47 protein-coding genes, 1 tRNA gene, 2 rRNA genes and 2 pseudogenes (2 of these 52 cut by a window edge) are annotated in these 57,671 nt (G+C 58.1%); 19 read left to right on the top strand and 33 right to left on the bottom strand.

Translation table 11 applies throughout. The annotated features are described in order from the left end of the window. A protein-coding gene (locus J5276_RS01640) for a dipeptidase (RefSeq protein ID WP_112178638.1) crosses the window boundary here: on the top strand, positions 1-79 show its 3' end. It extends 962 nt beyond the left edge of the window; only the last 79 of its 1,041 coding nucleotides appear in the window; its start codon lies beyond the left edge, outside the window; the stop codon is at positions 77-79. 60 nt (positions 80-139) lie between these two features. Here the strand turns inward: J5276_RS01640 and J5276_RS01635 are convergent, their stop codons facing one another. After that, on the bottom strand, positions 140-433 hold the full coding sequence (locus J5276_RS01635; protein WP_003514125.1) for a hypothetical protein: 294 nt from the start codon (positions 431-433) through the stop codon (positions 140-142). Between the two features lie 275 nt (positions 434-708). Between J5276_RS01635 and mprF the strand changes: the two genes are divergently transcribed. The 4 genes from mprF (at position 709) to J5276_RS01615 (ending at position 9,010) form a co-directional block, all read left to right on the top strand. Continuing rightward, a complete protein-coding gene (gene mprF / locus J5276_RS01630) occupies positions 709-3,309 on the top strand; it encodes a bifunctional lysylphosphatidylglycerol flippase/synthetase MprF (RefSeq protein WP_112154333.1) in 2,601 nt (866 codons plus the stop codon). Positions 3,310-3,320: 11 nt separating this feature from the next. Beyond that, a complete protein-coding gene (locus J5276_RS01625) occupies positions 3,321-4,691 on the top strand; it encodes a virulence factor (RefSeq protein WP_112154334.1) in 1,371 nt (456 codons plus the stop codon). Positions 4,692-4,979: 288 nt separating this feature from the next. After that, the gene (locus tag J5276_RS01620; RefSeq protein WP_112154335.1) at positions 4,980-6,305 is read left to right on the top strand and encodes a telomere resolvase; all 1,326 of its coding nucleotides are present in this window, start codon (positions 4,980-4,982) and stop codon (positions 6,303-6,305) included. Between the two features lie 377 nt (positions 6,306-6,682). Then, a complete protein-coding gene (locus J5276_RS01615) occupies positions 6,683-9,010 on the top strand; it encodes a DUF1217 domain-containing protein (RefSeq protein WP_162632858.1) in 2,328 nt (775 codons plus the stop codon). Between the two features lie 53 nt (positions 9,011-9,063). Here the strand turns inward: J5276_RS01615 and J5276_RS01610 are convergent, their stop codons facing one another. From J5276_RS01610 to graD, 7 genes are all read right to left on the bottom strand, one after another. After that, on the bottom strand, positions 9,064-10,350 hold the full coding sequence (locus tag J5276_RS01610; RefSeq protein ID WP_162647832.1) for an aromatic acid/H+ symport family MFS transporter: 1,287 nt from the start codon (positions 10,348-10,350) through the stop codon (positions 9,064-9,066). Positions 10,351-10,570: 220 nt separating this feature from the next. Further along, positions 10,571-10,909, bottom strand: coding sequence for a YciI family protein (locus J5276_RS01605; RefSeq protein WP_065702582.1), 339 nt, complete (start codon positions 10,907-10,909; stop codon positions 10,571-10,573). Further along, entirely contained in the window at positions 10,906-11,793 is an 888-nt protein-coding gene (graB, locus tag J5276_RS01600) for a hydroxyquinol 1,2-dioxygenase (protein ID WP_112178629.1), read from the bottom strand. Before graB ends, J5276_RS01605 begins: the two co-directional genes overlap by 4 nt. A gap of 40 nt (positions 11,794-11,833) precedes the next feature. After that, positions 11,834-12,889: a maleylacetate reductase gene (gene graC, locus J5276_RS01595; RefSeq protein WP_112154338.1), complete on the bottom strand. Its 1,056-nt coding sequence runs from the start codon at positions 12,887-12,889 to the stop codon at positions 11,834-11,836. A 3-nt stretch (positions 12,890-12,892) separates the two neighbouring features. Continuing rightward, positions 12,893-13,876, bottom strand: coding sequence for a gamma-resorcylate decarboxylase (gene tsdA, locus J5276_RS01590; protein ID WP_112154339.1), 984 nt, complete (start codon positions 13,874-13,876; stop codon positions 12,893-12,895). 46 nt (positions 13,877-13,922) lie between these two features. Continuing rightward, positions 13,923-15,152 (bottom strand): FADH(2)-dependent resorcinol hydroxylase oxygenase component, encoded by a 1,230-nt coding sequence (gene graA, locus J5276_RS01585; protein WP_112154340.1) that lies wholly within the window; start codon positions 15,150-15,152, stop codon positions 13,923-13,925. A 36-nt stretch (positions 15,153-15,188) separates the two neighbouring features. After that, the gene (gene graD, locus J5276_RS01580; protein WP_003514147.1) at positions 15,189-15,728 is read right to left on the bottom strand and encodes an FADH(2)-dependent resorcinol hydroxylase reductase component; all 540 of its coding nucleotides are present in this window, start codon (positions 15,726-15,728) and stop codon (positions 15,189-15,191) included. Between the two features lie 206 nt (positions 15,729-15,934). Between graD and J5276_RS01575 the strand changes: the two genes are divergently transcribed. Both J5276_RS01575 and J5276_RS01570 read left to right on the top strand, forming a co-directional pair. After that, positions 15,935-16,366, top strand: coding sequence for a MarR family winged helix-turn-helix transcriptional regulator (locus tag J5276_RS01575; protein WP_025594436.1), 432 nt, complete (start codon positions 15,935-15,937; stop codon positions 16,364-16,366). A 104-nt stretch (positions 16,367-16,470) separates the two neighbouring features. After that, positions 16,471-16,857, top strand: coding sequence for a hypothetical protein (locus J5276_RS01570; protein ID WP_112154341.1), 387 nt, complete (start codon positions 16,471-16,473; stop codon positions 16,855-16,857). A gap of 112 nt (positions 16,858-16,969) precedes the next feature. Here the strand turns inward: J5276_RS01570 and J5276_RS30295 are convergent. The 4 genes and pseudogenes from J5276_RS30295 to J5276_RS01550 form a co-directional block, all read right to left on the bottom strand. Continuing rightward, positions 16,970-17,192, bottom strand: a pseudogene (locus J5276_RS30295) (outer membrane protein); the annotation flags it as partial. A gap of 5 nt (positions 17,193-17,197) precedes the next feature. Continuing rightward, a complete protein-coding gene (locus tag J5276_RS01560; RefSeq protein ID WP_236761535.1) occupies positions 17,198-18,595 on the bottom strand; it encodes a HAMP domain-containing sensor histidine kinase in 1,398 nt (465 codons plus the stop codon). Between the two features lie 35 nt (positions 18,596-18,630). Continuing rightward, positions 18,631-19,305 (bottom strand): response regulator transcription factor, encoded by a 675-nt coding sequence (locus J5276_RS01555; RefSeq protein WP_112154343.1) that lies wholly within the window; start codon positions 19,303-19,305, stop codon positions 18,631-18,633. A gap of 139 nt (positions 19,306-19,444) precedes the next feature. Next, the gene (locus J5276_RS01550; RefSeq protein ID WP_013636802.1) at positions 19,445-20,074 is read right to left on the bottom strand and encodes a TetR/AcrR family transcriptional regulator; all 630 of its coding nucleotides are present in this window, start codon (positions 20,072-20,074) and stop codon (positions 19,445-19,447) included. 145 nt (positions 20,075-20,219) lie between these two features. On the opposite strand from J5276_RS01550, the gene J5276_RS01545 reads away from it, so the two are divergent. Further along, complete coding sequence (locus tag J5276_RS01545) at positions 20,220-22,256, top strand: NADH:flavin oxidoreductase (RefSeq protein WP_112154344.1); 2,037 nt, start codon at positions 20,220-20,222, stop codon at positions 22,254-22,256. A gap of 27 nt (positions 22,257-22,283) precedes the next feature. On the opposite strand, the gene J5276_RS01540 is transcribed toward J5276_RS01545, so the two are convergent. From J5276_RS01540 to J5276_RS01525, 4 genes are all read right to left on the bottom strand, one after another. Next, complete coding sequence (locus J5276_RS01540; RefSeq protein WP_003514159.1) at positions 22,284-23,345, bottom strand: ABC transporter ATP-binding protein; 1,062 nt, start codon at positions 23,343-23,345, stop codon at positions 22,284-22,286. After that, entirely contained in the window at positions 23,342-25,573 is a 2,232-nt protein-coding gene (locus J5276_RS01535) for an iron ABC transporter permease (RefSeq protein ID WP_065702573.1), read from the bottom strand. Before J5276_RS01535 ends, J5276_RS01540 begins: the two co-directional genes overlap by 4 nt. 86 nt (positions 25,574-25,659) lie before the next feature. Continuing rightward, positions 25,660-26,685 carry an ABC transporter substrate-binding protein gene (locus tag J5276_RS01530; protein WP_003514162.1) on the bottom strand — a complete coding sequence of 342 codons (1,026 nt, stop codon included), beginning with the start codon at positions 26,683-26,685 and terminating at the stop codon, positions 25,660-25,662. A 117-nt stretch (positions 26,686-26,802) separates the two neighbouring features. Beyond that, positions 26,803-27,795 (bottom strand): ABC transporter substrate-binding protein, encoded by a 993-nt coding sequence (locus J5276_RS01525; protein ID WP_174005773.1) that lies wholly within the window; start codon positions 27,793-27,795, stop codon positions 26,803-26,805. A gap of 229 nt (positions 27,796-28,024) precedes the next feature. Here J5276_RS01525 and J5276_RS01520 point away from each other — a divergent pair, with 229 nt between their 5' ends. The 3 genes from J5276_RS01520 to J5276_RS01510 all read left to right on the top strand — a co-directional run bounded on the left by J5276_RS01520 (position 28,025) and on the right by J5276_RS01510 (position 32,743). Continuing rightward, complete coding sequence (locus J5276_RS01520) at positions 28,025-28,765, top strand: response regulator transcription factor (protein WP_003514167.1); 741 nt, start codon at positions 28,025-28,027, stop codon at positions 28,763-28,765. Then, entirely contained in the window at positions 28,762-30,876 is a 2,115-nt protein-coding gene (locus J5276_RS01515; RefSeq protein WP_065702571.1) for a PAS domain-containing sensor histidine kinase, read from the top strand. Before J5276_RS01520 ends, J5276_RS01515 begins: the two co-directional genes overlap by 4 nt. Before the next feature lie 139 nt (positions 30,877-31,015). Then, positions 31,016-32,743, top strand: a complete 1,728-nt coding sequence (locus tag J5276_RS01510; protein WP_083211517.1) for a chemotaxis protein — start codon at positions 31,016-31,018, stop codon at positions 32,741-32,743. 58 nt (positions 32,744-32,801) lie between these two features. On the opposite strand, the gene J5276_RS01505 is transcribed toward J5276_RS01510, so the two are convergent. The 10 genes from J5276_RS01505 to J5276_RS01460 form a co-directional block, all read right to left on the bottom strand. After that, entirely contained in the window at positions 32,802-33,503 is a 702-nt protein-coding gene (locus J5276_RS01505) for a ParA family protein (RefSeq protein ID WP_112154346.1), read from the bottom strand. A 117-nt stretch (positions 33,504-33,620) separates the two neighbouring features. Further along, positions 33,621-34,709: a chemotaxis response regulator protein-glutamate methylesterase gene (locus tag J5276_RS01500; protein ID WP_065702568.1), complete on the bottom strand. Its 1,089-nt coding sequence runs from the start codon at positions 34,707-34,709 to the stop codon at positions 33,621-33,623. Between the two features lie 12 nt (positions 34,710-34,721). Continuing rightward, on the bottom strand, positions 34,722-35,591 hold the full coding sequence (locus J5276_RS01495) for a protein-glutamate O-methyltransferase CheR (RefSeq protein WP_065658622.1): 870 nt from the start codon (positions 35,589-35,591) through the stop codon (positions 34,722-34,724). Continuing rightward, complete coding sequence (locus tag J5276_RS01490; RefSeq protein ID WP_003514179.1) at positions 35,588-36,082, bottom strand: chemotaxis protein CheW; 495 nt, start codon at positions 36,080-36,082, stop codon at positions 35,588-35,590. The genes J5276_RS01495 and J5276_RS01490 overlap by 4 nt, the downstream gene beginning before the upstream one ends. A 2-nt stretch (positions 36,083-36,084) precedes the next feature. Beyond that, positions 36,085-37,902: a methyl-accepting chemotaxis protein gene (locus tag J5276_RS01485; protein ID WP_112154347.1), complete on the bottom strand. Its 1,818-nt coding sequence runs from the start codon at positions 37,900-37,902 to the stop codon at positions 36,085-36,087. A 1-nt stretch (position 37,903) separates the two neighbouring features. Further along, the gene (locus tag J5276_RS01480; RefSeq protein WP_003514184.1) at positions 37,904-38,449 is read right to left on the bottom strand and encodes a chemotaxis protein CheW; all 546 of its coding nucleotides are present in this window, start codon (positions 38,447-38,449) and stop codon (positions 37,904-37,906) included. Then, positions 38,446-40,413, bottom strand: coding sequence for a chemotaxis protein CheA (locus J5276_RS01475; RefSeq protein ID WP_065702566.1), 1,968 nt, complete (start codon positions 40,411-40,413; stop codon positions 38,446-38,448). The genes J5276_RS01480 and J5276_RS01475 overlap by 4 nt, the downstream gene beginning before the upstream one ends. After that, positions 40,410-40,778, bottom strand: a complete 369-nt coding sequence (locus tag J5276_RS01470; RefSeq protein WP_013636814.1) for a response regulator — start codon at positions 40,776-40,778, stop codon at positions 40,410-40,412. Before J5276_RS01470 ends, J5276_RS01475 begins: the two co-directional genes overlap by 4 nt. After that, complete coding sequence (locus J5276_RS01465) at positions 40,775-41,101, bottom strand: hypothetical protein (protein ID WP_111798695.1); 327 nt, start codon at positions 41,099-41,101, stop codon at positions 40,775-40,777. Before J5276_RS01465 ends, J5276_RS01470 begins: the two co-directional genes overlap by 4 nt. After that, positions 41,094-42,227: an HD domain-containing phosphohydrolase gene (locus J5276_RS01460; protein ID WP_244517109.1), complete on the bottom strand. Its 1,134-nt coding sequence runs from the start codon at positions 42,225-42,227 to the stop codon at positions 41,094-41,096. The genes J5276_RS01465 and J5276_RS01460 overlap by 8 nt, the downstream gene beginning before the upstream one ends. Positions 42,228-42,654: 427 nt before the next feature. On the opposite strand from J5276_RS01460, the gene J5276_RS01455 reads away from it, so the two are divergent. Further along, entirely contained in the window at positions 42,655-44,019 is a 1,365-nt protein-coding gene (locus tag J5276_RS01455; protein ID WP_173995115.1) for an LLM class flavin-dependent oxidoreductase, read from the top strand. Positions 44,020-44,030: 11 nt separating this feature from the next. Continuing rightward, positions 44,031-44,546, top strand: coding sequence for a flavin reductase family protein (locus J5276_RS01450; protein ID WP_112154349.1), 516 nt, complete (start codon positions 44,031-44,033; stop codon positions 44,544-44,546). Between the two features lie 23 nt (positions 44,547-44,569). Here J5276_RS01450 and J5276_RS01445 read toward each other — a convergent pair whose 3' ends face one another. Beyond that, positions 44,570-45,490: a LysR family transcriptional regulator gene (locus J5276_RS01445; protein WP_112154350.1), complete on the bottom strand. Its 921-nt coding sequence runs from the start codon at positions 45,488-45,490 to the stop codon at positions 44,570-44,572. 129 nt (positions 45,491-45,619) lie between these two features. On the opposite strand from J5276_RS01445, the gene J5276_RS01440 reads away from it, so the two are divergent. From J5276_RS01440 to J5276_RS30280, 6 genes and pseudogenes are all read left to right on the top strand, one after another. Next, the gene (locus J5276_RS01440; protein WP_013636820.1) at positions 45,620-46,660 is read left to right on the top strand and encodes an aromatic ring-hydroxylating dioxygenase subunit alpha; all 1,041 of its coding nucleotides are present in this window, start codon (positions 45,620-45,622) and stop codon (positions 46,658-46,660) included. Positions 46,661-46,798: 138 nt separating this feature from the next. Further along, positions 46,799-48,760 (top strand): DUF2817 domain-containing protein, encoded by a 1,962-nt coding sequence (locus J5276_RS30735; RefSeq protein WP_112154351.1) that lies wholly within the window; start codon positions 46,799-46,801, stop codon positions 48,758-48,760. Between the two features lie 71 nt (positions 48,761-48,831). Next, positions 48,832-49,626 carry a transporter substrate-binding domain-containing protein gene (locus J5276_RS01430; RefSeq protein ID WP_003514202.1) on the top strand — a complete coding sequence of 265 codons (795 nt, stop codon included), beginning with the start codon at positions 48,832-48,834 and terminating at the stop codon, positions 49,624-49,626. A gap of 137 nt (positions 49,627-49,763) precedes the next feature. Then, positions 49,764-50,471, top strand: a complete 708-nt coding sequence (locus J5276_RS01425; RefSeq protein ID WP_065702561.1) for an ABC transporter permease — start codon at positions 49,764-49,766, stop codon at positions 50,469-50,471. 4 nt (positions 50,472-50,475) lie between these two features. Then, positions 50,476-51,162 (top strand): ABC transporter permease, encoded by a 687-nt coding sequence (locus tag J5276_RS01420; RefSeq protein ID WP_013636823.1) that lies wholly within the window; start codon positions 50,476-50,478, stop codon positions 51,160-51,162. Continuing rightward, positions 51,141-51,266 (top strand): annotated as a pseudogene (locus tag J5276_RS30280) (aldehyde-activating protein); the annotation flags it as partial. The gene J5276_RS01420 and the pseudogene J5276_RS30280, both read left to right, overlap by 22 nt. A gap of 51 nt (positions 51,267-51,317) precedes the next feature. Here J5276_RS30280 and J5276_RS01415 read toward each other — a convergent pair. The 6 genes from J5276_RS01415 to J5276_RS01390 all read right to left on the bottom strand — a co-directional run. Then, complete coding sequence (locus J5276_RS01415; RefSeq protein ID WP_112154352.1) at positions 51,318-52,739, bottom strand: FAD-binding oxidoreductase; 1,422 nt, start codon at positions 52,737-52,739, stop codon at positions 51,318-51,320. Further along, positions 52,736-53,857: a histidinol-phosphate transaminase gene (gene hisC / locus J5276_RS01410; protein WP_111790560.1), complete on the bottom strand. Its 1,122-nt coding sequence runs from the start codon at positions 53,855-53,857 to the stop codon at positions 52,736-52,738. The genes J5276_RS01415 and hisC overlap by 4 nt, the downstream gene beginning before the upstream one ends. 41 nt (positions 53,858-53,898) lie before the next feature. Beyond that, on the bottom strand, positions 53,899-55,008 hold the full coding sequence (locus J5276_RS01405) for a 2Fe-2S iron-sulfur cluster-binding protein (protein ID WP_112154353.1): 1,110 nt from the start codon (positions 55,006-55,008) through the stop codon (positions 53,899-53,901). 534 nt (positions 55,009-55,542) lie between these two features. Beyond that, positions 55,543-55,619 (bottom strand) — tRNA-Met (locus tag J5276_RS01400). Between the two features lie 257 nt (positions 55,620-55,876). Further along, positions 55,877-55,991, bottom strand: a 5S ribosomal RNA gene (gene rrf, locus J5276_RS01395). A gap of 221 nt (positions 55,992-56,212) precedes the next feature. Beyond that, positions 56,213-57,671 (bottom strand): 23S ribosomal RNA (locus J5276_RS01390) (it continues 1,348 nt past the right edge of the window).

Genomic DNA, 57,671 nt, shown 5'->3' with positions numbered 1-57,671 from the left:
CGGTTATGACGACGCCGCACTCGCCAAGATCTGCCATGGCAACTGGGTACGCGTGCTGGAGAAAACGTGGGGCGCGTAACGCGCCCCGACTTTGGCATTCTCCCCGGACTTCCGTGCCGGAGACATGAAGCGGCAGGCCTCAGGCCTTTGCCGCTTTCTTTTTGCCCGTGGACCGAAACGCCAGCAGGCCTGCGACCAGACCAGCAATGGCCCATTTGATCGGCAGTACATCCGCCGTCTCGCTACGGATCGGCAAAACGGTCACTGTTCCCGGACGCGATTCATATCCGGCCTGCCCGCCGGCCTTCGCATCAGCGATCTGCTGCGGCGAGACAACCCATTCGGCGCCACGCATCTTGTCATAAGCCATGTAGCCGCCGCCCACCAAAAGGGCTGCGATCAGCGAAATTACTATTCTTGTAGGCATGTTCATTTTGCATTTCCTTCAATTGAAAGAAGCGTTTAATCACATCAAACATCGCCTCCAAGCAATCGGAACGTTTAATTCACGGAGTTTTTGATCTAAAATTTGAACATCGCTCTTTTTGGTTGCATTTTTCATTTTAACGGCGAAAATCTCGTTGGTTTGTCGCCAAACTTCACATCGACACGTCACGCATTTCTGCTAAGCAAATTTCCTCAACCGAAACGAATTAGCGACACAATCCTGTGGTTCGCCAACCAAGGGACTGGCGCTGGAAAAAGCAAATGGCAGACAAGAGCGAAATTATACAGACCGATATTACCGAATCCCCGGTTGAAAGCTTCTTTGCCAGAAACCGGCCCTATCTGACGGCCATCGCCATTACGCTCATCTTCGTGATGATGACGTTTGCGATTTACCGCCTCACATCCGAAGTGCGGTACGATGATGTGATCGCAGCCCTTCTGGACACTTCGCTTCCGGCCATTCTTCTTGCAATGGTCTTTACGGCGCTGAGCTTCCTGTCGCTGATTTTCTATGACGCCAACGCGATCGAATATGTCGGCAAAAAGGTGCGCTTCCCGTCCATGGCGGCCACCGCTTTTGCCGCTTACGCCATCGGCAACACTGCTGGATTTGGCCCCTTGAGCGGCGGCGCAATACGCTTTCGCGCCTATTCCAGGCTGGGACTTTCGCCGGGTGACATCGCCCGTGTCATCGCCTTCGTCACGCTGTCCTTCGGGCTGGGGCTTTTGTCTGTCAGCGCCCTTTCGACCTTCATCGTCGCACCACGCATCGCCGCCATCATCGGTCTCGACCCGACTGTTCTAAGGGGCGGAGCGCTCGCCGTCATTGCCGTTCTCGTTACCACCGCCTATATCGGCCGCAACGGCAAGGCGATCCGGCTCGGCAAATGGCGACTGCGCCTTCCCGACAGCCGCACCTCCTCGCGCCAGTTCCTCGTCTCCGCCTTTGATATCGCCGCCTCCGCCTCCGTGCTTTACGTGCTCCTGCCCGAGACGCATCTCGGCTGGCCGACATTCTTCGCGATCTATGCCACCGCCGTTGGCCTTGGCGTTCTCAGCCACGTTCCCGCCGGTCTCGGTGTGTTCGAAACGGTCATGGTAGCCGGGCTCGGCAACGCGATCAGCGTCGATCAGCTGCTCGGAAGCCTCGTTCTTTATCGCGTCATCTATCACGTCCTGCCGCTGGTTGTTGCCATTCTGGTAATGATCGTTTCCGAAATGAAGCAGTTCGCGGCCAAGCCGGTGGTCTCCGATATCAGCCAGCTTGCCGTGCGGCTGGCGCCACCGCTGCTCTCCACCTTCGCGATCATTCTCGGCACCATGCTGATCTTTTCGAGCGTGACGCCGACGCCCGGCAGCAATCTGGATTTCCTGTCGAATTTCGTGCCACTGCCGATCATCGAGGCGGCGCACTTTCTGACGAGCATTCTCGGCCTTGGCCTCGTTGTCGCCTCCCGCGGCCTCGGGCAGCGGCTGGATGGGGCGTGGTGGATTGCCCTTGTCGCCGCATCGCTGGCGCTCATCCTGTCGCTGGTGAAGGCGATCGCCGTTTTCGAGGCAATCTTCCTCGGCATCTTCATCGCGGCGCTCGCCCTCAATATGCGCAGCTTCAACCGTCATGCCTCGCTGGTCAAACAGGCGCTGGGACCGAGCTGGCTCGCCGCTATGGCCGTCATCATCGCCGGCGCGGCAACGATCCTTCTGTTCGTCTACCGCGACACCGATTACAGCCACACATTGTGGTGGGAATTCGAGTTCTCCGAAGAAGCACCGCGCGGTCTGCGCGCCCTTCTCGGCCTGGTGCTCGCTTCCTCCACCATTGCAATTTTCAGCCTGATGCGGCCGGTCACTTTCAAGCCGGATTCCATCCAGCCGGAAGACGTTGAACGTGCAACCGACATCGTCATGCAGCAGGATTCGGCCGATGCCAATCTGGTGCGCATGGGCGACAAGCATGTGATGTTCTCGGAAAGCGGCAGCGCCTTCATCATGTACGGCATTCAGGGCCGATCATGGATAGCCTTCGCCGACCCCGTCGGCAACGAGGAGGATTTTCCCGATCTGGTCTGGCAATTCGTGGAATCCGCCCGTTCGGCGGGTGCGCGCGCCGCCTTCTACCAGATTTCGCCCTTCCTCCTGTCCCATTGCGCCGATGCGGGCCTGCGTGCCTTCAAGCTTGGCGAACTGGCGCTGGTCGATCTTACCGCATTCGAATTGAAGGGCGGCAAGCTCGCAACCCTTCGCCAGTCACTGAGCCGCGGCGCCCGCGACGGGCTGACCTTCGAAGTTGTCGAGCAATCGCATGTTGCCGATATTCTGGATGATCTCAAGCAGGTCTCGGATGGCTGGCTCACCCACCACAATACAAGGGAAAAGCGATTTTCTCTCGGTGCGTTCGAGCCCAACTACATTCTCTCCCAGCCCGTCGCCGTGCTGCGCAAGGATGGCAAGATCACCGCCTTCGCCAATCTGATGGTGACGGACACCAAAAAGGAAGCCACCGTCGATCTCATGCGCTTTTCACCGGATGCACCGCGCGGCTCGATGGATTTCCTCTTCGTCAGCATCATGCAGCACCTGCGTGAGACGGGATATGAGAGCTTCAATCTCGGCATGGCACCCATGTCCGGCATGTCGAAGCGCGATGCGGCACCGGTCTGGGACCGCATTGGCAGCACGCTTTTCGAACATGGCGAACGATTCTACAACTTTAAGGGCCTTCGTGCGTTCAAGACGAAGTTCCACCCGAAATGGGAACCGCGTTACCTCGCCGTACAAAATGGCGCAGACGCCGCTCTGGCGCTGATGGACGCGACGGTTCTGATCAGTGGCGGTGTCAGAGGAGTGATCGGAAAATGAGAAAATACAGCATGCTGAAGGCAGCCCTTGCCGCTTCCGCCCTGTTCCTCTCCCCGTTGTTTGCTTCCAGCGCCGCCTTTTCGCAGGACAAGCCAGCCTATGACACCGGTATGATTCCCGCCGAGCACATCATGGTGCCGGATGGTGAAATTCTCGCCAGCGTCTTCCTGATTTCCGATGCGGACGGATGGACCAGCACCGACGAAGAACGCGCCAAAGCACTAGTGGAAAAGGGTGCCGCGGTGGTCGGCATCGATTTCAAGGAATATCTGAAGGCACTCGAGGCCGATGATGACGAGTGTATCTATATGATCTCGGACATCGAGTCGCTGTCGCAGCAGATCCAGCGCACCGCCGGGACCGCCAGCTATCGCCAGCCTATCCTCACCGGCATCGGCAAGGGCGGAACGCTGGCGCTCGCCATGATCGCGCAAAGCCCGGTCTCCACCGTTCAGGAAGCCATCGCGGTTGACCCCAAGACTGGCCTGCCGCTTGAGAAGATACTCTGCACCCCCGCCACCAAGGACAAGGTGGACGGTGAAACGGTTTATGGCCTGACCGATGGCCCGCTGCCAGCTCCTGTCAGCGTGCTGTTCACGCCCGATGCGGATCAGAAGGGCCGCGACCACGTTAACGCCCTGGTGAAGCTTCATCCCGATATCGAAGTGACTGATGTGACAGGCAAGGCGGATGAGATTTTGTCCCAGACCCTGTCCGACAAGGTCGATGCGGCGGGCGACACCAGCAGCCCGCTAGGCCTGCCGATCACGGTTCTCGAAACGAGCCCGGCGATGGACACCATGGCGGTGATCTATTCCGGTGACGGCGGCTGGCGCGATCTGGACGAGGAAGTCGGCGGCGCGCTGCAAAAGCAGGGGATACCTGTGATCGGCGTCGATGCCCTGCGTTACTTCTGGAAAGAAAAACAACCGCAGGAAGTGGCCAATGACCTTGCACGCATCATCGACACCTACCGCAAGGAATGGAAGGTTCGGAACGTCGTGCTGATCGGCTATTCCTTTGGCGCCGATATCATTCCCGCCACCTATAATCTCCTGCCCGAACGCGCGAAATCGCATGTCGTGCAGCTGACGCTGCTTGGACTTTCGACCGAAGTCGATTTCGAGATTTCCGTCCAGGGCTGGCTCGGCGTTGCCGGCGAAGGCAAGGGCGGCAAGACCATCGATGACATCGTCAAGATCGATCCGAAGCTGGTGCAATGCGTCTATGGCACGGAGGAAGAGGATGAAGACCCCTGCCCCGGCCTGAAGGCAAAGGGCGTGGAGACGGTCGGCATCGAAGGTGGCCACCATTTCGATGAGGACTATGAGGGGCTTGCCAAGCGCATCGTGACCTCCCTGAAAACCCGGCTACCGAAATAGGCTGTCGCAACCTCTGCGGCTTCGGGAGAATTCCCGAAGCCCATACTTCCATCAGAATTCAATCACCCGAAGCGCCGCCGGCAGGATGCCGGCTCCCCGACTTACCGATCTCGGCTCGCAAACCTTCCTTGAAGGTTCCACGCATCACGGCCATACTTGCGGAATCGATTAAACTATTATTCAAAAGAAATATGCTGGCGGCGGATATCCATGGCATTTCCGCAACCATGCTTCTTTTGATTGCCAATCATAGATTTTATATTTCCCGACCGGTTCAGGGGCCGCCGCATGCTCGCACGAAAGACCAAAACTCCAGTTCTCGTGGAACGCATCGACCAGTTCGTCGGTCGGGTCAGGGAGGCGATGAAAAGCAGCGAGACGTTGCGAAACAAAAAAATCCGCGATCTTTGGGACGCAGAGGTCCGCTACCATTTCGACAATGGCCGCACGGAAAAGACGCTCGAACTTTACATCATGAAATATCGCTATGCCCTGAAGGCCGAATTTGGAGCAAAGAGCACCCCGCTTGCCATCTGCAACATGAAAAAGCTGCGGGAGCGGCTGAAGACCTATATAGAGCGGGCCGACTATCCGAAAACCGGCGTGGCGACCTCCATTGTCGAAAAGATCGAACGGGCGGAGTTCAACACCGCCGGCCGCAAGCCGACAGTGCTTTTGCGGATCGCGGATTTTATTGCAGCGATGAACGGCCTGGGCTCGAAAGAAGAGATGCAGGCCTTGTGGGACGCCGAAATCGCCGTCATGAAGGGCCGCGCCCAGACGACGATCATTTCCTACATCACCAAATATCGTAACGCCATCCGCGAAGCCTTCGGTGACGACCATCCGATGCTGAAGATCGCCACCGGCGATGCAGCGATGTACGACGATGCGCGCCGGGTCAAGATGGAGAAGATCGCCAATAAGCATGGTGCGCTGATCACGTTCGAAAATTACCGGCAGGTTCTGAAGATTTGCACCGATTGCCTCCAGTCCAACGATCCGCTGATGATCGGCATCGGCCTGATCGGCATGACGGGGCGACGCCCCTACGAGGTCTTTACGCAGGCCGAGTTTTCACCCGCTCCCTATGGCAAGGGCGTTTCCAAATGGAGCATCCTGTTTAACGGCCAGGCCAAGACGAAGCAGGGCGAAGGAACGAAATTCGGGATTACCTACGAGATCCCGGTCCTTGCACGCTCCGCAACCATCCTGTCCGCCTACCAGCGCCTGCGCGAAAGCGGGCAGGGAAAACTGTGGCACGGCATGTCGATCGACGATTTTTCATCGGAAACCCGCCTGCTGCTTCGGGACACGGTTTTTAATCTGTTCGAGGATTTCTGGCCGAAGGAAGAACTGCCCAAGCCCTATGGCTTGCGGCACCTTTATGCGGAGGTGGCGTATCACAATTTCGCGCCGCCCCATGTCACCAAGAACAGCTATTTCGCGGCCATCCTCGGACACAATAATAACGACCTCGAAACCTCGCTGTCCTACATGACCTACACGCTGCCGGAAGACCGCGACGATGCATTGGCGCGAGCCAAACGCACGAATGAGCGCACATTGTTGCAGATGGCGACCATCGCCCCCGTCTCCCGCAAGAACCCGTAGCGGTACCCGGAACTGCCCTAGAAAAAGCCTCTAATACGGCCTTGCCTCAGGATAGCGCTGAACACGCTGCCAGCGGTATTTTCGCATGTCTGTCCCAACAGCCCGGACAAATGTGCCGCCCTCAGCTTTTGCCAAGTCTTTCCCCTTTGTCTGCCGGCGTGGTGTTGGCATTGGCGCTTGGGGCCGCTTCTGCCTGCACGCGATCTGAACGCAGCCACGAACCAAAGAATCAATATAAATCTCAACTAATTTAATAATACAAAATATTTATTCTAAATATTACTTTTAATTATACAGCTACGCGCAAGACTATACTGCAACTATCCGCTTCATAACTGGTTCACGCACAGATTTTGCCATAGTTTTTTCGGAGACACATGGTGCTGCCCGCATATACGACTTACGCTCTTTACAATCGTGATATGGAATTGTCGCTGAAACGCGTCGCGAACGACCCCGTCGTATCGCGCGACGCCAAATATTATGCGGATAATATCGGCAAGGTCAAAAACCTCGACGCGTTCCTGAAGGACTTCCGGCTCTATTCCTACGCCATGAAGGCACATGGACTGGAGGAAATGATCTATGCCACCGCCTTCATGAAGAAGGTGCTGGAAAGCAATCTCAACGATCCGAACAGCTTCGCAAACAAACTGAAGGATACGCGATACCGCGACTTCGCTGCCTCTTTCGATTTCGGCACGATCAAAGCGGAAAAATCGGTTCAGACAAAATCCCAGCAGGACCGGTTGATTGCCACCTATCACGCTACGATCGAACAGGAAGGCACCGAATTAAAGGAAGAGACCCGTTTTTATAACATTGCCATCGAGAAGGTCGGGCATGTCGACGATATCTTCAAGAACACGCGGCTTCGGGATTATATCTTCAAATCCTTCGGCATCGACCCCGAGACCTTCAGCTACAAGCACGTCAAAAACGTTCTGACGAGCGATATCAGCAATGCCGATAGCTACATCAACAAGACCTACAAGTCATTGATACCGGAGTGGAAGGCAAAGGCGGCCGATCTGCGCATAGAACGTGCAGGCGTCGCGTCCACCGACAAACCGGCGCTCGCAAAGATCGACTACCTGATCAGCCAATATAACAAGCGTATCAACGATGCCAACAAACTGTTCGAGATGGCGGCCGCGTTTAATTTCCGGGACGACGGCCGCGTAGATGACGGCATGCCGGCGCAGACGACTGCGCAGAGGCGACTGATTAACGAAACCTACGTTCTTTCAAATCCCCGCCTGACGCAGGCCGGAGCTGTTCTCAACCGCGAGTATTTCGCCGACAAGATGAAAACCATCACCGAGGCCAGCCAGATGACGCAGTTTGCGCGCCTGAGAACGATGCTCATCGTCAGCTTCAATCTGACCGACAATGATGAGACGGACAAGAAAATCGGCTGGGCCGTCTTGCAGGATCCGAATGATCCGCAAAGCCCTATCCACAAGGAGAAGGACAAAGGTCTTGTCGATCTGGCACGCGCCTTCAATTTCGGTGCGGATGGCAAGATCAAGACCGGCAAGGTCGCGCAGACCGCCGAACAGCTCAACACCATGATGAACCTCTACTTCAGCCGTTACGATGACAAGGACGAAGCAGCGGACGAAAAGGCAATCAAGAACTACCAGCGCTACATCGGCCTGACGAAAAATCTCGAGGATTTTCTGTCGAACGCGCAGGGCGCGGTCATCATTCGAAACTTCGCCCTGAAGGCCTTCGATATTACCGCTGAAGAAGCCTCGTCCTTCACGCTGAAACGGGTATTTACCAGCGATCTGTCAGACACGAAAAGTTACGTTTATACTTTGAAAGACGAGCGTTTCGTGCGGCTGGCCAAGGCTTTCAACTTTGATGCCGAGGGCAAGATCGGCTCACCCCGGCTCGCCCAGTCGGAAAACGAGATCACTCGAATATCGCGAAATTATCTGAAGGAAGTTACCCGTTGGGACAAGGACAAAAAGGTCAGGGAGAAAGGCGAAAAGGAGGTCACCTACTATCGCCAGAAAATGGAAACGATTGAAACCGTCGATCAATTGCTCTCCGACCGCCGCCTTCTCGATTTCATGCTGATTGCGCAGCGTATCGACCCCAAAACGGTCACCACCGACTACCTCAAGAAGATCTTCAAGTCCGACCTCAAGGACCCCAAAAGTTTCGCCAATACCGAAAAAGATGCCCGCTTCCGCGCACTTGCCGGCTCCTTCAATTTCGACGCCAAGGGGAATATCGTCGCGAAAGCCGGCCAGAGCGTGCAGAACACCCGCAGCCTCATGGAAACACGCGACAAATATGTTCGGCAGACGCTGGAACAGCGGGTCGGCGAAGAAAATTCCGGCGTTCGCCTTGCGCTCTATTTCAAGCGCATGGCTGCCAGCATTTCCAATCCCTATGACATACTCGCCGATAATGCGCTTGCGGAGTTCACCCGCACCGCCCTTGGAATTCCCGCAGAAACCGCAAACTCCAAGGTGGATGCGCAGGCAAAGATGATCGAGAAGAAGTTGAAGATAAAGGACCTGCAGGACCCCAAGAAGGTCGAAAAACTGGTTAATCGCTTTTTGCTGACATTCGAAGCGAACAACGCAACGTCGGATCCGCGTCTCGCTTTATTCGGCAGCGGCAGCACGTCCATCAGCGGCAATACACTCGCGACGTTGGGGCAACTCCGCAGCCGCCGCAGAGGTTAGACCATCTATTAGTGCTGGCCGCAGGTTTTGCCCTGCGGCCAACATCATCTTAGTCAAACCCACCCGTCGCCTGAAGTGCGGTAGAGCAGGGTCAATACGGTCAAAGCCAGCCCGACCAGCGCGACCGAGCCGAAAATGTAGAAGTTCCACTCCGGAGCCAGGCCCCGTTGCAGTACGAGACCGCCAATCATCGGACCGGCGATGCCGCCCAGCCGCCCGACGGCCAGGGAAAAGCCAAGACCCGTACCGCGAATATGGACAGGATAAAGCCGCCCGACCAGAACGTTGGCAAGAATCTGGGTTCCAATCGTTCCCGCACCCGCAAGGGCAACGAAAAGATAGAGCAACGGCCCCTTGTTTACCGTCAAGGCCCAGATCGAGGCCGCGCCAATGGCAAACAGGACGGCCACAACCACCTTGACGTTACCCTTGTCGGCGAAACGCCCGCCGATGAGAATGCCAATTGCGGCTCCGACATTGAGCATGATGGAAAAACTGAGCGCCGAACTGATATCGTAGCCCATCTTGTTCATGATGGTGGGCAGCCAGTTGACCATGCCGAAGGTCAGCAGAAGCGAGCAAAAGTGAATGCCCCAGGCATTCAGCGTCGAAAGCAGCCGGCCTTCCGAGAAGAGGGCGCCCACGCCGCCCTTTTGGATCTTGGCATGTGGCGTGATGCGTTGCAGGCCGTAAGTGTCGCAAATCCCGTCTGCCTCTGCCTGCCGGCCCTTGCTTGCCAGCCATTCCGGCGATTCCGGCAGGAACCGCATGAAGATCGGCAGAAGAATAAGCGGCAGGCCGCCGATCAGCATCAGTGGCCGCCAGCCATAGCTCTCCAGAAGCAAAATACCCATGAGGCCGGAAATGATGCCGCCGATAAGATAACCGAGGAAGGAAAGGGAATTTGCCTGCGCCCTGCGCTTGGGCGGCGAGAATTCCAGCACCAGCGCCGTCACCGTCGGCAGGAGCGCGCCAAGGCCGAGACCGGCGAAGAAGCGCGTGATTTCGAAAGCAAGAAAGTTCGGCGTCATGGCCGAGGCAATCATCATCGCTGAAAATCCGGCAAGGCTGATGAGAACGACCTTCCGGCGGCCGATACGGTCCGCCATGGTGCCGGCAAACAGCGCGCCGAGCAGCATGCCCACCAACGTCAAGGCGGCAGCCCGCCCGACCATGGCCGGATTGAGCGCCCATGCGCCTTCTTTCAGCAACGCCGGTGCAACCGCGCCGTAAACGACAAGATCGTAACCGTCGAACATGATCATCAGGCCGCATGTCGCGATGACGCCAGCCGGGTTCTTCGTCCGCACCGAGGCGGCGCTCATATAGTTCGTGGACATATTCCTCCCTTTCACGCATGAACGCGCCACCCGGAATGGATCGACGTCTTCCCGTTCCTGCGATTGCTCCCTGGGTGCCCGGCTTGCTCCACCCTGATGTGCGTCTCGCTCCTGTCAAGACACATATCGCCAGCATCACCCGCCTTCGATTAAATGTTGCGTTTGCAAAAATTGCAATTGAAATATTAACAATCGTCAACAGCCATTGCAGGCGTGGATTTCAGTCGCCTTCCAGCTCCGAAATCCTCGACAAAGTCGGCGTCCAGTTCAAAATACGAATGCGGTTATAGACGCCGTGAATGACAAAAGGGTCGGCGTCGCTAAAAGCCATGACGTCCTCGATGCAGCGGGCTTCAGCAATGATGAGGGCCGCGGCAGACCCTCCGCTTTCCGCCTGCATCGGGCCGGATGCGAGAATTCTGAATCCTTCCGGAACGCCATCTTCGTTGCGTAAATGAGCCTTGTGGGCACTCATCTGCGCCAACCTTTGCTCAGCGGCAGCGGGATCACTTTCCGCAAAACGCACATAGAGCCGGGGACGGTCGCTACCGCCGGTCATCGGGCGAGCACAAAATCGTGGTCCACCGACCAGAACCAGCCGTTGGCGAACCCCAGCTCCTGCGCCCTCTGCGCATCCTCCACCCGCTGAAAATCGGCCAGCAGGCTTTCCTTCACACCGAAAACCGCATCCGAACGAATATAGGGATCATCAGGGTCGAAAATATGCGTGACGAGCGTGGTGAAGCCTTCTGCCGAAACGATGTAGTGCAGATGCGCTGGTCGGTAGGGATGGCGCCCCATGGCCCGCAGAAGCTGCCCCACGGGGCCATCATCCGGTATCGGGTAATATTTCGGCTTCGCCGCCCGGAACCAGTAGCGTCCGTCCTCACCGGTGACGAATACGCCACGCAGGTTGAAATCGGGCTGAATGCCCTTCTGCTGCACGTCGTAGAAACCTTCGTCATTGGCCTGCCAGACGTCGATGCGGGCGCCTGCGACCGGCACTCCATTGGTGTCGAGAATGCGGCCGGTTACCAGCATGTCCTCGCCCTTGCCGTCGAGGCAGATATTGGCGCCCATCGGCATCTCAGGCGCATCGGCCACATGAAAAGGCCCGAGAACGGTGGATTCCGACGCGCCGCTCGGCTTGCGGTGGTTGATCGCATCGACCAGCATGGAAACGCCGAGAATATCGGAAAAAAGGATCCACTCCTGCCGCCATTCATTACAGATCTGGCCGACCTCGGTCAGAAAATGGATCGCCTTCATCCATTCCTCTTCAGTCGGCTCAATCTCTTTCACCGCCTCGTGAAGCTTGCGGGTGACGACCGCCATGATCTCCTTGAGACGCGGATCGTCACAATCGCGCATACGGGCAATCACGGTTTCGGCCGAACGTTCCTCGACGAAATAGCCGTCGTCACCGGTTGTTTTCATGTCCATAATGTCCTCCTCCCATCATTGCCGCTCCCTGCTTGCCGGATCACTCCGGCCTTGCGCCCTCGAAGGCGCGTTGCAACAGGGCGCGGATCGCGGTTTTTTCAACTGGCCGCGGGCACCAGTAAGGATTGGCGGTCGCAAGCTCGGCCATAGCGTCGAGATCTTCCCCGCCAACACCGAGTGCTGCAAGGCTTGCCGGCGCGCCGAGCCGGGCGGCAAAATCGTAAAGACCCGTCCCTGCCCTGCCACCGACAAGTGCGGCCAGCGGCGCAAGCTGATCCGGCACCGCCTGTTCCACATAAGCGATGGTATGCGGCAGAAGCACCGCATGGGTTTCCGCATGCGGCAAATCCAGACTGCCGCCCAGCGTATGACAAAGCTTGTGATGCAGCGACATGCCAACAGCGCCAAGCACCGTGCCACACAGCCACGCGCCGTAAAGTGCCGTTTCGCGCGCCTTGGTATCTTGCGGCGCCATCCTCACACCGGGAAGCGCCTCGATCATCGCACGCAACCCTTCCACCGCCATCATACTGGCGATGGGATTGCGATCCCGAGCATAAAGCACCTCTGCCGCATGGGCCATGGCGTTTAGCCCGCTGGTCATGCTGATGCCAACAGGTAATCCAAGTGTCAGCTCGGCATCGTAAATCACCACTTCCGGCAGGATTTCCGGACCGCGCAGGGTGGTCTTCACGCCATTTTCCGTCTGGCCAAGAATGGGCGTCACCTCAGAGCCGGCATAGGTCGTTGGAATGACGATCTGGGGCGCATCGGTGCGCAAGGCAATGGCCTTGCCAAGACCGGTGGTAGAGCCGCCGCCGAGCGATACGACGCAATCGGCACCGGCAGCGCGATAGGCCTCGACCGCCCTTTTCGTCACCTCGACCGGCGTGTGCATGGCCGCATCGGCAAAAACACCGGCAGCCAATTGGCCAAGCTGGGCGGCCAAAGCCTCCGCATCGCCCTTCTGATGGGGTGTGGAAAGCACCAACGCCCGTGACAGCCCGAGGCGACGGATTTCCTCCGCCACCCCCACGGAGCTACCCGTGCCAAAGACGATGCGGGCCGGGGCCGTCGTATAGACGAACGGCTGCATGGCTCAGGCTCCGTCGAGCTTGAACAGGCGGCGCGCATTGGTACGTGCGATCTTTACCCGGTCGGCCTCGGCAATGCTCGTCGCATTGAACCAGTCGGAGGCATGATCGATGTTCTCGAAGGGCCAGTCGGTGGAGAACAGGATGCGGTCGGCACCGATTTCCAGAATGGCATCGATCAGGGTCTGGGTGCGGAAATTGCCAGAGGTGGTGATGTGGAAATTCTCGTTGAAATAATCCATGAAACGGCGCTTGGCCGGATAGCGCGGCGGCAGCTTCACCCAGGCATTGCGGTGGTCGATGCGCCACATCATGTAGGGCAGGCCCTCGCCCATATGGCCAAGAATGATGTTGAGGCGCGGATGCTCATCGAACAGGCCTGATGCCATGAGGCGCAGCGCGTGAACCGCCGTTTCCTGCGCAAACGCCCAGGTGGGGCCAAGCAGCCAGGGGTGGCCGTCATAGATGCGGGAATCCTGCGGCAGCGGATTGCGCGGATGCAGATAGAAAGGCACATCAAGCTTTTCCACCTCGCCCCAGAATGGACGATATTGCGGCAGGTCGTAATAAAGCGGTGTCTGGCCATCGCCCTCTTGGCTGAAGCCGTTAACGAGTGCGCCGACGAAACCGAGGTCGTTGACGCAGCGCTGAAGCTCCTCGGTCGCCGCATCCGGGTCCTGCAACGGCAGGGCTGCGAAGGCGAGGAAGCGGTCCGGCCGCTTGGCGCATTCTTCAGCCAGGACGTCATTGGCGCGGCGCGCAATCTCGATCGCCTTCTTCTTGTCGGGAATAGCCTGCACCGCCGGCGCATTCAACGACAGGATCATGGTTTCGATGCCATGCGCATCCATCAGCTTCAGGCGCGTATCCTGAATGTCGAGCAGGCGATGCTGCAGTTCCTTCCAGTAATCACCGGGCACGAACCCGGCCGAATCCTGAAGTGTTTCCGGGATTGCGAAATGCTCTTCGAGAGCGACCTTGCCTTGCATGTTATTTCCTCCGAAAATCGCTGTTCAGTTGCCGCCACGTGTGCGGTCAATATTGGCCCTTGGGTTCCAGGCCGAGCATGCTCTGGCCGATCATGGTGCCCACGGCATCCCAGTTCATGCTGATATGGCGGCCCACCGCATTCGCATCCCGCCAGGCCCGCTGGACCGGATTGGAAAGATCGAGCCCGACACCGCCGGTGGAATCGTTGAGTGCCTGCACGGCGCGCAGCGCCAGAGAGACCGAAAAGGACTGGCCGCGACGGCTCAATAGCCGGTCGTCCACCGAAAATTCCGCCCGCCCTTCAAGCCTTGCCTGTGAGAGTGCCTGAGCCCGCGCAACGTCGCGCAACAGGATTTCACAAGCGGCATCCACGCTCGCAGCGGCTTCCGCGACACGCAGCTGGATGGTTGGAAATTCCGCCATGCGGTTATTGCCGCCCGCCACCGCACCGCGGGTCACCCGGCCACCGACATGATCGACATAGGCTGCCAGGGCACCCTTGGCTGCGCCGACGCCAGTCGAGGCGAGACAGGAAGGAATGCCGGTAAGAAGCGGCATGTTGAAGAGACCTTCCTGCGCATAAAACCGCCCGCCCGGCGTGTGGCCGCTGGTCGCGTCCGGAAAGGTCAGAACCCGATGTTTGGGAACAAAGACATCATCGAGAACCAGCGTCTTGGAACCCGTGCCGGCCAGCCCGACCACATGCCACGTGTCTTCAATGGCATATTGGCTTGCAGGCACGAGAAGGAAGGCCGGAACCGGCCTGCCTTCGCCCTGCGGCGGCAGGATGGCGGCGCAGAGAGACCATTGGGCATTCTCGCAGCCCGAGGCAAAGGCCCATTTGCCGCTCAGGCGGTAACCGCCGTCAGCGGCCTCCGCCATCTTTACCGGCGCATAGGAACCACACAGAAGCGCGTCAGGGTTTTCGCCCCAGACATCCGCCTGCGCCTCCTCTGGAAACATCGCCAGCAGCCATTGATGGGCGGAAAGCAGGCCGGCAACCCAGCCTGTCGACGCGCAGGCCGCCGAAAGCTCGATATTGGCTTCGACAAGCTCGGCAAATTCACCGCCCTGCCCGCCGAAAGCCCGCGGTTTGACGACATCGAAATAGCCGATGCCGCGCAGCGCCGCGATATGACTGGCGGGAACGCGGCGCGCCTCCTCTGTTTGTCGGGCGCAGGAGCGGAAAAGATCCGCTACACCGGCAACGCGACCGACGAGGCGGACATGCGGGTTCGTTTGCGCCGGCTGCGGCGCATGGCTCATATCGTTCATGATTGTCTCCTCCGATAATAGTCTAGCCGGGAAATATCAGGCGGACAGGCCTGCCGGGCTTGCGGCGCAATATTGGGCATTTTCGTAAAGCAGCGGTCGTGTCGTCTCGCTTACATCGGCCGACACCACCTGTCCGATAAACACCGTATGCGTTCCATATGGCATTGCCGCGACACGGCGGCAGGCGATGGCGGCATGGGCCGTGGGCAGATAAAGAACACCGTTGTCATGACGCTGCCACTCGCCGTTGCGGAAACGCTCCTCCGGCGAAACCTTGCCGCTGAAAGCATCAGACAAGGCAATCTGGTCCTGCGTCAGTACATTCACGATGAAATCGGGCCGGCAGAGCAGCAATTCGTGCAGAAACGTGCGGTTGTTCAGGCAAACCAGAAGAGAGGGCGGCTCCATCGAAACCGAGGTGACGGCGGTAACCGTCATGCCGTGATCGCGCTGATCACCCGTGGCACAGGCAGTGATGACCGTCACGGTCGCCGGAAAACGGCGCATCGTCGTGCGGAAATTCTGGCCGACGCCTTCAGGCGCAAGATTGTTCAGGCCAAACAGTGCTGATGTCATGAGATCCTCCCAAATCCTGCATTCTTAAATATTTTCATTTGCAATATTTGTCAATGCAAATGTTTTATGGCGGGGGAAGCTGCGATATGGCCTCGCCGTCCCCGGTCTTCTGGAGCGAAACTATTGAAACTGATAGATTATGCCGGTACAGCCGATGGGTGCGCCACGTCATCCGCGCACGTGTTTCTCAAAACGGGGTTTTGCTTGTGTCTTATCAGTTCACTGACTCGGTACCCTACCTGCTCAACTGGGTAGGTGTTCGGCTTGGAGAGCGCTTCTCCCTGAGGTTGGCATCCTATGACATCACCCTGCCGATGTATCGTGTGCTGGCAACGCTGAGACAACAGGAAAGCAAAACGCTGACCGAGCTTTCAGACCTCGTGTCGGTGGAGATTTCCACGCTTTCCCGGCTTGTTGGCCTGCTCGTCAGACGCAACCTCGTCAGCCGCGAGCGACCGGTCGACAATGCGCGGATCGTGCGCATCACGCTGACGCCAAAGGGTGAAGAACTTGCCGAGGAACTGATGCCCATCGCCGCCATGTTCGAAAAGACCGCGATCGAAGGCCTTGACCCGGCCGAAGTGAAACTTTTCAAAAGCATCCTGCGCCACATCGGCCGCAACATTGCCGGTCTCTGATCCACCAAGGATCCGCTGACCCGTCACGACCTTCGCGTGCAATGTACTTGTAATGGCTGGTTCCTATCCCTGTGGCAACTCACCACAGCGGAGGAAATTTGCCCATGTCCGAGAGATTGTCACCCGCCTTCCTGACAACGCTCGCCCTTGTCACAGCATCGATCCTGGTTTCGGCCTGCGCCTCGACAGTCATGAAAAGCTACATCGGCGCACCCATCACCAGCGTGATGCTGGACTATGGGCCGCCGGACAATATCTATAGCCTTGGCGGTGGACAGCAGGCCTACCAGTGGCGGAAGAACAAGACACAGGCTGTCGCCGGATCATCAAGTGGCGAAGTGCGGACAACACGGCGCGGAGAGCGTTACGAAGTGTCCGAGACGCCGGGTTATGTCGAGCGCATAGACTGCTTCTACACTTTCTACACACGCAATTCCGGCGGCGAATGGTATGTCACGAGCTTCCGGCAACCGGCGCTCGAATGCGAGTGATTGTTCCCGGATTTCAAACTCAGCCCCCCAGATTTTTGACCGCCGCTTTGATGCTTGAAGCGGCGGTTTTCGTTGGAACGTTCTCCCTGGGATTTCTCATCGGATGGGCCGGTCAGAAGCGGTAGTTCAGGCCGGCCTTGATGACGTGATCATTTAGATCGGTCTTCGACATGCTACTCGCCAAACTTGGCCGACAGGCCGCCGCCGAAGCTCTGTTCGACGCCGGCGCCAACCCGATAGCCCTGGTTCCAGCAGTCGGCACCCGTGACGCCGTTTCCATCCTAGAACTTGGTGGTGATAAAGCCGGGGAAACATGCCTGATCGCTTAAAATCCCGTCAGCTAGACAGTGTCAGCCGCAGCATCTTTCGAAGCCACCGAGCGAATTTCCAGCCGGACGCAAAAACCGAGATTGAGGTCGAGGAAGACAACGCGTCCGCAATGAATCTCTGCCGCCTTCTGGACCAGATTCAAACCGAGGCCTGCTCCTGGCGAGTTCGTATTGACGCGGTGAAACGGCTCGAATACCTGCTCGCGCTCCGAGACGGGGATGCCCGGCCCTTCATCGCAAACGTCAATGAAGCCCGCAGCACCGACCCGGATCGTGATAGCACCCTTGCCGCCGCCATGATCGATTGCGTTGCGAACGAGATTGACGACCGCCATCTCGATGATCGAAGTCTGGACCGTGAATACGGCCTCTCCTTCACTTGGCTCGAAATCGAACTCGTAACCGGCATCCATCGCAATCGGCGCGAGATCGGTCGCGATGCGCTCGACAAGGATGTTCAGGTCCTGCCGCTCGGCGGGTAATTCCACCACGCCGACCGCCTGCATCTCCAGCAACTGGTGCGCAACGCGTGTGAGGCGATCGATATCGGCCCGGAGTTGTCGGCTCAGCGCGTCATCGGGCAAAAGATCGGCCCTGATCCGCGCGATTGCAATCGGCGTTCTCAACTCATGCGCGGCATCGGCAAGAAAGCGGTTACGGCGATTATATCCCTCATCCAGCTTGGAGAGCGCGACGTTGAAGGCATTTACCAGGGGAATGATTTCGCTGGGCACCTTGGAACGATTGATACGGGCAGACCGGTTCTCGAAATTGATGGATTGCGCCTGGCTGACCGTTTCCATGAGGCCGCCAAGTGAACGGCCGACCGCCCTCGGGGTCACGATCAATGTCGCGATACCAGTCAGGATCAGCATGGGCACGACGGCGATAAGAATGACGAAGCCCACACCCGGCAAGACAGTAAGCCAGCGGATCTCGCCGTTGGCATCTTTTTCCAGATCTAACTGCATACTGATCCATAGGCTGAGGCCGTCATTCGGGATGCCTTTTTCCGTCCCGGCAATGAATTGCAGCCGCCCGGCAGGCGTATTACGGTTTTCCATGGTGGCCCGGACTGTTTCCCCCGCTTCCAGACGCGCCCTTTCGATGCTTGACGGAAAAACTGCCGCCAAAGCCGGTACTGGGATTTCTCCATATCGCAGGACGATTTCATCGGCGTCCCGCACCAAGAACCAAAGATTCGGATAGCGCTGTTTCAGCTCGACCAATGCGGGCGTGGGCAAAACTTGCGCCCGGCCCTGCCCATCCTTTGTCACGCTTTCCGCAACGATGCGGACAGCCTCTTCATTGGCGCCCTCCAGCCGTGGATCAATGATCCAGATCCAGCCGACGAGGAGGATGACAAACAGAACGAGCAAGAACGCCTGTAAGGCGAAAAGACGCTTCATCAGCGCCCACCGCAGGGATCGGTTGCGCTCCTGCTTCATGTATTCGCCCGGATGAGATAGCCGATGTTTCGCACGGCTCTTATCTCGACCGTGGCTTCGGCCTGCGCGAGCTTCTTCCTGATGCGGGAGATATGGGCGTCAAGCGCGTTGGATTCGATCTCATCATCCAGGTTGTAAACCGCCTCGATCAGATTGGAACGCGTCACGATGCGGTTCGGACGTCGCATCAGAGCCTCGAGCGCTAGATATTCTCGCCGCCGAAACTCGATGATGGCACCGGCAACCGTGACTTCATTGCTCTTCGGATCAATGCTCAGATTTCCGAAGCTCACATATTGGCTGGAAAGCGAAGGGCCGCGCCTGTGCAGCGCCCGAAGGCGGGCAAGCAATTCCTCGATCGCAAAGGGCTTGGCGAGGTAATCATCCGCGCCGGCGTCAAGACCGTCAACGCGGTGATCGACACTTCCGAGCGCCGTCAGAACGAGGATCGGCACCGAATGCCTGGCTTTGCGAAGCGAAGACACAAGGTTCAACCCTTCACCATCCGGAAGGCGACGATCCAGAACCAGCACATCGTAAGACCCGTCACGCGCCAGCGCGTCGGCATCGGCAATCGTCCTGACATGATCCGCAAGCACATCACGCCGTCGCAGGGCTTCGAGCAGGGCCCGCGCCATTTCCGGTTCATCCTCAAGAAGCAGGATTCGCAATGACTTTTCCCCAAAGGTGAATTCTTGCCGTCCTCACCACTGGTCGGTGAATGTTACAGCTACATTGCAGGCAAGGAGCCGGACTATCCTTCTCTCACCGTCCTGCCAGACGCAAATCGACCGTCACACCTTGGATGCCTTATCCCGGCCTGTACCCATGTCTTGCATAAAACCGGTCAAGCTCGCGCTGCTGCGGCACCTCACCGGTGTAGATCGCAATATAGTCCGGGATCCTTTTCATGCGCACGGCCATATCTTCCTCCGACTGCATGGAGATATAGCCGATCTGCACGAGATAGGTGGTGCGGGCACGCACATCCGCCATATTTTCGGAATGGCCAAACCGCATGAACATGCGCGAAAGCGCATCCATTCTCGTCTGGTCGGCCTTACGCACCTCGGCAAGAATATCATCGGACTGGAGAGCCCAACTGCGAACCGCAAATTCGAACCTGTTGTCGAAGAGGCCAGCATCCAGCCAGCAATCGAAGACATTCAGCATCGCTTCGGCCAGGGTCTCCGCATAGGCCTCCGACTGCCTGACGATGCTGCCGGTATTCTTTTCGCGCCAGCGGGAGACGAGTGCGGCCAGCAACTCCTCCCTATCCCGGAAGAACCAGTAGAAACTCGTGCGCGACAGACCGAGTTTTTTCGCCAACGGCAGGATTTTCACGGAATCCACGCCGGATTCGAGAAGTGCCTGGTAGGCGGCCTCAAGCCAGCCCTCCTGCGATCCGCGCCAACCGGTCTCGTTCAATGTCGCTTCCATGATGATTTCCTAGCAAATCGGTCTGGTCGCGACAAGGCGAATGTCCACTCATGTCGAATGCATAAACACAAGTGTTTTATTAATTGACACCTATGTACATTCCCGCTTAGCCTTCTCCGATAAACGTTCTCGGAGCACGGTCGCCATGTCGAATGACCCCCTTCTTCAGCCCTACCAGCTAAAGCATCTCACCCTGCGAAACCGCATCATCGTTACCTCGCATGAACCCGCCTATCCGGAGGACGGCATGCCGAAAGGGCGCTACCGCGCCTATACGCTCGAGCGGGCAAAGGGCGGCGTCGCCATGACGATGACGGCAGGCTCCGCAGCCGTCTCGAAAGACAGCCCGCCCGTCTTCAACAACCTCTTGGCCTACAAGGATGAAATCGTTCCGTGGATCAGGGAAATGACCGACGCCGTGCATGAAGAGGGTGCAGCGATCATGATCCAGCTGACGCATCTCGGCCGCCGCACGCGCTGGGACAAGGGCGACTGGCTGCCGGTGCTGGCACCATCCCACCAGCGGGAAGCCGCGCATCGCGCTTTCCCGAAGAAGATCGAGGATTGGGATATCGAGCGCATCATCAAGGACTTCGCCGACGCTGCGGAACGCATGAAGGCGGGCGGCATGGACGGGGTGGAGCTTGAAGCCTATGGCCATCTCATCGACCAGTTCGTCTCGCCGCTGACCAACGAGCTGGATGGCCCCTATGGCGGCTCGCTGGACAACCGCATGCGTTTCTGTTTCGACGTCTTCAGGGCGATGCGCGAACGTGTCGGCGACGATTTCATCCTCGGGGTTCGCTATACCGCCGACGAATGTCTTGAAGGCGGCACCGGAAAGGCGGAAGGCCTCGAAATCTCGCGCCGGTTGCGGGATAGCGGCCTGATCGACTATCTCAACGTTATCAGGGGCCATATCGACACCGATCCCGGCCTGACCGACGTCATTCCCATTCAGGGCATGGCGAACGCGCCGCATCTGGACTTCGCGGGCGAAATCCGCGCGGCAACCAGTTTCCCCACCTTCCACGCCGCCAAGATCCAGGATGTCGCCACCGCCAGATACGCCATCGCTTCCGGCAAGGTCGATATGGTCGGCATGACCCGCGCTCACATGACGGACCCGCATATCGTGCGCAAGATCATGGAAAAGCGGGAGGACGATATCAGGCCTTGCGTTGGCGCCAACTACTGTCTCGACCGCATCTATCAGGGCGGCCTCGCATTCTGCATTCACAATCCGGCGACAGGCCGCGAAGAAACGATGCCGCACGAGATCACCAAGGCGAAGGAAAGCCTGAAGGTCGTGATCGTCGGCGCCGGTCCGGCCGGGCTGGAGGCCGCGCGTGTCTGTGCCGAACGCGGCCATGAGGTCGTCGTCTTCGAGGCCGCAAACGATCCGGGCGGCCAGATCCGCCTGACCGCGCAAAGCGAACGCCGCCGCGAAATGATCAGCATTATCGACTGGCGCATGAGCCAGTGCGAAAGGCTCGGCGTTACCTTTCACTTCAACAGCTGGGCGGAAGCGGACACGGTTCTCTCGGAGAGCCCAGATGTCGTCATCATCGCCACCGGCGGATTGCCGCATACCGATGTGCTTTCAAACGGCAATGATCTGGTCGTTTCCTCGTGGGATATCATTTCCGGCGACGTCAAGCCGGGAACGAATGTGCTGGTTTTCGACGATGCCGGCGACCATGCGGGCCTGCAGGCAGCAGAATTTCTCGCAAAGGCGGGCGCAAAAGTGGAGATCATGACCCCGGATCGCGCTTTCGCGCCCGAAGTCATGGCGATGAACCTGGTTCCTTACATGCGCTCACTGCAAAAACTCGACGTCACCTTCACCGTCACCTATCGGCTGGAAGCGGCGGAAAGAAACGGCAACCAGCTCGTCGCCCACGTCGGCAGCGATTATGGCGGCGTGACGAAATCAAGGACCGTGGACCAGATCGTCGTCAATCACGGCACGGTGCCGCTGGACGATCTCTATTTCGACCTCAAGCCCGGCTCCAGGAACCTCGGCGAAATATCCTACGACGCCTTGCTGGAGGGCTCCGCCCAAACCGTCGAGCGCAACCCTGGCGGTGCCTACCGGCTCTTCCGCATCGGCGACGCGGTCGCCGCACGCAATACACATGCGGCGATCTACGATGCGCTGCGTCTCGCAAAGGATATTTGAGAGGGCCGCCGCGATACGCTTTGAAACTCAGGCCTGGATCAAGGCAATGCCACGGTTCTTGAACCCGAGTGTGACATCGCTTTCGGGCGGCAGACTGGTCTCGACCGCATGGTCGATGATGAAGAGCGTGCCGATATCGGTCTCGACTTCATATTCGACGTGACCGCCGAGATAGGCACTGTGCAGCACCCGCCCGGCAAGTCCCTGCCCGCCCGATTGGGCGATGGAAATCGAACCCGGACGAACCGCGAGCTTTGCCGGGCCGGGTTTAGCGTTGCGTGCCGCAACACGATGATCGATCCCCCCAACGCGGATCAACGCATCGGCGCCTTCAAGGCTGACCACCTCGCAGCCGACGACATTCGCCTCGCCCATGAAGTCGGCGATGAAGGAAGAAGCCGGCGCCTCGTAGAGTTCCCGCGGCGCGCCTGACTGGGCGATCTCGCCTTCCTTCATCACGATGATCCGGTCGGAAACGGCCAGCGCCTCGTCCTGATCATGCGTCACATAAACGGCGGTAAAACCAAGCCGCTGCTGCAATTCCCGGATTTCGGTACGAACCCGGCGGCGAAGACGCGCATCGAGGTTGGAAAGGGGTTCATCGAGCAGCAGCACCTGCGGCTCCAGCACCAGAGCGCGGGCAACCGCCACGCGCTGCTGCTGACCACCGGAAAGCTCGGCAGGCAGACGATGCCCCATGCCGGCCAGCCCCACGAGCTTCAGACCTTCCTCGGCCTTCTCCCGTGCTTCCGCCTTGCGCAGTCCGGAGGATTGCAGGCCATAAGCGACATTGTCGAGCGCCGTCATATGCGGGAAAAGCGCGTAGGACTGGAAAACCATCGAGACATCGCGCTCATTGGCCGGCAGCATGGTCACATCCTTGTCGCCGATCAGAATGCGACCGGCCGTCGGATGTTCGAGCCCCGCCAGCATGCGCAGCGTCGTCGTCTTGCCGCAACCGGAGGGACCGAGAAGTGTCACCAGCGTGCCGGGTTCGATGGTGAGCGAAAGGTCGGGGATGGCGGTGAAGGCGCCGAATGTCTTGCGGACATTCTGAAAGGTGACGGAGCCGGGCTTTACGGAAATCATGCGGTTTTCTCCTGAGCGAGAGGAACGGAGGACGCGGACGGCAGTCCCGCGACGCGGTTTTCGCGGCGCAGGCGACGCTCGCCTACAATGAGCTGGAAGCCGGTGATAACAGTGATCATCACCACGATCAGCATGGAGGAATAGGCAATGGCCACACCGTATTCACCGTTTTCGACGAGACCGACGATGTAGGAGGTCGCCATGTTGTACTGGGCGCTGACGAGGAAGATGACGGCGCTGATCGAGGTAATCGCTCGGACGAAGGAGTAGACCAGAGCCGCCGTGATCGCCGGGCGCAGCAGTGGCAGGATCACTTTCCTGATCGTGCGGAAACTGTCGGCGCGCAGCGTCAGCGAGGCCTCATCGAGGCTTTTGTCGAGTTGGCTCATTGCCGCAATGCCGCCGCGCACGCCGACCGGCATGTTGCGGAAGACGAAGCAGGCGATCAGGATCAGCGCCGATCCCGTCATTTCCACCGGCGGCAGGTTGAAGGCCATGATGTAGCTGACGCCGATGACTGTTCCGGGAATGGCAAAGCTCATCATCAGGGCAAATTCGAAGATGTTCCGACCGGCAAACTTCTGCCGCACTATGATATAGGCCGTCAGCAGACCGACGGCAGCGGTCAGCGGCGCCGACACCAGCGCGATCTCCATGGTCGTCCAGAACGAGTTCCAGGCAACACCGGTCCAGGCGATCGAGCCGTTGGAGAAGCCGACGGAGAACGCGCGGATGTAGTGGTCGAGCGTCAGCGAATTGTCCAGACCCCAGGTCTTCACGAAACCGCCGACGAGGATCATGCCGTACACGACGATGGTGAAGACCATCCACGGCACGACGACGGCATGGACACCAATGGACAGGCCGCGTGGCAGCGCGATATGCGCGCCGCTGTCGCCCTTGCCGGTAACCGTGGCGAAGTTCTTGCCGGCAAGCCAGAAACGCTGGGCGAGGAAGGCCGAAAGCGTGAAGCACAGGAGGATAATGGCGAGAACAGCGGCGCGTGAAGGGTCGTTCTGCGAACCGACAACGGCAAAGAAGATTTCCGTCGACAGCACCCCATGCGTGCCACCAAGCACCAGCGGATTGCCGAAATCCGCCATGCTTTCGATGAAGCCGATGAGAAACGCATTGGCGAGACCCGGCTTCATCAGCGGCAGCGACACCCGCCAGAAGGTGCGCCAGCGGTCGGCGCGAAGCGTTTGCGACGCCTCCTCCATCGACGGGCTGACACCTTCGACGACACCGATCAGCACCAGGAAGGATATCGGCGTGAAGGAGAGAACCTGCGCGATCCATATGCCGGTCATGCCGTAAAGCCAGCGGCCGGGTTCGATGCCGAAGAGATAGGAAAGCCATTCGGTGACGACACCGGCGCGGCCAAAGAGCAGCGTCAGGGCAAGACCGATGACGAAAGGCGGCGTTATGATCGGCAGAACCGTCAGAAGGCGCAGGCCCTTCTTGAACGGAAAACGGGTGCGGGTGGCGACGAGCGCGAAACCCAACCCAAGCACTGTGGAGCCGAAGGCGGTCATCAAGGCGAGGAAGAGCGTTCGCCAGGCAACGCCGCAGCGCTCTTCACCCGTGACACAGCCAAGGCTCCAGATTCCGGGATCCTTGATATTGCGGATGAAGCCATCGGCATTGAAAGAGCCATCGAAATCCTGAACGGATGCGATCAGCATGCTGCCGATCGGATAGAACACGAAAACGGTAACGAGGAAGGCCAGAATGGAAATCGAGCCGACGACAAAGGCATCGCCCTTCATCACGCCGCGTTCGGCAAGCCCGAAGGCAAAGAAAAGCACAAAGACCAGCGACATGACGACGGCACCGGCGCCCATGGCGGGCTGGCCATCGGAAAGCACGCCGAACAGGTTTTCACTGACACTCCATGTCCAGCCGGTAAAGCCGATCGCCAATCCCTGCAAAATCAGAACCACGAGACCGGCAGCACCAATCCACGCAAGCAGCTTGCCCCGCAGCATCGGATCGCCGATCGGGCGGACAAGGCATCCGGCGAGGAAAAACAGGCCGGCACCGGCAAGCCAGGGTTTTCCATAAACCAATATTTGCAGCACACCGGGCGCATTGCTGGGGGAAGAGAGAAACTCAGACAGCCAGCGGAAGCTGAAGAAGCCGCCTTCAATGCGATACCAGGGAAGAAAAACCAGGGCAAAAGCCCCGAGCGCCAGGACAATGTTCAGCCTGCGATTGCCACGTGTCATGGCCGACCTCGCTTATTTCATGCCGATGAAAGAACGGCGGGCATCCCGGCTTTCAAAAGCCGGGATGCCGATCGCCGGAGTTCAGATCAGTTTGCGACTGCACCGACCTCGCGGTCCCAGCGTTCCAGCAGCGCCTTGCGCTTGGCCGGGTCGCCATAGGTCTTGAAGTCGTAGTCGATGAGCTTGATGTCCTCGAACTTCGGCGCTTCCTTCGGCACTTCCGCGGTCTTGTTGGATGGAAGCTGGAAGGACTTGGCGTCCTTCATGCGTGACTGGACCTCTGGCTTCAGCGCCCAGTCGTACCAGGTCTTGGCATTTTCGAGGTTGCGGGCACCCTTGATGATCGACATGGAGCCAATTTCGTAGCCGGTACCTTCGCAGGGTGCGATGGACTTGACGGGGAAACCTTCCGCTGTCTGCGCCACGGCATCATGCATGAAGACGATGCCGAGTGCCGTCTCGCCACGCGCTGCCGCCTTCACCGGCGCGGAGCCGGACTTGGTATATTGCGAGATGTTGGCGTTGAGCTTCTTCAGATAATCGATCGCCTGGTCTTCGCCCATGATCTGCACGAGCGAGGCAAGCGCCGTATAGGCTGTGCCCGAAGAGTTGGGATTGGCGATCTGGATTTCGCCCTTCAGTTCCGGTGCCAGCAGATCGGCCCAGCACTTCGGCTCCTTGTAACCCTTGGATTTGAAGATTTCGGTGTTGTAACCCCAGCCCAGCGCGCCGGCATAAACGCCGACGGTTCTGTAACCGGTGCTTTCCGCCTGTTTGACGGCCCAGTCCTGCAGCTGATCCAGCATCGGCGACTTGTATTCGAGCGTCAGGTTTTCGGAGGCCGCCTGCATGTGCGGATCGCCGGTGCCGGCCCACCAGATATCGGTCTTCGGGTTGCGGGCTTCCGCACGCACCTTGGCATAAGTTTCGCCGGAAGACAGGCGAACCATATTGACCTTGATGTCATGCGACTTTTCGAAATCGCCCTTCATCTGTTCGCAGATGACGACATCGGCAGAGCATATCAGGTTAAGCTCGCCTGCCGCCTGCACCGATGTGGTGCCGAGTGCCGTACCGGCAAAAAGCAATGTGGAAAGTATCGTCAGTCGCATGGTTATCCTCCTGTAGCTTGCGTCTGAATGGTTCGGCAGTCCACAAACATGGCGCTGCCGGTCGCGGCATCTTGTGCTGCCACGCTGTCTGTATTTTCGGTCTTGGATTGCTGACCCCTACTGGCTCGGGTGAATTTCGTTGTCGAAGCGGCTTAACAATCGACTTCGCTCTTCGGGTTGGCCAAAGGTGGCGAAGTCGTAATCCACCATCTTGATCATCGATATATCGGGCGCCGTCAGCGGCAATGTCGCCCGGGCGTTGGATGGCACCTGGTTCTGCCCCGCCTTTGCCCCGGTCGCCTGTCCTTCCGGGGTCAGCGCGAATTCAACGAAGGCCTGCGCCAGCGCATCGTTGTGGTTGCCCTTGACGATGCTGACCGCACCGATCTCGTAACCGGTTCCCTCGCAAGGGGCGACGATCACCAGCGGAAAGCCTTCGATCTTCTGTGTCACGGCGTCATGCATGAAGGAAATCCCGATTAGAACCTCCCCCCGCGCCGCCGCCTTTACGGGCGCCGAGCCGACCTTGGTGTAACTCACCACATTCTGGTTAAGCTTGCCCATGAAACTGAAAGCCTCCTCCTCGCCAAAGAGCTGGACAAGCGTGGCAAGCATGGTGAAGGCCGTGCCCGAATAGTTCGGGTTGCCGGTCTGGATATGGCCGCGATAAATCTCCTTCGCCAGATCCTTCCAGCATGTCGGGGCCGGCAGATTGTTCTTGGCAAGCAGTTCCGAATTATAGGCAAAACCGAGCGCACCGGCATAGATTCCGGCCGATTTCGATCCCGACATCGCATTGAAATTCTGCGCCCATGGCAGCAGATCCTGCTGATGGGCGGGCTGATACTCTTCCAGAAGGCCTTCCGAACCCGCCTGCAAATGAGTGTCGCCTGTACCGCCCCACCAGACGTCGACAGTCGGATGGGCGCGTTCGGCACGAATCTGATCGAGGATTTCGCCGGTGCTCTTGCGAACCATCGAAATCTCGACCCCCATCCGCGCTTCGAAAGCCCGCTGCATGGTCACGCACCAAGCCTCGTCGACGCCGCACAGGACGTTCAACTTCGTCGCGGCCATGCCATGCCCTGCGCCGCACAGCCATAAGGCCATGCTCGCCGCAAGTGCGGTCAATGCTCTCAACTGAGCCTCCCTGCTTGGAACCTCCCCGTTCCAATCTCCGCCATTAGCATGTCACATCCTGACCGCACCGCAATCGAAGAATGGTTACCAATCTTTCCGAACAAGATTACAGATATTACAAATATGACAGGGCGGATAACCAGCTAGGCTTTGAAGATCGCGTCTGCCGCGCCTATGATGATGGCGGGAGGAATACGCAGTGCTTAATCAGAAGGTTCGCATTCTGATCGTCGAGGACGATCCGGATATGGCAGAGCTTATCTCGGACCTCGTCGAGGCCGAGGGCTGGCTGCCCACCTGCGCGCGCTCCGCCGAGGAAGCGGACGAGATATTGGCGAAGGACGTGATGCAGCTGGTGCTCGTGGACCACAACTTGCCCGGCACCTCCGGCCGCACCTTTGCCCAGAGACTACGCAGCAAGGTCGATATCGGCATCGTCATGGTAACGGCTGCCGGCAGCGCCGCCGACCGGGTTCTCGGCCTGGAAACAGCGGCCGACGATTATGTCGTCAAACCCTTCGAACCGATCGAACTCACGGCACGGATCAAGGCCGTTCTGCGCCGGACGATCCCCTCCTTAAAGCAGGAAAAGGACAGCGAGCGCGACCACGGCCGGGCAGCATTGCTCCTCAGCGACTGGGCGATTGATCTCAATGCCCGACAGGCGGTCTGCCTGACCGATCGCAGCAGAACGCTGACAAGTGCCGAATTCGCACTTCTGGAAATTCTGGCCGAAACGCCCAACCAGCCCGTCAGTCGCTCCCAGATCCTCGACAGGCTGGGCTCGGAAAGCGACCGCTATATCGATAGAAACGTCGATGTGCTGGTGCTGCGGCTGAGGCGCAAGATCGAGCGAAACCCCGATCTGCCGCGTCACATCAAGACGCGGCGCGGCAGGGGTTATGTGCTCCACACCGACGAGGGCGAGCTTTCTCCGTGATCAGCCGCTCCTTCCTTTCCTCGATCGCCTTTCGCCTGCCCTTTGCGATCGTCTTCATCTGCATCCTCGTCTTCAGCCTATCCGCCATCGCCATCTACGGCCTGCAACGCGCCCGCGATGAAATGGCCGCCTACGGCCTGCAGGCCTTTTCCAGCCTTGCCAAGGCATCGCTGGTTTCGCGGCAGGTCTCCGACCTCGTCTCGAGCGCACCTTTCCTGATGAATGCCGCCTCGCCCTATCGCGTCTCCAGCGAAAGCCGGTCCGTGGTCCAGCAGGTCGATATCCTGCTGGAGATGACAGGGCCAGGCAACGGTGATCGGGTCGCCCGCGGCTTTGCCAACGAGCGCATCGTCGAACTCCTTGAATTGATCAGAACACAGACGCTGGATCTGGCAAAGGATGCCGATGCGGCGCAGGGCCACAAGGCGGAAGCGGCAGCCGCGCTTGGCGAAATTGCCACGGGTCGCGGCATCACCGATCCCGAACTGCGCCGGCGGATGAACGGCATCGTGCAGGCCGCATCCGCATCCGACAGCCTCTTCCAGCTTGGTGAACTGCGCCGCCGCTATGTTGCCGAAACCACCGCGCGCCAGGAAGGTTATCCCGGAGAGCGGCTCCCCGTGGCCGAGCTGCAACCCTATGAGCGGGTCTTTGAAGCGCAGAGCCGTTACCTCTTGGAAATGTTTGCGATCCGCGCCTCGGTGTCGCGGCTTCACATTGTGTCGCGCGATCTGTCCCATGTCACCGAAACCCAGAGCGATGCGGTTGCCCGCAGCCTCAACGAGGACCTGATCTCGACCTCGGACGCTCTGAGCCGCCTATTGGTCATCGTCGCAGTCGCTTCGCTTCTGGTTCTGGTCATGGCAACATTCTCGATTCGATCGGTGATGCGTGTCTCACGCGGGATCGCGACGCTTTCCAACGGCATGAACGCGCTCGCCAAGGGTGAAAAGGATGTCGGCCCGCCATCCTATACCGGATCGGAGACGGAACTGATCCGCCTGCTCGATGCTTTCCGGGCTTTCCATGACAGCGTCGATCGTGTCTCCCGCCTGCGGCGCACGGCGGAAGCGGCGGCCCGAACCATCCGCTCGACCTTCCGCAACATGAATGAGGGAATAGCGCTGTTCGATCCGACCGGTCGGCCGATCACCATGAACCGCCGGATCATAGAACTTGTCGGTCGTTCTGGCTCGTCGCGTAAGCTGCCGCTTCGCCGTTTTGTCGAACCGATACCGGAGATCGATCCCGCACTGTTCCCTTTCGAGAGCGGCCGAGGCGAGTTGATGGACCGGGCAGTCGTGCGCCATCGCACTGGAGATCAACGAGTGATCGAAGTATCGATGTCACGCCAGCCGGATGGCGGTATCGTGCTGCTCGCCCGGGATGTAACTTCTCTCGATCGTCAGGAGGCGGAGGCCGCAAAAGCCCAGAGGCTTGATGGCATCATGCGCATGACCCATCAGGTCAGTCATGAAGTGGGCAACATGATCGGCATCATCACCGGCAGCCTCGGCCTGCTGGAGCGCGAAACTGGTTTCAACGATCGCCAGAAACGCCACATCGCCCGTATCCGCAAGGCGGCGGATCGCGGCCGTTCTCTGGCCAGCAGCATGCTGACCATCGGCAGCCAGCAGCCCATTCATCCGAGCTGCATCAACGTCGCAAACCTGCTGCGCGGCATGGCCGATATCCTTGAGATTGCAGTCGGCCCGAAATGCCGGATTGCGCTGGAGATTGACGAGGATCTTCCCTCGATTGCGCTAGACCCTGCCCTCCTCGAGCAGTCCATCCTCAACCTTTGCCTGAATGCGGCAGCGGCCATGCCCGATGGTGGCCTGATCTCGATCAGCGCCGCTTCCGAGAAGGATGCACTTGTGATCGCCGTCACCGACGAGGGGATGGGCATGACGCCCGAGGCGGTGGACAAGGCCTTCGAGCCCTATTTCACCACTCGGCAGGAACACGGCGGGGCAGGCCTCGGCCTTGCAATGGTCTACGGCTTCGTCCGGCAGAGCGGCGGCGAGGCGCATATCAGCTCAATGCCGGGCGATGGCGCAAGGGTACAACTGACTTTTCCAGTAGGCGCCGACCACGGCCAGATTCGATAAGCCCCGAGAAGGCCTTCCAGGGGGAGAGGAATTCGTCAACCAATTGAGTTGTTAACTCCCGATCAACTCAAAATATTCACTGTCCGTTTCTTCCTGCTCTCTAGGATCACGCCATCCGAGTATGGGAAACAGTACCGTCGTGAAAAATCAACCAAAAGCTGAAGCCAGTGATCCGCAAGCGTACCTGACCGCGCGCCTTGCAACCGCACAGTCTCGTATCGAGAAGACCTTTCTCGAAGGCGGCTCCGTGCTCGTTTCAGTCATGGACATCCTGAACCAGCTCATCACCATATTGGACCGCATGACGGGTTCGATGGACGGCGATACCGCGGATGCGGCAATGGCCAACATGCAAAAGACCATTGAGGATATGGTCCGCCTGCCGGAAACCGAACAATTGCGACAGGCCGCCTTCGTTGAAATGAGTTCCCTTTGCAAGTCTGCAAACGGCCATGTCGATGATATCCGCGAGACGATCCGTTACCTGAAAACCTTTGCGGTCACGGTAAAGATCACCGGCGCAGGCATCGCCGAATTTTCCTCCTTTGCCGAGGAAATCCGCGAACGCATCCATTTCGGCGGTACTGAAGTCGGCAAATTCGCGCAATATCTCGATCTCATGGACAAGCAGCTTGCCAGAGCGCGCGACGTCTCATCCGTCATCGGCGCCGATTTCGAAGCAACGATCCCCGGCATCGTCGGAGGTTTGAAGACAAATTCCGGTCGCATCGGCGAACAGCATCGCGCCATGACGGCCATGGCGGCCAAGGTGAAATCCGTCGCGCAGGGCGTGCAGGGCAAGATAGCGGCAACGCTGTCCTCCCTCCAGATCGGCGACATTACCCGCCAACGTGTCGAACATGTGCAGACGACACTCGCCCTGTTCAGCGATTATCTGAATTCCGAAGAGGCGCTGGCGTTAAATTCCGCCGAAATGGACGCTCTTTACGACACCGTTTTCGAGATGGTCAGCGCCCAGATCGACGAGATGGCAACCACCTTCCAGCAGGATTGCCGCAAGATTTTTGCAGGCATCTCAAGTTTCGCCGACGATGCCGCAACCATTCTTTCACTGCGCGACACCCTGGTGGAAGATGCTGCCAATGATGGCGGCAGCGCGTTGCAGCTGCTTGAGAAGGACATAGCAAAGGCGTGCGATCTGGCCGGGCGCGTTCAGGAAGGCATGGCGGATGCCAATGCGGTCGTCGCTTCCGTTACCGGTACCGCACAGGACCTGTTGCACGGCATTGAAGTGCTGCGCTCGATCAAGACTGAAATCCATTATATGGCGCTGAACTCAAACCTGCGCTGCTCGAAACTGGGCGACGAAGGCCGGTCGGTCAATGTCGTCAGCGGCGAGCTGCGGGTCTTTGCCGACAAGCTGGAAAGCCCGGCGGATTCGATCGTTGCCGATCTCCACCGGATCGAAAGCGTCATTACAAATCTGAAGAAGGCTGAGAACCGGAGCGCCGGTGATCTGCGGGAACCATTGAACGAAGCACTGGAAGCCATAAGCCACGCCAAGGGTCAGATGGAAACCGGTCTTCAGGATCTCGCCACGGAAGGTCAGGCCGTTTTCAGCCGCATCAGTGCCGCCGTGATCAAGCTCGATTTCGAAAGCGAACTCGGCGATGTCCTGAAAGAATGCCATCACGTGGCAAGCGGGCTGGCCGCCGGCGGCGCCGGAGACATTTCCGGCTTCGCAGAGAAAATCCAGCCGTTTTCGGCACGCATCTACAAGATCTACACGATGGCGCAGGAGCGCGACGTGCATCTTCGCTACTTGCCGGTCGATCTTGCGCCCGGGCAGAAAGCACCCGCCACCGTCGAAGATGACGACGATCTCTTTGCCGACGCGCTTTTCTAGAGCGTATTCGATCTAAACGGGATCGATGGGGCGCTTTTACTGCGCCGGGTTCCCGGCGTCAGGCCGCCTGCATCAGTTTGCCAGGGCTTTTCTTGCTGGAGGCCTCAAGGAGACGGAGAACCTCGGCGGCAAAAGCTTCCGCATTCTGCAGAGCCTTGTCGAGATTGCTGACATGGCCGGCTTTCATCATATGCAGGCATCCATCGAATTCGAACATATCGCGAAACGCAGAACGTTCGAAAATCGGCGTATCGAGAACACGTACATTCCTTTGCGCCAGCAGTTCCCGTGCAGCCAGAAGCGCGCGGGTCGTGACCAGCGGATTGACGCGGGTCAGCACGACGGAATGGTCGATCCGGATATTCGCCTTTTCATCGAGATAACGCAGCAGCTCCAGCACCTGCGCCCCGCCCTGCGCATCCATGGTGCTGCCCTGAACGGGTATCAGCACATGGTTGGAGAGACCGATCGCAGTCGCGAGCAGGGGCGATTGCGCACCGGGCAGGTCGATGATCACCTGATCGAACGCACGGCGGCTGTCGATGACATGCTGCTGTAACGTCGCCGCCGTCACATAGGTGATGACTGAAAAATCGACACGCGCATCGGCCTTTTCACGCCAGCGGGAAATCCAGCGCTGTGGATCGGTATCGATGACGCAAACCCGTGATCCGCGCCGCGCCAGTTCGGACGCCAGGAGAAGAACCGCCGTGGTTTTCCCGGCGCCGCCCTTGGTATTCGCGAAGGTGATAACTGGCATGGCATGATCCGGAAAACTGGGCGGAGACGGTCATGCCTCGCGGAACGCACCTGTCGCATGGTGTTACCGCCATCATTGGCGAGTTTGGTTAATGCCGGGTAAAAAAGGGTCGCGCCATCAGCGGCGGCGGTCTTCTGCCTGAATTTCCAGCGCGATCCTGTCGAGTGGCAGAACCTTGTCGACACCGCCATGGGCGATCGCTTCCTTCGGCATGCCGAAGACAACAGAGGATGCTTCGTCCTGCGCCACCGTGAAGGCGCCGGCCTGATGCATTTCCAGCATGCCGCGTGCGCCATCATCACCCATGCCTGTCATGATGATGCCCATGGCGTTGGCACCGGCGGCACGCGCGGAAGAACGAAACAGAACGTCCACCGAAGGCCGGTGTCGCGAAACCAGTGGCCCGGTGCGGACCGAAACGCGATAACGTGCACCCTGCCGCTCCAGCAGCATATGCCTGTCGCCCGGCGCAATCAGCACATGGCCGCGCAGCACCGGATCGCCGTCCTCGGCCTCCTTGATCTCGACATCGCAGAGACTGTTCAGGCGTTTTGCAAATGCGGCGGTAAATTTTTCCGGCATATGCTGAACGATCACGATGCCGGGTGAATTGGCCGGCAGCTTCATCAGCATTGCGCGCAACGCTTCCGTGCCGCCGGTGGATGCACCGACACAGACCACCATTTCAGTGGTGCGCGCCATGGCCTTGCCCGAAGGCGGCGGCAGCACGGCATCGGCGGTCAGCTTGGCCTGCGGACCGCTTGCGGCAGCCGAACGCAGCACCGCCCGCGCATTGCCGACGCGGGCGTGCGCCGCACTTTTGACGACCTCGCAGATACGCGTGGCCTGCTCCGCCAGATGATCCGCAGCGCCTATCCTCGGCTTGAGGATGATGTCGACCGCCCCCGCCTCCAGTGCCTGAAGCAGGGTTTCCGATCCGGCCTCGGTCAGCGACGAGCACATGACTACAGGGATCGGTTTCTGCGACATGATCTTGCGCAGGAAGGTGATGCCGTCCATGCGCGGCATTTCCACATCAAGCGTGAGGACATCGGGAATTTCTTCCTGAATGCGCTTGGCCGCAACAAACGGATCGGCAGCGGCCCCGATCACCTCAATGCCGGGATCGCTTTCGAGAACCTCCGTTAGGGTCTGCCGGACGCTGGCGGAATCGTCGACGATGAGAACGCGGATTTTTTTCGACATGGCTCTCTGCCGCTATTGCTTCTTGAAAACGGTATTGGCGACCTGCCGCAGGGGCAGGTCGATACCGGTTATCGTTTCGGAATGACCGATGAAAAGGTAACCGCCCGGCACCAGGCGCTTGCACAATTGGGTCAAGACGTGCACCTGCGTTTTTTTATCAAAGTAGATGAGAACGTTACGGCAGAAGAGAAGGTGCACCGCATCGCCGATCTGGTAGGTCGGGTCCATGAGGTTGAGGCGGGCAAAACCGATCTTGGAACGCAGCCGCGGCACGATACGAACCTCCCGTCGTCCGGCATCGACCGACCGCATGACATATTTGCGCATCATGTCGGCCGGAACCGGTTCGAGCAGTTCACGGGCATAGATACCGCTATGGGCTTTCCTGAGCACATCAGTGGAAAGGTCGGTCGCAAGGATGCTGAAATTGTTGATGACCTGTTTCTCGGCCGCTTCGGCCAGCACCATCGCCATGGTATAGGGTTCCGCACCCGTCGAACAGGCGGAACTCCAGGCACGGATGCGCCCATGGCCTTCACCCGCAAGTGCAGGCAAAGCGAATTTCTCCATGTAGTCGAAATGGTTCGGCTCACGGAAAAAATCCGTCTTGTTGGTCGTCACCACGTCAATCAGGTAGATCGCTTCCTCTTCCAGCCCGTCTTCGCGGAAGAGGAAATTGCAATATTGAGCGAAGGTGGCATGCCCCGTGGCGCGAAGGCGCTTTCGCAGACGCCCTTCCAGCATGGTGCGCTTGCTGTCCGGCATCTTTATGCCGCTGTAATTGTAGATGTATTCGGCGAGCAGCCGGAAATCCCGCTGACTCAGGCCATCATGCGCGGAGCTGGCAGCAATGGAGGCATCCACGGAAAGGGCTCTCCTCATGCCGCCTGAACCGGTGTGCCGCCCTGCCGGGCAATGGCGTTTTCTTCGTTCGAGAAAAGCTTTGCAAGATCGATGATGACGACGAAATCACCTTCGCGGCGAACCACACCTGCAATGTAGTCGGAGTTCCAGTGAACGCCGATATCGGGTGCGGTTTCCATCTGGTCGCGACGGAACGGCGTCACCTCGAACACCTTGTCCGCCACAAGACCTATCGCCAGCGTGCGGGATGGGAACGGAATATCCAGCACCAGCACGCGGGTATGGGGTGTCCGCACGCTGCGGCTCATTCCGAGCCGCAGCCGCAGATCGATGATGGGCACACCCTGCCCGCGCACATCTCTCAGACCCAGCAGATATTCAGGACTATGCGGAATCTTGAACGTGTCCTCATAGTCGAGGATTTCACGGACGACCGCGACGGATACCGCAAAGACCTCCTCACCGAGGCTGAATGTCACGAACTGGCCTTCTGAAGATGTGCTGGTCATGGTCAGGCGCTTTCGCGGAAATCCGCGTCGTCAGCATCGGGACCGCCCATGGACATATCCAGTGCGAAACCTTTGACGCGGGCTTGCTGGGCGCTGACGGTGTTGCCCGTCTGCGGTTTGCGAACGGGGGCCGGCTTCATCGCCAAACGCGTCGCAGCAGGCTTTGCGGCAGGCCGATGTGCAGCCTGTGCGGGGCGCGACGAGACGCTTGAGGCATCCACCTTGAAGAAGGCGATACTGCTCTGCAACTCTTCGGCCTGTGCGGCCAGCTCTTCCGAAGTCGCAGACATTTCCTCCGAAGCGCCGGAGTTCTGCTGCGTCACCTTGTCAAGCTGCTGGATTGCCTCGTTGATCTGGGAGGCGCCGATATCCTGCTCACGGCAGGCGGCGGAGATTTCGGCGACCAGCTCGGCGGTCTTGCGAATGTCCGGCACCAGACGGTTAAGCATGTCGCCCGCTTCGGTTGCCACCTGCACGGTCTCGCCGGAAAGCGAGCTGATCTCGCTGGCAGCAGCCTGGCTGCGTTCGGCGAGCTTGCGCACTTCCGATGCCACGACAGCAAAACCCTTGCCGTGTTCTCCAGCGCGCGCCGCCTCAACGGCGGCGTTCAGCGCCAAAAGATCGGTCTGGCGGGCAATTTCCTGCACGATGGAAATCTTCTCGGCGATGGTGCGCATGGCGACCACGGCGCGGTTGACGGCTTCACCGCTGGCTTCGGCGTCCTTGGACGACTGACGCGCGATCTTTTCCGTCTGCGCGGCATTGTCGGCATTCTGCTTGATGTTGGCAGCCATCTCTTCCATCGAGGCCGAAGCCTCTTCGGCAGACGATGCCTGCTCGGTCGCGCCCTGGCTCAGCTGTTCGGAGCTGGCCGACAGTTCCTGGCTGCCGGAGGACACATTGTCGGAAGCGGAAAGCGCATCGGCGACAATGCCACGCAGGCGCTCAACCATCCGTTCCAGCGCAAGGCCGAGAGTATCCCTGTCGGACAGGGGTTTCGGCATGACGGTAAGATCGCCATCGGCAATCCGGTCGGCAATGCCTGCGGTATTGCGCAGATTGCCCGTCATCGTGTTGATGCGCGCAACGAGATCCTTGATCTCGTCATTGGTCTTGATCTCGACATTCTGATCGAGATCGCCGATCGCAACCGCCTCCGCCACGGTCATGATCTTGCGCAATCCGCTGCTGATGCCGAGCGCGATCCAGAATGCTGTCGCGATGGCGATTAGTACGGCAACGACCGATGCACTGACCAGCAGGGTGCGGGTCTGCTCATAGTCATCAGCCGCCAATTGCTTCGATTCTTCAAGACGGTCGCGGTTCATCTTGACGCCCTCGCCCAGTTTCCCTGTCAGGGCATTGGCAGCGTCACGGCCCTTGCCGGACGAGTACGACGCGGCGAGCGACGTATTGCCCTGCGCAACCAGTTCCCGGACGTGATCATCACTGGCCTCGAAAGCCTTGGTGATGGCCTGCAGATCCGTCCAGAACGCACGCGTCTCGGCGCTGGCGGTGGCTGCCATATCATTCAGCATGGCCGTCAACTGGTCGCGAGTTTCGTTACCGGCCGCCTTGAAAAGCTGGGTTTCCTCCGGCGAAGCAGCAAGGATGATATTCTTCTGCGACCGGACGGTTGCCAGCGCCAGTGCGTTCATCTGGTGAACCTTGTCGAGGCGCACGACAGTACCGTCGACCACATCGTCCATGGCATTCTTGGCGATACCGAGGCTGTAGATGCCGTAGCCGGCCGTTCCGGCAAGCATCAGGATCAGAAAGCCGAAGGCAACCGCCAGCTTCATCTTGATTGTAAATCGCATCTCAATGCTCCTTGGAAAGTTCGATGACGTTGCCACGCGCGCTGGACGAAACCGGTCCGGACTCGCGATGCCCCGTGAAAATTGCTGTCAGATTTGGAAGAATGACGAACTCGCTGCCGCGTTTGATGAGGCAATGGATGTAATCCGCCCGCCACCGCATGCCGACGCTCGGCGGCGGTTCGCTGGCTGCCCGGCTGAACGTGGTCACCTCGTTGACCTTATCGGTCCTGATGCCGATCAATGCTGGCTCGCCATCGAACGGCAGTTCTATGACGACGATACGGCTATCAATGGTTCGCTCGGTGGCTTCCATGCCGAATGCAAGACGGATATCAGCCAGAGGGATGACCTTGCCCCGGAAGTTGATAACACTCGCCACGAAGGCTTTAGCACCGGGAACGGCGGTTTCGGGCAGAAGATCCAGAATTTCCCGAACCTTCACCGCCTCTATGGCGAAGGTCTCGCCCGCGATGTTGAAGGTCAGAACTTCCACGGCGTCGGACACGCCCCAAAATTCGTCCGTCTGCTTCAAGAGAGACTGGTTCATCCCGCGGCCCGCAATCGCGCCTCCTGCTGTTGCCCCGCCATCACCAAATGTGCGACATCGAGGATAAGGGCGACATTGCCGTCACCGAGGATGGTCGCGCCTGAGAATGTCGCGACGTCATGGTGCAGTTTCGACATGGCCTTGATGACCGTCTGGTGGTCACCGATGATCTGGTCAACCACAAGCCCGACCCGCTCGGAGCCGGTGGAAATGACGACGATCTTCTGGAACTGATCCGGCTTGGTTCCGGTGTTGAACAATTCGCGCAGGCGAATGAAGGGAACGAGGCTCTCGCGCAGTGAAATGAAGGACCGGCCCCGCGAACGAATATCGTCGTCAGGCGACAGTTCGAGGCATTCCTCCACCGCCGGCAGCGGAATGACGTAGCAACCATTGCCGACCCGCACCAGCAGGCCGTCGATGATGGCCAGAGTCAACGGGATCGCCAGCGAAACTTCCGAACCCGCGCCCGGCGTGCTGGTAACGCTGATCGTGCCGCGAAGGGCCTCGACACTCTTTTTCACCACATCCATGCCGACACCACGGCCGGAAAGACTGGTAACTTCAGAGGCTGTCGAAAAGCCCGGCTGGAAGATCATCTGCAGCAGTTCCTGATCGCTGACCTGCGCGTTCGGAGCCAAAAGGCCGGAAGCCTCAGCTTTTGCCCGGACGCGCTGGCGATCAATGCCACGGCCATCGTCACGGATGGTGATCGTCACATCACCGCCCGACTGGCGGGCAATGAGGGTGATCCGCCCCGTCGCCGGTTTGCCGGCCGCCACACGCTCATCGCTTTTTTCGAGTCCATGGTCGCAGGAGTTACGGACAAGGTGCACAAGTGGATCAGCCAGGCGTTCGATCACCGCCTTGTCGACCTCTGTGCCTTCGCCCTCGGTCTCCAGCTCGATCTGTTTGCCCGTTTCCCGCGCCAGGTCATGGATCAGACGGCGGAACCGACCAAAAAGCTGGGCGATCGGCACCATTCGCAGGACCATCATCGTATCGCGAAGTTCTCCGGAAAGACGTTCGACATCCTCCGAAACAGAGCGCAAAAGAATATCGACGCTGCTACCCGCCAGCTGCGAAAGGCGGGACTGGGCAATGACGAGTTCACCGACCCGATCCATCAACTCGTCAAGTCTTTCAGCAGGCACCCGTACGTTTTCGGCCGCCTTGCCGCCCTTCGGATCGGCGGCGACCTTTCTGGCTTCCGGCAGGATCTCGGAAACGGGGAGCTCTTCTTCGACAACCGCTTCGATTGCGCGGATATCGATCTCCATGTCATCCATCACGAAGATGAAAACGTCGTCGATTGCCGATTGCGGCTGCTCGGTCGTCAGCCGGACTGTCCAGCCTAGATGGAGATCGCTCGGATTGAGGGCGTCGAGAGACGGCACCGTCGAGGTGTCGGCAACGATTTCACAATCGCCGAGTTCGGCCAGCTCATCGAGAAGACCAAGGGGATTGGTTCCGTTTGCCATGGCATTGACGGGCAACCGGAACCGGATTTCCCAGGTGGCGGCTTTTGCCTTTGCCGGCTTCCTGGCGAGATTCTGCGCCGGAACATGTGTCAGGACACCGCCATCGCCACGAGTGCCGACTGCCGCACGAAGCTTGGCGAGCAGCTGCTCTCCAACATCACCCTGCACACCGTGCGGATTGTCGACCAGCGCCTGCATATGATCCTGCGCTTCAAGAACGGCTGCGACCAGTTCGCTGGTTGCCGGAACCTCGCCCTTGCGCACCCGGTCAAAGGCGGTTTCGCAATGGTGGGTGAAAGCGGCAAGCGCCTCGAACCCGAACATTGCCCCGGACCCCTTCAATGTATGCAGTCCGCGGAAAACGGCGTCGATCTGATCCTGATCGGTCAAATCGTGAAGCAGATCGAGAAGGCCCCCCTCGATTTGCTCGAAAAGCTCCGCAGCCTCCGTTCTGAAAACCTGAATAGGGTCCAGCGTCGTCATTTTCCGAGGACCTTTCTGACGATCTTGACCAGATGTTCGGCATCGAAGGGCTTGGTCAGCCAGCCGGTGGCACCGGCGGCCTTGGCGCGCGCCTTCATGTCCGCATCGGATTCCGTCGTCAAAAAGATGATCGGAATGCCGGTATGAGCCGGAGATTGCCGAAGCGCCTCAATCATCTCGAGACCATTCATGTTCGGCATGTTGAGATCAGTGACGATGAGGTCAAAATTCGCGGCCTTCGCCTTGGCAAGACCGTCCTGCCCATCAACGGCCTCGGTAATCTGGTAGCCCGCGCCTGTGAGGGCGATCTTAGTCGTCATGCGAATGCTGGCGGAATCGTCGACCGTTAAAATATGTGCGCTCATGATATGTCCTTTCCATGCAACCAGAACTGGCGGGAGGCTTCATCCATCCGCGACAGGAAACCGCCCCGCCGCAATGTCTGCAAAACCTGACCGTCAGCCGGCTCTTTCAATGTTATCGTCTTGTTGTTCTGCGCCGCGAAATTGCGCGAGGCTTCCATCAGCTGCACGAAGCTCAAATCCGCATCCGCATCCTTGGGCACCTCGACCACCAGCCTGTCGGTGTCTTTGAGACGGTCGAGAAGAAGACCGTGTGCCGACGCAATCGACCGTATGGAAAGCGCTTGCGGCATCTTCAGTGTGTCGTTCGTGGTTTCATCAAACATGGGGAGTCTCCCGAACGGCTTCGGTGTGCATGCCGCCATCCGCCCTGATCGGTTGTTCTTCCGGTGTTTCGAGGCTCGGCACTTCGATCTCCAGAACGTCGTGACCCGTCATGAGCCTCTCAATCAGCGTCCATTGGCGCTGGAACGCCGCGACGCAGGCGGGATCGAAATGGCTGCCGCTCTGCGCGACAACATGCGCATAGGCCTCTTCGGTCGACCACGCCTTCTTGTAAGGACGCTCGGAGCAGAGAGCCTCAAAGACGTCCGCAATGGCGACGATACGGGCTTCCAGCGGAATGCCGTCGCCCGACAAGCCGTGCGGATATCCCGTTCCATCCCATTTTTCGTGATGGCCACCTGCAATCGCCTCGGCTATGCGCAGCAGGTCGGATGAACCGTTTTCGAGAATCTGCACACCGATACCGACATGTTTTCGCATTTCGGTAATCTCATCAGGCGTCAGGCGACCCGGCTTCAGCAGCACGCTGTCGGAAATTCCGATCTTGCCGACATCGTGCAAGGGTGCCGCGAGATAGATCATGCGGCAATGCTCGTCATCGAGGCCGATATCCTTTGCCATCAGCATGCTGATTTGCGCGACGCGGGAAATATGGTCGCCGGTGTGGCCGTCGCGGAATTCGATGGCCCGCGCCAGGCGCCAGATGATTTCCTCTTCGCGGGCCGCGAGTTGCCGGGTGGCCTTGCGCACCTCATCCACAAGGCTGCGCGCCTGTCCGGCAAGATCGCGCTGCGCCTTGCGCAAGGCGAGAAGGTTGCGCACCCGCGCCTTCAGCTCCACCGGGTCAAAGGGCTTGTGGATGAATTCCGTGACACCGCTCTCTATCGCTTCGATAAGGACAGGCCGGCCTCTTTCCGATGTGATCATGATGACAGGCACATGAGCAAAATGCTCATACGTATTCAGTGCCTTGAGGAGCTGTATGCCGTTATATTTCGGCATCGTATAATCCACCACAAGCAGATCGACCGCATTGTTGCGGCAGAATTCCAACGCCTCCGTGGGATCGGTGAAGCCCACGATGGTGCCGACATCCGGAAGCCCGCGGACCGTCGCTTTCAGGGCAACAAGAATCGACTTGCTGTCATCGACCAATACGATTTGCACTTGTCCTCGCTATCATTGGATTGCGGGCGAATAGACGCGCGAACTCCTCGGCTTTCACCGAGCGAATTCAACGGATCTGGAAACATTTTTTTGGGAAAAGACGACCGCGTCATGTGGTCATAAAAATGAAGCGCCTGCGCGAAATTCGCCTGCGAAGACAACTTTTTATATGAATAAATTGACCAGATGTTGGTTAACAGCGACTTAAGTGTGACTTATGAATACTTATAGTGAAGCGCCATCATCAGGCCTTCCAACGGGAATGTGATCCTGTTGCGTGGCGCCGCAGCCTCTCGGGCTGATGCGCAGACGCGCCACTAATCCTTGTTAGTATTTCTAACCTACGGAGAAGATTTCGGCCGATTGTTGCAGCGTTGATCCTCGAATAGCCTGAGACGAGAATTGGTATCAGGCAAAAGAGGGAACGATGTTGAAACGGCAGGACAAGATCAAGCTCGGAACCTTTGTTTACACGTTCGGCTTCCATGCAGCCGCATGGCGGCACCCGGCAAGCAAGGTAACGGCAGCAACCGACTTCAGCCACATGTTGAATGTGGCCAGAATTTCTGAAGCTGCCAAATTCGATTTCATGTTCCTCGCCGATTCCGCTGCGGCTGCCGTTGGTGACCCCGACGCCCTGGCGCGCAGCCCGACCAAGCAGAACCGGTTCGAACCGCTTTCTCTCATCTCGGCACTTTCGGTGATGACGGAAAGACTGGGCCTGGTCTCGACGGTATCGACGAGCTATTATGAACCCTTCAATGTCGCCCGGATTTTCGCGTCTATCGATCAGCTGAGCCGGGGACGCGCCTGCTGGAATGTCGTCACCTCCGATCATGACGAGACCGGCTACAACTTCAATCGTCAGGGTCTCGATCCTCACGCCGTCCGTTACGAGCGCGCGCAGGAATTCATCGACGTAGTGTTCGGCCTATGGGACAGCTTTGAACGCGATGCCTTGCTGCTTGATCGCGAAAGCGGCGTTTATTATGACAAGGCCAAGCACCATACCCTCAATCATGTCGGCAAGCATTTTCAGGTGCGCGGCCCCCTCAACATTGCGCCTTCCGAGCAGGGGCGGCCTGTTATTGCTCAGGCCGGCGGCTCCGAGGCCGGAATGAACCTTGCTGCACGGACGTCTGAAATCGTCTTCAGCCTAGCATCCAACATCGAGAGCAACAGGGCTTTCTACCAGAACGTCAAAGGACGTATGCCGGCATTCGGTCGCGATCTCGAAGATCTCAAGGTCATGCCGGGAATTGTCGTCAATGTCGGGGAGACCGAGGCGGAGGCAAAGGCAAAAGTCGATTTTCTCATCGACAGCCTTCATCCGGACGTGGGTCGGTTGATGCTTTCGGAGTTCCTCGAAGCCGACCTTCGTGGCGTCCCCCTCGATCAACCATTTCCGATGGACCGGCTGCCCGCCGAGCCGAAAGGCTCGCGCAAGATGTTTGACCAGCTCGTCGAGTTCGTCAAGCAAGGACAGACAGTGGGACAATTGATCCGCCACTACGCAGAACGCCACACCGGAAACGGAATAACCGGGACACCAAAACAGATCGCAGACTACATGGAAGAGTGGTTCGAAACCCGTGCCGCCGACGGTTTTATTCTTATGTTCCCGACACTTCCCGCAAGCCTGGAAGATTTCGTCCGCCTTGTCTTGCCGGAGTTGCGGCGGCGCGGACTGTTTCGTGAGGAATATGAAGGATCGACGCTGCGCGAGAACCTGGGGCTTTCGATGCCTGCCAACCGTTACACGGCCGCCAAAGGCGATAAAGAGCGCATCTGAAGGAGCCGATCATGGTGGACCAGATAAAAATGCAGGTGCCGTCTCCGGGAGCTGACCTCTTCAAATCCTCCATGCGGAATCTGGCGGGTGCCGTTTGCGTCATCACGACAGGCACGGGTGAAACACGAACCGGCTTCACCGCAACATCCGTCACAGCACTTTCTGCGGATGGCCCGACTGTGATGGTCGCACTCAATCGCGGATCCTCGTCCTGGGAAATCGTCGAGAAAGCCAGACGGTTTTGCGTCAACGTCGTCGCTGAAGGTCAGGAAAACGTCGCCCACTCATTCTCGGGTTTTAATGGCCTTAAGGGTGCCAGCCGCTACGATGGCGCCGTCTGGCACACGATGGCGTCAGGCGGCCTTGCGCTGGATGGCGCTCTGGCAAGTCTGGACTGCGAACTCGAAGACGCGATCATCCATCGATCCCATGTGATCCTGATCGGCCTCGTCCGGTCGATAAGGACGCATGACGATGCCCGGCCACTTCTGTACTGGCGCGGAGAATATCAACACATCAGAAGGTGATATCCCGAGCGGTAGGCCCTTAGTCACGCACTGCGGTTCGGGGACGATGCGACAGACTGCTTTTTCGCGATCGCCATCACCCACATATGAAATTCTCTTCCGTAGGGCTTATCGAAAACGGAACGATCCCATGCCAGATAGTAGCTCTCGGGAAGCGGAAGGCGGATGTCGAAAGGAACAACAAGAGTACCGGCCTGCAACTCGTCCTCGATCATCGAGACCTGAGCCAGCACGAAGCCGTGTCCGTTGACCGCAGCGTCGATTGCGTTGCTCGACAGCGCGAAAAACAGGCTCGAGAGTTTTTCATTCACGGTCGCGCCAACCAGCTGCGCCCACTCGCTCCATTGTGGCGGACGGCTGTAATGGGCTTCCCACTCGATATTGAGCAAAGGGAATTTGAGAAGGTCGGCGGGCGCCGATAATGTCCGTCCCCCGAGCAAACGCGGCGAACATGCGGGAACCACCCAATCCGTATAAAGCGGCACGAAATGCGCGTGCACCTCTGCCCGCTTTCCATAGGTTATGCGAAAATCGCTCTGGCCGCCCGACAGGCTGGGTTCGTCATCCTTGCCGATGATACGGACATTGGCTTCCGGATAGAGAGCCTGCCACTCGAAGATCTTGCGGCCGATCCACTTGTTCACCACCGAGCTGAGCGCAGTCAGCACGATGCCGGTCTGGCTCCGCGCCCGTTCGAGAACATCGACGGAATGATTGAGCTGGCTGAAGCCTTTGGCGACTTCCTTGTGAAGAAGAACACCCCACGACGTCAGTTCCACACGGCGTCCGATACGTTCGAGGAGCGTAACGCCGAGATGGTTCTCAAGCTTGCGCACCTGTTGGCTGATGGCACTGGGTGTTACGCCCAGTTCTTTGGCAGCCGTGCTCATCGTACCGCACCTTCCTACGGCTTCGAAAGCTTGCAGGGCATGGAGTGGGGGCATAGCCAATAGAGTATCTCCAGTTCTGCTTTTTGTTAAGTTTTTCTAAACAAAAACGCAACGAAAATCCGCTTGTCCCGCATCGCAACAAGGAAAATACTGTTCCGATTAAAGCGAGAACGGGGGAAGAAAATGTTTCTCAAGAATGCTTGGTACGTCGCCACCTGGGATCACGAAATCGGACGAGACCTGACACCCGTAACGATGCTCGGCGAAAATATCGTTCTTTATCGTCTTCAGAATGGCAAGCTTGCAGCGCTCGAAGATGCCTGTCCCCATCGCAAGCTCCCCTTGTCCATGGGGCGTATCAAGGGCGACGACGTCGAATGCGGCTATCACGGACTGACCTTCGACTGTTCCGGCGCCTGCACCCGCGTGCCGGGTGCAGAGCGTATTCCACATGTGGCCTGCGTCCGCTCCTACCCGGTGGAGGAACGTTACGGGCTCGTTTGGGTCTGGATGGGTGAGGCCGCGAAAGCCGATCCCGCAGAGATTTTCCATGTCGAACATTTTGGTGATCCGTCCTGGGGCGTCAATCGCGGCGAGTCGATGACGATCAACTGCAATTACCTCTACATGACGGACAATCTGCTGGACCCATCCCACGTCGCATGGGTGCATCAGAGCTCGTTCGCCAGTTCCGCCTGCGAAGAAACGCCACTGGAAACAACGGTGAAAAGCGATGGCGTCGTCGTCTGGCGCTGGATGCTGGATTCAGATCCAGCCCCCTTCTACGCACCGTTCCTGCAATTTGAGGGGAAATGCGATCGAAAACAGCATTACGAGGTTCGCTACCCCAGCAATGCCATCATCAAGGCCATCTTTGCACCATCAGGCTCCGGCGGCGAAGGCCGCGAATTGCCAGCCAATACGTTCTTGATGGACAGCTACAATTTCATGACGCCAGTCGATGAGAACCGCACGAAGTATTACTGGTTTCAGATGCGAAATTTCGCGCCCGACGACCCGGACGTTTCAGCGCGCTTCGCAACATCCGTACGCGGCGCATTCGAGGAAGACCGTGTCGTGCTAGAGGCGGTCCACCACGGGATCGCGAACAAGAAGACTCCAAACCTCGATCTGAAGATCGATGTCGGACCGCTGCGGTTCAGACGCAAGCTTTCACAGATGATCGATAGCGAGACCATGAATGTCGTCGCTGCCGCGGAGTAAGCGCCTGCGCCGGAATGACTAACGATATGGTCTTCGCCTGCTCAAATGGTCAGGCGGAGATGGCAAAAAAATAATAACCGGGAACATAGCTGGTGATCGGCAAAAGCCGACGCCCGCCACAAATCGGGAGTATCCTTGATGCGCCACATCAGGCAGCCTGAGCTCTATTCAGTGGACTATAATGTGCTGCGGCAACGTTTTCTTTCCGCCGCGCGCCGGTCGAATGCTGCGTTGTTCGAATATAAGCATCCATTGCATGGCCCAGATGGAGAGCACCTTTTCACGGATGTTGCATATCTGGGCGAACGCAACGCGTCAAAAAAACTAGTCATCTTGTCCGGCACGCACGGAGTTGAGGGGCAATTCGGATCGGCTTGCCAGGCTGAATGGCTTGCCGCAAATAACCCTTTACCGCTTCCTCCCGATACGGCTGTGGTGATGATCCATCTGATCAACCCATGGGGAACAGCATGGAGCCGACGGGTCAACGAGGACAATGTCGATCTCAACCGAAACTTCGTTGACTGGAAGAGAGCCGTTCCACGAAACGAACGATACGCCCCACTGCATAATGCATTTGTCTGCGCCGAGTGGGATGGGCCCGATCGTGACCGTGCCGATCAACTGCTGAGAGATGCCAAGGCCGGTTTAAACGGCCACGCCGGGATCGCCGCGATTATCGAAGCAGGCCAATACGACTTTCCAGACGGACTGTTTTATGGCGGCAACGGCCCGACATGGTCGAACCGCACCCTCAACGATATCTTGAGCACTTTCGTCAGTGGCGCGTCGGATGTCGTCGTCTTCGATCTTCACACCGGTGCAGGCCCTTACGGATATCCCGCACTGCTATCGGTGGCGGAAGAGGACCATGCCGGTCTGGAATGGGGCAGGAAAACCTATGGGCACGCACTCGCGGTCGTGATGACCGGCAATGGCGCAACGACCGATACCGGCATTGCGGCAACGGCTACGGGCTACGTTTCAGCAGCGGTCTGCAAATCCTTGCCGGACAGCCGCGTATTGCCGCTGGTAATCGAATGCGGAACCCTTGAAGGCCCGGTGGTGATGGACGCCGTGCAGGCCGATAACTGGCTGCATCTTTTCGGGAATATCGAATCTCCGCTGGGGCAGAAAATCAAGAAGACGCTGAGAACGGCGTTCATTCCTGACGAACCCGAATGGCAGCAGAACTGTCTTGGGACAAGCTTGCGATATTTCGACCGCGCGCTGAACGCACTTGCCTCGGTTACTCCCAAGGATTCAAAGGGCGCAACCGCTCCGGCTTTGGTGAGCGACTGGCCACCGGCCGTGCCTGTCAACACCAAACGCCATGAACGGCCAGCCGTTGAAGTTCATGATCTCCACAAAAGCTTCGGCACGCACGAAGTCCTGTCGGGCGTGGGGCTGAGTGCCGATCCCGGTGAAGTCGTTTCCATGATCGGCTCGTCAGGGTCCGGCAAGAGCACGTTTTTGCGCTGCATAAACCTGCTTGAACAGCCCAGCAGTGGAACGATCGTCGTTGATGGCGAGGAAATACGAATGAAGGGTGGAGCGAATGGCCGTTCGCAGCCAGCAGACATGCGCCAGGTCGAAAGAATTCGCGCCCGCGTGGGAATGGTATTCCAGAACTTCAACCTCTGGCCCCACATGTCCGTGCTTGAGAACATCATCGAGGCTCCCGTCCATGTTCTTGGCGAGCGTCGCCAGGATGCAATCGACCATGCCCATCAGTTGTTGAAGAAAGTGGGACTGTCGGAAAAGCATGCCCAATATCCCGGGCAGCTCTCCGGCGGCCAGCAGCAACGTGCGGCCATCGCAAGAACACTGGCCATGCGGCCAAAAGTCATCCTCTGTGACGAACCGACATCCGCTCTCGACCCCGAACTTGTGGGAGAGGTCCTGCGCGTGATCCGTCAGCTGGCAGAAGAGGGCAATACCATGATCCTCGTGACGCATGAAATGCAGTTTGCGCGCGAGGTTTCTCACAAGATTCTCTTCTTACACAAAGGAAAGGTGGAGGAAGAGAGTACCCCGGCGGAATTGTTCACCAATCCGCGATCGGAACGCCTGCGTCAGTTTCTGTCGCGAACTTTATGACGTGATCCGCTGTGCCGGCGCTGTGTCCGGCAAATCAAACCCAACAAATAACCAAATAGGGGAATTCGCATATGAATCTGAAAGTCCTGTCACTCGCCCTGCTTCTTGCAGGCGTCAGCACGGCGCACGCTGCCGAAGGCGAATTGTCGATCGGCACCGAAGGTGCCTATCCACCATGGAGCATGGCCGATGCTGCCGGCAATGTAACCGGCTTCGACGCCGATGTCGGCAACCTGCTCTGCACGAAGCTCGCCGTGAAGTGCCGGTTCGTCGTGCAGGCCTTTGATGGCCTGATCCCTGCCCTCAAGGCGAAGCGCTTCGACGTCATCATCTCCGGGATGTCGATTACCCAGGATCGAAAAAAGGAAATCAATTTTTCGGTCGGATATGCTGAGCTGGCAAACATGTTCCTCGTTCCCAAGACGTCCGATCTCGCCGGCATCAAGGATATCGACACTTTGTTGAAGGGCTTGGACGGCAAGACGATCGGCGTTCAAACCGGCACGACGCACGCCCATTTCATCGAAAAGCGGGTGCCGAATGCCAATCTCAAAACCTACGACACGCTCGACAATATGCAGATCGATCTCGCAAGCGGCCGCGTTGAGGCAGCATTTGCAGACGCCTCTGCACTTCAGGATTTTCTCGCCAAGCCCGAAGGCAAGGACTTTCAGTTTGTCGACGTGAAAGTTCAGAGCAAATTCGATTCCACCCTCGGCGAAGGGATCGGCGTCGGTATTGCCAAGGAGAACACCGAGCTGAAGACGAAGATCGACAAGGCACTGTGCGAGCTCGTCGCGGATGGTTCGATCGGCAAAGCGAGCCAGAAGTGGTTCAAGATGGATATCTCCAGACCCTGCAACTAAGACGCCTGCCCCGCTCTTCCCAGAAGTGCGGGGCAACCACTCAATCGCAACCTGACAGGGTGCGCACGGTCGAAGACGCTGACGATGCCTGCTGCCAAAAAGGCAAGGGAGTGCGCAGCAAAACCAAGGCAAATCCAATGGAGTCTAGTCTGATCCTAGTTTGGCAGGGTGGTTGGATAAGAGCCATTCTGCAGGGGGCCGCAATAACGATTGCCGTCGGTACGGTCAGCATGCTTGTCGGTGCGTTGATCGGAACCTTGTGCGGGGTCACCAAGTGGGCGCGGATATTCCCGCTGACACTTGTGGTAGACGCCTATACCTCTCTCGTGCGGGGGGTGCCTGAACTGCTTATCATCTATCTGCTGTTCTTTTCTTCCGTGCAATTCGTGACACAGGTTGCCACAGCTTTCGGATATGCTGCCCTTGCGGACAGCGGATATGCCTTCATCATTGCCATCATTGCCATCGGTACGATTTCAGGCGCCTACTCGACCGAGGTTATCAGGGGAGCATTGGCTTCCATCCCGACGGGACACATAGAAGCTGCGCGCGCACTGGGGATTCCCGGGCGCCGCATCTTCAGGCGCATCATCATCCCGCAAATGCTACGCATTGCCATCCCCGGTATGAACAATGTCTGGCAGACAACCATCAAGGACACGGCACTGGTATCGGTTGTCGGGCTACAGGAACTGATGCGCGCCGCCTCGGTTGGCGCCGGTAGCACCCGCAATCCCCTGATTTTCTTTCTTATCGCAGCCGTCGTGTATTTCGCGATCACCATCATAAGCCAGGCTGGATTCGACAGGGTCGAACGCCTGGTGAGACTAAGGGCGAGGAAGTAACGCGATGGATATCGAATTCCTGAAAACATCGATGCCTTTCCTCTTGAAAGGGCTTTCCACAACGGCGACCATAACCGCGATATCTGTCGCGATCGGTTTCAATCTCGGCCTTGGTCTTGCGCTCATGCGGCTGTCCGAAAACCGTTTCCTTGCCGGGTTTGCAAAATATTACAGCATGGTCTTTCGCGGTACACCGCTGCTTGTACAGCTGTTCCTGTTTTACTACGGGCTTGGCCAAATTGGCTTTATCAAAGGCAATGCCATAACGTGGTGGGTGATTAGTGATGGTGCGCGCTGCGCGGTCATGGCGATGGCGCTCAACACAGCCGCCTATACATCGGAGATTCTGCGAGGCGGATTATTATCGGTTCCCGCGGGTCTCAAGGAAGCGGCCAAAGCCACGGGAATGTCACCATTTATGCGTTTCCGCCGGATCGAATTCCCGCTCGCCATTCGCCAGGCTCTGCCGGCTTACGGCAATGAGCTGATCCTCGTCGTCAAGGGTACGAGCCTTGCCTCGACAATCACGGTTCTCGAGATCACGGGATATGCAAAGCGCCTGATGAGCCAGACATTCGCGATTTTCGAGGTTTTCGCCTTGGCGGGTGCCATCTACCTCGTCATCAACCTCACCCTCGTCATGCTCATCCGCATGCTTGAGGCACATCTGATGCGTCACGAAGCGCGCTGAAGGCCAGTAGTCTCGAACCTTATGACTGCCTGTCACGCGCATTGATGGACTATATCGCCGCCTGGACAGCCAAAAAAATGGCGTTCTGGCGAACTGAAACGTAGTCGCCCATATCGTGTCCGCGCCGCGCGCCTAAAGAGCGCGGCGTTGTCATGTCAGCCGGTGACTTTGCCGGGGTTAAGAGTGTATCCGCCATCGATTGCGGCCTTGATCTGCGTCATCAGGGCAAATTTTACCGGGTTCGCTGTCTCCCGCAACGCATGAATGCGTTTGGAGCCGATCCCATGTTCCGCCGAGAACGAACCACCCGATTGCGTCAGGTCGCGGTAGAGAACGGATTCGATGGCAGCAATCTTGGCGGGCGTCAGAGCTGTCCCGGCTGCATTGAGAACAATGTGAAGATTGCCATCGGCAATGTGGCCGAAGAGGTAGGGATCGAGGAGAGGATCGATTGACCGAAGCTCCGGTACGCAGCGAGCCACATATTCTTCGATCTGCGACAAGGGGACGGAGACGTCAAAGGACGGCGCAGCCGGATATCTGCGATAGATAAGGTCCGTGTCCTCCCTCAGACGCCACAACTCTGCTTCCTGTGCCTTCGATGTTGCGACGACAGCGGACACGTTCGGATAGGTTTCATACAGCTCCTCGTAAATCCGGCCGAGCTCCATCTGAAGCTGTTCCTCGTCCCCGCCGCCCAGAGACATGATGAGGTTGAGAGGATAGTCAGGGGCATAATCTGGCGCCGACCAAAGGTGCTCGCCCGCCGTCAGGGAGAAAAACGAATTCCAGATCGCTTCCGCCGCACGCATGTGGCCATACCTCACGGTCAACCCCAGCCTGGTTGCATCAAGAGCCGCTTCAACGGAGGGAAACCCAAAAAGTGCGGTGGCGGTTGCTGCGGGAACCGGCTCCAGCTTGATGGCAACCCTGGTCACAATACCAAGCGTACCCTCGGCCCCGATGAAGAGATGCTTGAGATCGTATCCTGCGGCGTTCTTCACCACGCGTGTCAGGTCGGAATATATCGAGCCATCAGGCAATACGACTTCCAGCCCGAGCACGCGATGGCGCATCACCCCATATCGAAAAGCAGAAATCCCGCCGGCATTGGTCGAGACCATTCCGCCAATCGTGGCAGAACCACGCGATGGCAAGTCGATGCCTGGCTCGAGACGATGCTCCGATGCGGCCGCCTGCAACGCTTGAAGCGTAACGCCCGCCTCCACAACGGCAACCCGCTCATCTGGATAGATTTTCACGATCCGGTTCAGCCGGGCGGTCGACACCACGATTTGACCGGGGACGGACACACCCCCGCCAACAAGCCCGGTTCGGCCACCCTGCGGTACAACCGATATACCATGGGCAACCGCAGTTTTTATGATCGACGCAACCTCTTGCGGAGATGAAGGGAAAGCAACCGCATCCGCACCGAAATTCGCAGGCGTTACGCCATAATCGAGATTGGCAACGGCATCACCGCGTTTCAGGTTCGACAGGCCGATAATCTGGTCGATTTCATTGAGAAACGCGGCGGACAAATCCCGTGTTGAGGCGGTATTGTGTTCGATCATGACGCGACTTTTGCCTCAGGAAGCTTATCTTTGAGTGAGCGTAACGCTTCGAGAAAACGGTCGTTTTCCGCAGGAAGCCCGACGGTCACACGAATGAAGCTGGCGAACTCCGGTTCTTTCCAGGGCTTGACGATGACGCCATGGGACAGGAAATGATCGAAAGCGATCGAACTGTCGCAACCAACATCGATGAAGAGAAAATTCGTCTGAGAGTCCGGAACGAAAAGATCAAGCGAGGCGATTGCCGCAGCCATGCGCCTGCGCTCCTTGACGACGCTTTCGACTGAAACCCGCATCCAGTTTTCGTCATCGAGCGCGGCAACTGCGGCCAATTGCGCGGCTGCATTGACGTTGAACGGTGTCTTTGCAGATGACATGGCCTGTGCCAGCCGCTCATCGGACGCCACGGCATATCCGACGCGCAACCCAGCCAGCCCATAGGCCTTCGAGAAGGTTCTGAGCACGACCCAGGAGATAGCGCTGTCAGCCAGTGTCTTAAGCCCATCTGGCGTATTCCCGTCGCAGAATTCGAAATAGGCTTCGTCGAAAACAAGCAACGTCTCTTTCGGGACGGCTGCAATGAGGCTTGAGAGCTGATCCTGTCGCAACGCAGGGCCCACGGGATTGGAAGGCGAGGAGATGAAGAATATCGATGGCTTTTCGCGCAATGCGGTCGTCATCGCCTCGAGATCAAACCGAAGATCCTTCGTCATCGGTATCCTGATGATTTTCGCGCCATTTGCTTTGGGCTCGATTTCGTGAAGGCCGAAACCAGGTATCATCGCGACTACGGTAGCATCCGGACGCAGGACCGCGCGACAAACGGCAGCGATCATCTCTTCCGAGCCGTTTCCAATGACAATCCGGTTTCCGGCGACGCCGAGCTTTCGACTAAGCGCATCACGCAAGATCACACAGGCAGGATCCGCATAGCGTGAAGGGTCGAGACTGGCCAGCGCAGCGGTTGCCTTCGGAGAGCAACCATATGGATTCTCATTGCTGGCAAGGGCCGCAATATCGGTCAAACCCGTCTTGCTTCGCGCAACGGCGATATTCATTCCAGCATTATAAGGCGGGAGTTCAGCAACGTGCGGGTTGAGTCTGAGTGTATCGGCCATGGGTTGATCTCGCTGATTTGGATAAACGCTGGAATCTGGTTTCAGAGGTCGAGTACGACTGAACTCACGGGCTTGGAACAACAGAGGAGAATCTGCCCGGACGGCACGTCATCCAGCGGCTCATCCACATATTCAACGTCGCCGGACACAAGGTCCTGGACACAGCTGCCGCAGACACCCGCGCGACAGGAGAATGCTGGCTCAATACCCCGGCTCTCCAGAAAGCTCAGGATGGATTCCGAGGCTGAATCCCACTCGAATCTGGCATTTGACTTCCCAAGAACAATCTCGATGCCGGAGTACTCAGACTCTGACGCCACCGGAGCAACAGTGAGGCTGAGGTTTGCTTCCTTCTTCGGCTGCGATGGCGAAAGCAGGGAGGCAGGCCCGAAAAATTCGTAGGCAATCTTGCTTTTCTCCAAGCCGAGGGAGAGGAGCAGGTCATACATCGCCTGCATGAACGGCGGTGGTCCGCACATATAGACTTCGTAATCGTCCAGCGGCAAAAAGGACTGCAAGGTCTCCCGAGTGATGAAACCGGCGGAATGGAATAGCCCGGCCTTGGCATCCTCGTCGGTCGGAAAACGATAACAGTAATGAATATGGACGTTGCTGCGCTGTTCAGCGAGCACCCGTACTTCTTCACGCAGCGCATGGGTAGCAGCCCCGTCGCAGGCATGGACGAACCAGACGGGCCGATCGCTTTCCGCAACCAAGACCTTCAACATGGATATCGTAGGTGTCAGCCCGACGCCACCGGACAAGAGAATAACCGGTCGCTGACTGGCCTTGTCGAGTTTGAAGGCACCACGCGGCCTGTCAATATGGATGACCGCACCCTCTTCTACGGCGTCATGGAGCCAGCACGAAACAAGACCATCGGCCATATCGGGCGCTAAAGCGGCCTCCCGTTTCACGGTAATACGATAGACCCCGATCTCATTTGGTCCTGACGAAACCGTGTAATTCCGGACAAGCGGTTCTTTGCCTTCGGGATGCGGTATCTGGATCGTCAGAAACTGGCCCGCCTCAAAAGTACACCAATCCGCAGGATCGACAGGCGTGAGGTAAAATGACGTGATCGTGGCACTCTCGCGCACCTTGCGCTTTACCTCGAACGGGCGAAAACGTGGATCCAGGCGGGTCGTCATGATTTGCTTGTCCTGATGATTGCAATATCCGGAAATCCGCAGATCGCCTCGAGAGTTCTCCCCGTGAGATCGCTCAAGGCTTGCGTCAACCTGCAGACGATCAAAGGGTTTCGCGGGAGGCAGAACTTCCTCAAAAACTCGCTGGCAATTTGGTCTTCACCAATTTGCAGCCCCAAGGCCCCACCTCAATTTATCCCTCTGACAAATCTCATTATTTGCGCGTCAACAAAGAGAGACAATCCCGCCACAGATGCGTTTTTGTTTAGAAAAGCTAAACTAAGGGGGTTTGAATTGGCGCGAGCAACTCTGGATTTGCGCCCTCGTTTTTCACTGGGATACGCCAAAACAGAACGTGATCTTCAGAACCAATCGTTAGATAGTTGCAGAGTGCTCCGGGAGCAGGATACAGGCCTAGGTGCACACTATCAGAGCCCCACGTGGCTATACCGCCAGCAATTCATTTGCGGTATCCAAGGCCCTAAACGCAAGGCGCCCTCCGGGATGGGAGGGCTTTGTTGTTGATAGTCTTGAAGATGGTTGCGGGGGCAGGATTTGAACCTGCGGCCTTCAGGTTATGAGCCTGACGAGCTACCGGGCTGCTCCACCCCGCGTTACCAGCGTAAATCCCTATGGGATTTATCGCGACCAGCGTAAATCCGTATTGGATTTATCGCGACTGCATCACAGGGACGCTGTGATGTATAGTTCCGGAGCAAATTGCCGAAGGCGATTTGTCTCCTTTAAGGGACGCACGTTGCGTTTTCCTTATGTTTTCATGTTACGCAATGCAAAAAGGCCGCTTTGAGCGGCCCTTTGTATCGGCTGGGCCGAAGAGTTTGCTTGAGAAGATATTTGTTGCGTTTTGCAGACCTGGCAGCGACCTACTCTCCCGCGTCTTGAGACGGAGTACCATTGGCGCTGGGGCGTTTCACGGCCGTGTTCGGAATGGGAACGGGTGCAGCCGCCCCGCGATAACCACCAGGTCGGCAAAACGCAACACAGTTCATGTTTTCACATGAGTGTTGTTTCGAGAAGCTGGGAAGCTTGCGCTTCATTTAATTTAACACGTCTTTCTGCGACCCTTCCCGTATGTTTGCCATACAGACCAGAGGTCGTCGCGCCCTGTGGCGCGGCCCGTCCGGAGCGCTATGCGCGTCAGGACAGAACAGATGATGCTCATCTTTGATGAGCATGAACAATGGGAACGAAGAAGTCGATCGAGCTATTAGTAACGGTAAGCTTCACATGTTGCCATGCTTCCACACCCGTCCTATCAACGTGGTCGTCTTCCACGGCTCTGATAGGGAACACTCGTTTTCAGGTTGGTTTCCCGCTTAGATGCCTTCAGCGGTTATCCATTCCGTATATAGCTACTCTGCTATGCCCTTGGCAGGACAACAGATCCACCAGAGATACGTCCATCCCGGTCCTCTCGTACTAGGGACAGATCCTGTCAATATTCCTACACCCACGGCAGATAGGGACCGAACTGTCTCACGACGTTCTGAACCCAACTCACGTACCGCTTTAAATGGCGAACAGCCATACCCTTGGGACCTGCTCCAGCCCCAGGATGCGATGAGTCGACATCGAGGTGCCAAACAACCCCGTCGATATGGACTCTTGGGGGTCATCAGCCTGTTATCCCCGGCGTACCTTTTATCCGTTGAGCGATGGCCCTTCCACACGGGACCACCGGATCACTATGACCGACTTTCGTCTCTGCTCGACTTGTCAGTCTCGCAGTCAGGCGGGCTTATGCCATTGCACTCGACGACCGATTTCCGACCGGTCTGAGCCCACCATCGCGCGCCTCCGTTACTCTTTCGGAGGCGACCGCCCCAGTCAAACTACCCACCATACACTGTCCCGGATCCGGATAACGGACCGCGGTTAGACATCCACGAAGATAAGGGTGGTATTTCAAGGATGGCTCCACAAGAACTGGCGTCCCTGCTTCAAAGCCTACCACCTATCCTACACATGCCTTGGCGAATGCCAGTGTAAAGCTATAGTAAAGGTGCACGGGGTCTTTCCGTCTGACCGCAGGAACCCCGCATCTTCACGGGGAATTCAATTTCACTGAGTCTATGTTGGAGACAGCGGGGAAGTCGTTACGCCATTCGTGCAGGTCGGAACTTACCCGACAAGGAATTTCGCTACCTTAGGACCGTTATAGTTACGGCCGCCGTTTACTGGGGCTTCAGTTCAGAGCTTGCACCCCTCCCTTTAACCTTCCAGCACCGGGCAGGCGTCAGACCCTATACGTCGTATTGCTACTTCGCAGAGCCCTGTGTTTTTGATAAACAGTCGCTACCCCCTGGTCTGTGCCACCCCATCATACTTGCGTAAAATGGGGTCACGCTTCTTCCGAAGTTACGCGTGCAATTTGCCGAGTTCCTTCAACATAGTTCTCTCAAGCGCCTTGGTATACTCTACCTGACCACCTGTGTCGGTTTCGGGTACGGTCTATACGGTGGAGCTATTTCCTGGAACCTCTTCGCCGCACATTCAATCCAGTAAGAATGTACAACACACGAGATCCGTCACTACCACCAGGCCCACGAATATTAACGTGGTTCCCATCGACTACGCGTGTCCGCCTCGTCTTAGGGGCCGGCTAACCCTGCTCAGATTAACTTTAAGCAGGAACCCTTGGTCTT

Source organism: Agrobacterium sp. S7/73 (genome assembly GCF_019355535.1).
Lineage (GTDB): Bacteria > Pseudomonadota > Alphaproteobacteria > Rhizobiales > Rhizobiaceae > Agrobacterium > Agrobacterium tumefaciens.
The sequence above is the reverse complement of the archived record's forward strand: the minus strand, read 5'-3'. Positions and strand labels throughout refer to the sequence as shown.

Coding starts and splice junctions, on each gene's coding strand:
- J5276_RS01505 (WP_112154346.1), bottom strand. CDS start 33,503: ATGCCAGTTATCACCTTCGCGAATACCAAGGGCGGCGCCGGGAAAACC.
- J5276_RS01425 (WP_065702561.1), top strand. CDS start 49,764: ATGGAGTCTAGTCTGATCCTAGTTTGGCAGGGTGGTTGGATAAGAGCC.
- J5276_RS01625 (WP_112154334.1), top strand. CDS start 3,321: ATGCTGAAGGCAGCCCTTGCCGCTTCCGCCCTGTTCCTCTCCCCGTTG.
- graD (WP_003514147.1), bottom strand. CDS start 15,728: ATGACATCAGCACTGTTTGGCCTGAACAATCTTGCGCCTGAAGGCGTC.
- J5276_RS01560 (WP_236761535.1), bottom strand. CDS start 18,595: ATGAAGCGTCTTTTCGCCTTACAGGCGTTCTTGCTCGTTCTGTTTGTC.
- J5276_RS01570 (WP_112154341.1), top strand. CDS start 16,471: ATGTCCGAGAGATTGTCACCCGCCTTCCTGACAACGCTCGCCCTTGTC.
- J5276_RS01480 (WP_003514184.1), bottom strand. CDS start 38,449: ATGAACCAGTCTCTCTTGAAGCAGACGGACGAATTTTGGGGCGTGTCC.
- graC (WP_112154338.1), bottom strand. CDS start 12,889: ATGCAGCCGTTCGTCTATACGACGGCCCCGGCCCGCATCGTCTTTGGC.
- J5276_RS01540 (WP_003514159.1), bottom strand. CDS start 23,345: ATGATTTCCGTAAAGCCCGGCTCCGTCACCTTTCAGAATGTCCGCAAG.
- J5276_RS01635 (WP_003514125.1), bottom strand. CDS start 433: ATGAACATGCCTACAAGAATAGTAATTTCGCTGATCGCAGCCCTTTTG.
- J5276_RS01445 (WP_112154350.1), bottom strand. CDS start 45,490: ATGCCCCCACTCCATGCCCTGCAAGCTTTCGAAGCCGTAGGAAGGTGC.
- J5276_RS01470 (WP_013636814.1), bottom strand. CDS start 40,778: ATGAGCGCACATATTTTAACGGTCGACGATTCCGCCAGCATTCGCATG.
- J5276_RS01455 (WP_173995115.1), top strand. CDS start 42,655: ATGTTGAAACGGCAGGACAAGATCAAGCTCGGAACCTTTGTTTACACG.
- J5276_RS01465 (WP_111798695.1), bottom strand. CDS start 41,101: ATGTTTGATGAAACCACGAACGACACACTGAAGATGCCGCAAGCGCTT.
- J5276_RS01535 (WP_065702573.1), bottom strand. CDS start 25,573: ATGACACGTGGCAATCGCAGGCTGAACATTGTCCTGGCGCTCGGGGCT.
- J5276_RS01500 (WP_065702568.1), bottom strand. CDS start 34,709: ATGTCGAAAAAAATCCGCGTTCTCATCGTCGACGATTCCGCCAGCGTC.
- graB (WP_112178629.1), bottom strand. CDS start 11,793: ATGGACATGAAAACAACCGGTGACGACGGCTATTTCGTCGAGGAACGT.
- tsdA (WP_112154339.1), bottom strand. CDS start 13,876: ATGCAAGGCAAGGTCGCTCTCGAAGAGCATTTCGCAATCCCGGAAACA.
- J5276_RS01610 (WP_162647832.1), bottom strand. CDS start 10,350: ATGTCCACGAACTATATGAGCGCCGCCTCGGTGCGGACGAAGAACCCG.
- J5276_RS01485 (WP_112154347.1), bottom strand. CDS start 37,902: ATGCGATTTACAATCAAGATGAAGCTGGCGGTTGCCTTCGGCTTTCTG.
- J5276_RS01420 (WP_013636823.1), top strand. CDS start 50,476: ATGGATATCGAATTCCTGAAAACATCGATGCCTTTCCTCTTGAAAGGG.
- J5276_RS01430 (WP_003514202.1), top strand. CDS start 48,832: ATGAATCTGAAAGTCCTGTCACTCGCCCTGCTTCTTGCAGGCGTCAGC.
- J5276_RS01620 (WP_112154335.1), top strand. CDS start 4,980: ATGCTCGCACGAAAGACCAAAACTCCAGTTCTCGTGGAACGCATCGAC.
- J5276_RS01550 (WP_013636802.1), bottom strand. CDS start 20,074: ATGGAAGCGACATTGAACGAGACCGGTTGGCGCGGATCGCAGGAGGGC.
- hisC (WP_111790560.1), bottom strand. CDS start 53,857: ATGGCCGATACACTCAGACTCAACCCGCACGTTGCTGAACTCCCGCCT.
- mprF (WP_112154333.1), top strand. CDS start 709: ATGGCAGACAAGAGCGAAATTATACAGACCGATATTACCGAATCCCCG.
- J5276_RS01615 (WP_162632858.1), top strand. CDS start 6,683: ATGGTGCTGCCCGCATATACGACTTACGCTCTTTACAATCGTGATATG.
- J5276_RS01530 (WP_003514162.1), bottom strand. CDS start 26,685: ATGCGACTGACGATACTTTCCACATTGCTTTTTGCCGGTACGGCACTC.
- J5276_RS01605 (WP_065702582.1), bottom strand. CDS start 10,909: ATGACCGGCGGTAGCGACCGTCCCCGGCTCTATGTGCGTTTTGCGGAA.
- J5276_RS01475 (WP_065702566.1), bottom strand. CDS start 40,413: ATGACGACGCTGGACCCTATTCAGGTTTTCAGAACGGAGGCTGCGGAG.
- J5276_RS01440 (WP_013636820.1), top strand. CDS start 45,620: ATGTTTCTCAAGAATGCTTGGTACGTCGCCACCTGGGATCACGAAATC.
- J5276_RS01525 (WP_174005773.1), bottom strand. CDS start 27,795: ATGGCCTTATGGCTGTGCGGCGCAGGGCATGGCATGGCCGCGACGAAG.
- J5276_RS01490 (WP_003514179.1), bottom strand. CDS start 36,082: ATGACCAGCACATCTTCAGAAGGCCAGTTCGTGACATTCAGCCTCGGT.
- J5276_RS01545 (WP_112154344.1), top strand. CDS start 20,220: ATGTCGAATGACCCCCTTCTTCAGCCCTACCAGCTAAAGCATCTCACC.
- J5276_RS30735 (WP_112154351.1), top strand. CDS start 46,799: ATGCGCCACATCAGGCAGCCTGAGCTCTATTCAGTGGACTATAATGTG.
- J5276_RS01415 (WP_112154352.1), bottom strand. CDS start 52,739: ATGATCGAACACAATACCGCCTCAACACGGGATTTGTCCGCCGCGTTT.
- J5276_RS01405 (WP_112154353.1), bottom strand. CDS start 55,008: ATGACGACCCGCCTGGATCCACGTTTTCGCCCGTTCGAGGTAAAGCGC.
- J5276_RS01495 (WP_065658622.1), bottom strand. CDS start 35,591: ATGAGGAGAGCCCTTTCCGTGGATGCCTCCATTGCTGCCAGCTCCGCG.
- graA (WP_112154340.1), bottom strand. CDS start 15,152: ATGAACGATATGAGCCATGCGCCGCAGCCGGCGCAAACGAACCCGCAT.
- J5276_RS01450 (WP_112154349.1), top strand. CDS start 44,031: ATGGTGGACCAGATAAAAATGCAGGTGCCGTCTCCGGGAGCTGACCTC.